The organism is Stenotrophomonas sp. 86428_Sma (assembly GCF_056481585.1).
The window spans coordinates 2,008,825-2,066,064 of sequence record NZ_CM151156.1 but is presented as its reverse complement, the minus strand read 5'-3'; the positions used below and the strand labels follow the sequence as shown (position 1 = coordinate 2,066,064).

General features: G+C 65.2%; 50 protein-coding genes and 2 pseudogenes (2 of these 52 cut by a window edge). 18 read left to right on the top strand and 34 right to left on the bottom strand.

The window, feature by feature from the left end; translation table 11 throughout:
- From ACZK3J_RS09550 to ACZK3J_RS09510, 9 genes are all read right to left on the bottom strand, one after another.
- Positions 1-876, bottom strand: partial view of an ABC transporter substrate-binding protein gene (locus ACZK3J_RS09550; RefSeq protein ID WP_478476813.1) — the 5' portion only. It extends 99 nt beyond the left edge of the window; the window shows 876 of its 975 coding nt (coding positions 1-876); the start codon lies at positions 874-876; its stop codon lies beyond the left edge, outside the window.
- A 16-nt stretch (positions 877-892) separates the two neighbouring features.
- Positions 893-2,644 carry an amino acid ABC transporter permease/ATP-binding protein gene (locus ACZK3J_RS09545; RefSeq protein WP_478476811.1) on the bottom strand — a complete coding sequence of 584 codons (1,752 nt, stop codon included), beginning with the start codon at positions 2,642-2,644 and terminating at the stop codon, positions 893-895.
- Positions 2,641-3,192 (bottom strand): GNAT family N-acetyltransferase, encoded by a 552-nt coding sequence (locus ACZK3J_RS09540; protein ID WP_049399083.1) that lies wholly within the window; start codon positions 3,190-3,192, stop codon positions 2,641-2,643. The genes ACZK3J_RS09545 and ACZK3J_RS09540 overlap by 4 nt, the downstream gene beginning before the upstream one ends.
- Positions 3,189-4,409, bottom strand: a complete 1,221-nt coding sequence (locus ACZK3J_RS09535; RefSeq protein WP_080356522.1) for a M20 aminoacylase family protein — start codon at positions 4,407-4,409, stop codon at positions 3,189-3,191. Before ACZK3J_RS09535 ends, ACZK3J_RS09540 begins: the two co-directional genes overlap by 4 nt.
- 4 nt (positions 4,410-4,413) lie before the next feature.
- Positions 4,414-5,757: an LLM class flavin-dependent oxidoreductase gene (locus ACZK3J_RS09530; RefSeq protein WP_049462060.1), complete on the bottom strand. Its 1,344-nt coding sequence runs from the start codon at positions 5,755-5,757 to the stop codon at positions 4,414-4,416.
- 18 nt (positions 5,758-5,775) lie between these two features.
- The gene (locus ACZK3J_RS09525) at positions 5,776-6,753 is read right to left on the bottom strand and encodes an MsnO8 family LLM class oxidoreductase (RefSeq protein WP_049462061.1); all 978 of its coding nucleotides are present in this window, start codon (positions 6,751-6,753) and stop codon (positions 5,776-5,778) included.
- 14 nt (positions 6,754-6,767) lie between these two features.
- Positions 6,768-7,130 carry a DUF3088 family protein gene (locus ACZK3J_RS09520; protein WP_032129754.1) on the bottom strand — a complete coding sequence of 121 codons (363 nt, stop codon included), beginning with the start codon at positions 7,128-7,130 and terminating at the stop codon, positions 6,768-6,770.
- A gap of 156 nt (positions 7,131-7,286) precedes the next feature.
- The gene (gene msuE, locus ACZK3J_RS09515) at positions 7,287-7,868 is read right to left on the bottom strand and encodes an FMN reductase (RefSeq protein ID WP_049462062.1); all 582 of its coding nucleotides are present in this window, start codon (positions 7,866-7,868) and stop codon (positions 7,287-7,289) included.
- An 82-nt stretch (positions 7,869-7,950) separates the two neighbouring features.
- The gene (locus ACZK3J_RS09510; RefSeq protein WP_478476810.1) at positions 7,951-10,527 is read right to left on the bottom strand and encodes a TonB-dependent receptor plug domain-containing protein; all 2,577 of its coding nucleotides are present in this window, start codon (positions 10,525-10,527) and stop codon (positions 7,951-7,953) included.
- A 317-nt stretch (positions 10,528-10,844) separates the two neighbouring features.
- Between ACZK3J_RS09510 and ftrA the strand changes: the two genes are divergently transcribed.
- On the top strand, positions 10,845-11,846 hold the full coding sequence (ftrA, locus tag ACZK3J_RS09505; protein WP_277779060.1) for a transcriptional regulator FtrA: 1,002 nt from the start codon (positions 10,845-10,847) through the stop codon (positions 11,844-11,846).
- A gap of 95 nt (positions 11,847-11,941) precedes the next feature.
- Entirely contained in the window at positions 11,942-13,213 is a 1,272-nt protein-coding gene (locus ACZK3J_RS09500; RefSeq protein WP_478476808.1) for a hypothetical protein, read from the top strand.
- 43 nt (positions 13,214-13,256) lie between these two features.
- On the opposite strand, the gene ACZK3J_RS09495 is transcribed toward ACZK3J_RS09500, so the two are convergent.
- Both ACZK3J_RS09495 and ACZK3J_RS09490 read right to left on the bottom strand, forming a co-directional pair.
- Positions 13,257-15,026, bottom strand: a complete 1,770-nt coding sequence (locus ACZK3J_RS09495; RefSeq protein ID WP_277779062.1) for an oleate hydratase — start codon at positions 15,024-15,026, stop codon at positions 13,257-13,259.
- A 141-nt stretch (positions 15,027-15,167) separates the two neighbouring features.
- Complete coding sequence (locus tag ACZK3J_RS09490) at positions 15,168-15,692, bottom strand: GNAT family N-acetyltransferase (RefSeq protein WP_049462067.1); 525 nt, start codon at positions 15,690-15,692, stop codon at positions 15,168-15,170.
- A 163-nt stretch (positions 15,693-15,855) separates the two neighbouring features.
- Here ACZK3J_RS09490 and ACZK3J_RS09485 point away from each other — a divergent pair, with 163 nt between their 5' ends.
- The 3 genes from ACZK3J_RS09485 to ACZK3J_RS09475 are packed head-to-tail and all read left to right on the top strand — an operon-like array spanning position 15,856 to position 17,115.
- Entirely contained in the window at positions 15,856-16,311 is a 456-nt protein-coding gene (locus ACZK3J_RS09485; protein WP_049399066.1) for an SRPBCC family protein, read from the top strand.
- 10 nt (positions 16,312-16,321) lie between these two features.
- Positions 16,322-16,654 carry an ArsR/SmtB family transcription factor gene (locus ACZK3J_RS09480; protein WP_132809957.1) on the top strand — a complete coding sequence of 111 codons (333 nt, stop codon included), beginning with the start codon at positions 16,322-16,324 and terminating at the stop codon, positions 16,652-16,654.
- 2 nt (positions 16,655-16,656) lie between these two features.
- A complete protein-coding gene (locus ACZK3J_RS09475) occupies positions 16,657-17,115 on the top strand; it encodes an SRPBCC family protein (protein ID WP_277779063.1) in 459 nt (152 codons plus the stop codon).
- 39 nt (positions 17,116-17,154) lie between these two features.
- Here the strand turns inward: ACZK3J_RS09475 and ACZK3J_RS09470 are convergent, their stop codons facing one another.
- On the bottom strand, positions 17,155-17,829 hold the full coding sequence (locus tag ACZK3J_RS09470) for a hypothetical protein (RefSeq protein ID WP_478476806.1): 675 nt from the start codon (positions 17,827-17,829) through the stop codon (positions 17,155-17,157).
- Between the two features lie 179 nt (positions 17,830-18,008).
- On the opposite strand from ACZK3J_RS09470, the pseudogene ACZK3J_RS09465 reads away from it, so the two are divergent.
- Positions 18,009-18,772: pseudogene (locus ACZK3J_RS09465) on the top strand (COG4705 family protein).
- On the opposite strand, the gene ACZK3J_RS09460 reads toward ACZK3J_RS09465, so the two are convergent.
- Positions 18,769-19,551, bottom strand: coding sequence for a 3-hydroxybutyrate dehydrogenase (locus ACZK3J_RS09460; protein ID WP_134951169.1), 783 nt, complete (start codon positions 19,549-19,551; stop codon positions 18,769-18,771). The pseudogene ACZK3J_RS09465 and the gene ACZK3J_RS09460 overlap by 4 nt on opposite strands.
- A 61-nt stretch (positions 19,552-19,612) precedes the next feature.
- Positions 19,613-19,915, bottom strand: a complete 303-nt coding sequence (locus ACZK3J_RS09455; protein ID WP_478476804.1) for a tetratricopeptide repeat protein — start codon at positions 19,913-19,915, stop codon at positions 19,613-19,615.
- 339 nt (positions 19,916-20,254) lie between these two features.
- On the opposite strand from ACZK3J_RS09455, the gene ACZK3J_RS09450 reads away from it, so the two are divergent.
- Positions 20,255-21,673, top strand: a complete 1,419-nt coding sequence (locus ACZK3J_RS09450; protein WP_134951158.1) for a M1 aminopeptidase family protein — start codon at positions 20,255-20,257, stop codon at positions 21,671-21,673.
- A 12-nt stretch (positions 21,674-21,685) separates the two neighbouring features.
- Here the strand turns inward: ACZK3J_RS09450 and ACZK3J_RS09445 are convergent, their stop codons facing one another.
- The 3 genes from ACZK3J_RS09445 to ACZK3J_RS09435 all read right to left on the bottom strand — a co-directional run bounded on the left by ACZK3J_RS09445 (position 21,686) and on the right by ACZK3J_RS09435 (position 24,426).
- The gene (locus tag ACZK3J_RS09445) at positions 21,686-22,141 is read right to left on the bottom strand and encodes a hypothetical protein (protein ID WP_277779066.1); all 456 of its coding nucleotides are present in this window, start codon (positions 22,139-22,141) and stop codon (positions 21,686-21,688) included.
- A 109-nt stretch (positions 22,142-22,250) separates the two neighbouring features.
- The gene (locus ACZK3J_RS09440) at positions 22,251-22,982 is read right to left on the bottom strand and encodes a hypothetical protein (protein WP_134951157.1); all 732 of its coding nucleotides are present in this window, start codon (positions 22,980-22,982) and stop codon (positions 22,251-22,253) included.
- A 91-nt stretch (positions 22,983-23,073) separates the two neighbouring features.
- Positions 23,074-24,426: a YwqG family protein gene (locus ACZK3J_RS09435; protein WP_478476801.1), complete on the bottom strand. Its 1,353-nt coding sequence runs from the start codon at positions 24,424-24,426 to the stop codon at positions 23,074-23,076.
- Between the two features lie 398 nt (positions 24,427-24,824).
- Between ACZK3J_RS09435 and ACZK3J_RS09430 the strand changes: the two genes are divergently transcribed.
- Positions 24,825-25,400 (top strand): 5' nucleotidase, NT5C type, encoded by a 576-nt coding sequence (locus ACZK3J_RS09430; protein ID WP_134951155.1) that lies wholly within the window; start codon positions 24,825-24,827, stop codon positions 25,398-25,400.
- 96 nt (positions 25,401-25,496) lie between these two features.
- Here ACZK3J_RS09430 and ACZK3J_RS09425 read toward each other — a convergent pair whose 3' ends face one another.
- Entirely contained in the window at positions 25,497-26,336 is an 840-nt protein-coding gene (locus tag ACZK3J_RS09425; protein WP_134951154.1) for a type 1 glutamine amidotransferase domain-containing protein, read from the bottom strand.
- 96 nt (positions 26,337-26,432) lie between these two features.
- On the opposite strand from ACZK3J_RS09425, the gene ACZK3J_RS09420 reads away from it, so the two are divergent.
- Positions 26,433-27,350 carry a LysR family transcriptional regulator gene (locus tag ACZK3J_RS09420; RefSeq protein ID WP_478476799.1) on the top strand — a complete coding sequence of 306 codons (918 nt, stop codon included), beginning with the start codon at positions 26,433-26,435 and terminating at the stop codon, positions 27,348-27,350.
- A gap of 552 nt (positions 27,351-27,902) precedes the next feature.
- Positions 27,903-28,259 carry a hypothetical protein gene (locus ACZK3J_RS09415; protein ID WP_134951152.1) on the top strand — a complete coding sequence of 119 codons (357 nt, stop codon included), beginning with the start codon at positions 27,903-27,905 and terminating at the stop codon, positions 28,257-28,259.
- A gap of 264 nt (positions 28,260-28,523) precedes the next feature.
- Here ACZK3J_RS09415 and ACZK3J_RS09410 read toward each other — a convergent pair whose 3' ends face one another.
- The 9 genes and pseudogenes from ACZK3J_RS09410 to moeB all read right to left on the bottom strand — a co-directional run bounded on the left by ACZK3J_RS09410 (position 28,524) and on the right by moeB (position 40,418).
- A complete protein-coding gene (locus ACZK3J_RS09410) occupies positions 28,524-28,781 on the bottom strand; it encodes a hypothetical protein (RefSeq protein ID WP_277779073.1) in 258 nt (85 codons plus the stop codon).
- Positions 28,748-28,924: pseudogene (locus ACZK3J_RS09405) on the bottom strand (IS3 family transposase); the annotation flags it as partial. The gene ACZK3J_RS09410 and the pseudogene ACZK3J_RS09405, both read right to left, overlap by 34 nt.
- A 559-nt stretch (positions 28,925-29,483) precedes the next feature.
- Complete coding sequence (locus ACZK3J_RS09400) at positions 29,484-30,974, bottom strand: ATP-dependent nuclease (RefSeq protein ID WP_277779069.1); 1,491 nt, start codon at positions 30,972-30,974, stop codon at positions 29,484-29,486.
- Positions 30,975-31,390: 416 nt separating this feature from the next.
- Complete coding sequence (gene guaA, locus ACZK3J_RS09395) at positions 31,391-32,956, bottom strand: glutamine-hydrolyzing GMP synthase (protein ID WP_005413109.1); 1,566 nt, start codon at positions 32,954-32,956, stop codon at positions 31,391-31,393.
- Entirely contained in the window at positions 32,953-33,420 is a 468-nt protein-coding gene (locus tag ACZK3J_RS09390; protein ID WP_478476796.1) for a hypothetical protein, read from the bottom strand. Before ACZK3J_RS09390 ends, guaA begins: the two co-directional genes overlap by 4 nt.
- 115 nt (positions 33,421-33,535) lie before the next feature.
- Complete coding sequence (gene guaB / locus ACZK3J_RS09385) at positions 33,536-34,993, bottom strand: IMP dehydrogenase (protein ID WP_478476795.1); 1,458 nt, start codon at positions 34,991-34,993, stop codon at positions 33,536-33,538.
- Between the two features lie 465 nt (positions 34,994-35,458).
- A complete protein-coding gene (gene folD / locus ACZK3J_RS09380; protein WP_014036908.1) occupies positions 35,459-36,337 on the bottom strand; it encodes a bifunctional methylenetetrahydrofolate dehydrogenase/methenyltetrahydrofolate cyclohydrolase FolD in 879 nt (292 codons plus the stop codon).
- Between the two features lie 588 nt (positions 36,338-36,925).
- Entirely contained in the window at positions 36,926-38,758 is a 1,833-nt protein-coding gene (locus ACZK3J_RS09375; RefSeq protein WP_049463737.1) for a monovalent cation:proton antiporter-2 (CPA2) family protein, read from the bottom strand.
- A gap of 523 nt (positions 38,759-39,281) precedes the next feature.
- Positions 39,282-40,418 (bottom strand): molybdopterin-synthase adenylyltransferase MoeB, encoded by a 1,137-nt coding sequence (moeB, locus tag ACZK3J_RS09370; RefSeq protein ID WP_197655546.1) that lies wholly within the window; start codon positions 40,416-40,418, stop codon positions 39,282-39,284.
- Positions 40,419-40,507: 89 nt separating this feature from the next.
- Between moeB and ACZK3J_RS09365 the strand changes: the two genes are divergently transcribed.
- The 4 genes from ACZK3J_RS09365 to ACZK3J_RS09350 all read left to right on the top strand — a co-directional run bounded on the left by ACZK3J_RS09365 (position 40,508) and on the right by ACZK3J_RS09350 (position 44,268).
- Positions 40,508-41,323 carry an AraC family transcriptional regulator gene (locus ACZK3J_RS09365; protein ID WP_049462683.1) on the top strand — a complete coding sequence of 272 codons (816 nt, stop codon included), beginning with the start codon at positions 40,508-40,510 and terminating at the stop codon, positions 41,321-41,323.
- A 74-nt stretch (positions 41,324-41,397) separates the two neighbouring features.
- Entirely contained in the window at positions 41,398-42,033 is a 636-nt protein-coding gene (locus ACZK3J_RS09360) for a LysE family translocator (RefSeq protein WP_049462682.1), read from the top strand.
- Between the two features lie 95 nt (positions 42,034-42,128).
- The gene (locus ACZK3J_RS09355) at positions 42,129-42,911 is read left to right on the top strand and encodes a lysine transporter LysE (protein ID WP_134951837.1); all 783 of its coding nucleotides are present in this window, start codon (positions 42,129-42,131) and stop codon (positions 42,909-42,911) included.
- A 139-nt stretch (positions 42,912-43,050) separates the two neighbouring features.
- Entirely contained in the window at positions 43,051-44,268 is a 1,218-nt protein-coding gene (locus ACZK3J_RS09350) for an amidase family protein (RefSeq protein WP_134951838.1), read from the top strand.
- A gap of 263 nt (positions 44,269-44,531) precedes the next feature.
- Here ACZK3J_RS09350 and der read toward each other — a convergent pair whose 3' ends face one another.
- From der to ndk, 7 genes are all read right to left on the bottom strand, one after another.
- Positions 44,532-45,929: a ribosome biogenesis GTPase Der gene (gene der, locus ACZK3J_RS09345; RefSeq protein ID WP_049453247.1), complete on the bottom strand. Its 1,398-nt coding sequence runs from the start codon at positions 45,927-45,929 to the stop codon at positions 44,532-44,534.
- A gap of 17 nt (positions 45,930-45,946) precedes the next feature.
- Positions 45,947-47,155, bottom strand: a complete 1,209-nt coding sequence (gene bamB / locus ACZK3J_RS09340; protein ID WP_032130494.1) for an outer membrane protein assembly factor BamB — start codon at positions 47,153-47,155, stop codon at positions 45,947-45,949.
- Positions 47,155-47,793 (bottom strand): YfgM family protein, encoded by a 639-nt coding sequence (locus ACZK3J_RS09335; protein WP_049399466.1) that lies wholly within the window; start codon positions 47,791-47,793, stop codon positions 47,155-47,157. The genes bamB and ACZK3J_RS09335 overlap by 1 nt, the downstream gene beginning before the upstream one ends.
- Before the next feature lie 65 nt (positions 47,794-47,858).
- The gene (locus ACZK3J_RS09330; protein ID WP_032130492.1) at positions 47,859-48,731 is read right to left on the bottom strand and encodes a RodZ domain-containing protein; all 873 of its coding nucleotides are present in this window, start codon (positions 48,729-48,731) and stop codon (positions 47,859-47,861) included.
- 18 nt (positions 48,732-48,749) lie between these two features.
- Positions 48,750-49,535 (bottom strand): type IV pilus biogenesis/stability protein PilW, encoded by a 786-nt coding sequence (gene pilW, locus ACZK3J_RS09325; protein ID WP_032130491.1) that lies wholly within the window; start codon positions 49,533-49,535, stop codon positions 48,750-48,752.
- Positions 49,522-50,727 (bottom strand): dual-specificity RNA methyltransferase RlmN, encoded by a 1,206-nt coding sequence (gene rlmN / locus ACZK3J_RS09320; RefSeq protein WP_005409296.1) that lies wholly within the window; start codon positions 50,725-50,727, stop codon positions 49,522-49,524. Before rlmN ends, pilW begins: the two co-directional genes overlap by 14 nt.
- Positions 50,728-50,737: 10 nt before the next feature.
- Positions 50,738-51,163: a nucleoside-diphosphate kinase gene (gene ndk, locus ACZK3J_RS09315; protein ID WP_008265389.1), complete on the bottom strand. Its 426-nt coding sequence runs from the start codon at positions 51,161-51,163 to the stop codon at positions 50,738-50,740.
- A 325-nt stretch (positions 51,164-51,488) separates the two neighbouring features.
- Here ndk and ACZK3J_RS09310 point away from each other — a divergent pair, with 325 nt between their 5' ends.
- The 4 genes from ACZK3J_RS09310 to ACZK3J_RS09295 form a co-directional block, all read left to right on the top strand.
- Entirely contained in the window at positions 51,489-52,142 is a 654-nt protein-coding gene (locus tag ACZK3J_RS09310) for a TetR/AcrR family transcriptional regulator (protein ID WP_006431024.1), read from the top strand.
- Between the two features lie 39 nt (positions 52,143-52,181).
- Entirely contained in the window at positions 52,182-54,554 is a 2,373-nt protein-coding gene (locus tag ACZK3J_RS09305; RefSeq protein ID WP_478476793.1) for a 3-hydroxyacyl-CoA dehydrogenase/enoyl-CoA hydratase family protein, read from the top strand.
- Positions 54,555-54,652: 98 nt separating this feature from the next.
- A complete protein-coding gene (locus ACZK3J_RS09300; protein ID WP_478476792.1) occupies positions 54,653-55,861 on the top strand; it encodes an acetyl-CoA C-acyltransferase in 1,209 nt (402 codons plus the stop codon).
- A gap of 315 nt (positions 55,862-56,176) precedes the next feature.
- Positions 56,177-57,240 (top strand): IS3 family transposase gene (locus tag ACZK3J_RS09295; RefSeq protein WP_223224739.1). Its coding sequence is split into 2 segments (ribosomal slippage): positions 56,177-56,528 and positions 56,528-57,240, totalling 1,236 coding nucleotides (it continues 171 nt past the right edge of the window); the frame shifts between segments, so codons are not numbered across the junction.

The following is a 57,240-nucleotide window of genomic DNA, read 5'->3' as shown; positions in this document are numbered from 1 at the left end:
GATCTGGGTGTTCAACGCCTGGGTCACTGCATCAGCCAGGCCACTGCCCTTGCGTGTGGTGACCGAAATCGCCGCGGCGTTCGGCCAGCCACCGGGGAACAGACCTACGCGCCGCACCTTGCCGTCGCGTGCCGAGTACGCGCCGGTGGCATTGGGCTCGAACGAGACATCGGCCCGCCCGGTGATCACCGCCAACCGGCCGACCACCGCATCATCGAAGTACTGGTACTCCACCGGCTTCAAGCCAGCGGCGATGTTCTGCTGGTCCCACTGCCGCAGGATCTGGTCCTGGTTGGTGCTGGCGCCGACCACCACCTTCAGCCCGGCAACGTCGGCCGGCTTTTCGATCTTCTGGATCGGCCCATCAGTGCGCGTATAGATGCCCAGCAGGTCGTAGCGGTAACTGGAGAAATCGAACTTCTTCTTGCGCTCCTCGGTCACCGTCACGTTCGACAGCACCGCATCGTACTTGCCCGACTCCAGCCCCAGCGGCCAGTCGGCCCACGCCACCGGCACGATCACCAGCTTCAGGCCCAGCCCATCGGCGATCAGCCGTGCGATGTCCGGCTCGATGCCCACGACGTCCTTGCTGTCGGCGCCGTAGTCGGCCAGCGGCAGCTGCCCCGGATGGGTGGCCACGGTGAACGTACCGGGCGTGACAAAGCGATAGTCGGCCGGGATCAACGCCTGCGCCTTCGGATCGAGCGTGCCCTTCAGGATGGCGGTGTTCGCACCCGCCAGGCTGGTTGCGGCCACGGTGCCGGTATCCGGCGCCTGACGCACGCGCGAGTAGACGATGCCGGCGATGCCGATGACCAGCACACCCACGACCAACAGGGTGCTGCGCGAGGGGCGACGCGGTGCTGCAGGGCTCATGGTGTTCCTTTCGCAGTTACAGGGTCTTGGCCAGGAAATCGGCGGTGCGTTGCTGGCGCGGACGTTCGAACAGCGCCTCGGGCGTGCCCTGCTCGATCACCCGGCCCTGGTCCATCATCACCACGTGGTCAGCCACGCGGCGGGCGAAGCTCAGCTCATGGGTGACGATCACCAGCGTGGTGCCGGAACGGGCCAGCTCCTCGATCACGCTGAGCACTTCGGCCACCAGTTCCGGGTCCAGTGCCGAGGTCGGTTCATCGAACAGCAGCACCTTCGGTTGCAGCGCCAGTGCACGGGCAATCGCGATGCGCTGCTGCTGGCCGCCGGACAGCTGGCGCGGGAAGGCATCGGCCTTGTCGGCCAGGCCGACTCGTTCCAGCAGCGTGCGCGCCTGCTGCTCGGCCTGCGCACGCGGCACGCCGCGCACCGCGATCGGCGCCTCGATGATGTTCTCCAGCGCGGTCAGGTGCGGGAACAGGTTGAAGCCCTGGAACACCATGCCCACTTCCGCACGACGGCGGCGAATCTCACGTTCGGGCAGCTCGTACAGGGTGTCGCCATCGCGGCGGTAGCCGATCAGCTGCCCGCCGACGGTCACATAGCCGCTGTCGGCACGTTCCAGGTGGTTGATCAGCCGCAGCAACGTGGACTTGCCAGCGCCGGACGGGCCGATCAGCACCGTCACGCTGCCAGCGCGCAGGTCCAGGTTCACGTCTTCCAGCACCGGCTGGTCGCCGAACACTTTTCCCACACCATGCAGCGATACCGATGCCCCCTCGCCCGCTTCAACCTGCGCGGCGATGCGCGGGCGATTGACCACGCGCGGTGCAGCCTCACCTGTGGCGCGCGTCGGTGACGAGACACGCGATACCGAACGCTCGCGCTGCAGTTGGCCGCGCGCAAAGCGCTGCTCCACGCGCCGCTGCAGCAGCGACAGCACGGTCAGGATCACCAGGTACCAGACCGTGGCCACCATCAGCAGCGGCACCACTTCCAGGTTGCGCCGGTAGATCACCTGCACGGTGTAGAACAGCTCAGGCAGCGCCAGCACGTAGACCACCGAGGTGCTCTTGGCCAGGCCGATCACATCGTTGAACGCGGCCGGCAGGATCGAACGCATCGCCTGCGGCAGGATGATGCGGCGCACCTGGCGACCACGCGGCAGCCCAAGCGCGGCCGCAGCCTCGTACTGGCCGTGGTCGACCGACAGAATGCCGCCACGGATCACCTCGGCCGAGAACGCGGCCTGGTTCAGGGTCAGGCCCAGCACCGCGGCAGTGAACACACCGATCAGCTGCGTGGTCGGGTACGAGAACAGGCTGATGCCGGTGAACGGCACGCCCAGTTCGATGGTGCTGTACAGATAGCCCAGGTTGTTCAGCAGCAGCAACAGCACCAGCAGCGGGATCGACCGGAACAGCCACACATAGCCCCACGACACCGCCGACAGCAGTGGCGAGCCGGACACGCGGGCCAACGCCAGCAAGGTGCCCAGCGCGAAGCCGAGGCCGGTGCCGAGCGCGGTCAGCAGCAGCGTGCGGCCCAGGCCTTCCAGCACCGGACGTGCGAAGAACCACTCCGCAAAGGTGCCCCAGCCCCAACGCGGATTGCCCAGCACTGATTGCAGCCCGATCAGGATCAGCGCCAACGCCAGAAGGGTTCCGACCACCTGTAGTGGATGCCGGGCCGGCACGATCTTCAACGCCGGTGCCGGTGCCGGTGCCGGGCGTGTGGCAATTCCATCCAGTGCGGTCGAAGGCGTGCTCATGCGTGGGCTCCGTGCAACACGGTCTGTGATGGCACGACGGCTGGCGCCGATACGCCCAGGTGCTTCTCGAACGGCAAGTGGGCGATGGATTCCGGATCGGCCTCCAGATCGAACAGCGCGGTGTAGCCGTGGCTGAGATACAGGCCAACGGCTTCAGGCTGGCGGAAGCCGGTGGTCAGAAATACCCGTCGGTAACCCTGGCGCGCCGCCTGGTCCTCCAGTTCCTGCAGTACACGCCGCGCGATGCCCTGGCGGCGCAGGCCCGGCAGCGTCCAGATGCGCTTGAACTCGGCGGTGTCCGGATCGCGGTGCGGCATGAAGGCACCGCCGGAGATCGCCACACCATCGCGCAGCAGCAGCACGAACGCACCAACCGGTGCCGCGAACGCCTGTGCCGGGTAGCGCTGCAGTTCCTCGCGGGCGCTGCCGCCGATGCGTCGGCGCACGTCGGCATAGCGGCTGTCGTACTCCTGTTCCAGACCATCGAACAGAGGCCGCGCCAGCGGATCATCCACCGATGTATAGAGGAAGCGTTCGTTGCTGCTCATGCCACGTCCTTCACCAGATAGTCTTCGGCCAGCCGCGCCCACAGGCTGGCGGCGGGTGCGATGGCGGCGTCGTTGAACACATAACGCGGGCTGTGCAGCGGTGCGCTGTCGCCGTTGCCGACAAACACGAAGCTGCCGGGGCGCGCCTGCAGCAGGAACGCGAAGTCCTCGCTGGCCGTGCGCGGTGCAAATTCGGGCACCACGTGTTCGCTGCCGAAGCCCTGCACGGCCACCTCACGGATGTAGGCGGTCTGCACAGGGTGGTTGATCACGCTCGGGAAGCCACGCGGGAACTCGATCTCCGCGCGCGCGCCGAACGCGGCGGCGGTCTGCTCGGCAATCTCGGTAACCCTTCGCCGCAGGGTGTCGCGCACTTCCGGCAGGTAGGCGCGCACGGTCAGCTTCAGCTCGACGACGTCCGGGATCACATTGGCGGCCTGCCCGCCGTGGATCGAACCGACGGTGACCACGCCCATCTGCCGTGGATCCACATTGCGCGAGACAACGCTCTGCAGCGCCGTGACGATATGCGCCGCCGCCAGGATCGGGTCGACACTGCCCTGAGGCTCGGCGCCATGACCGCCCTTGCCGATCACCTTCAGCCGCGCCCAGTCCACCGACGCCATCGCCGGACCATCGACGAAGCCGAAGTGCCCCACCGGCACGCCCGGCCAGTTGTGCAGCCCATAGATCGCATCCACCGGGAAGCGTTCGAACAGGCCGTCGGCAATCATCTTCGAGGCCCCCGAACCGGTTTCCTCGGCCGGCTGGAACACCAGCTGCAGGGTGCCGTCGATGCGGCCGTGATGGGCCAGGTAGTGCGCCGCAGACAGCAGGATGGCGGTATGCCCATCGTGGCCGCAGGCATGCATCAACCCTTCGTTCTGGCTGGCGTAGGCCAGCCCGGAGTCCTCGTGGATCGGCAGTGCATCGATGTCGGCACGCAGCCCAAGTCGACGGCTGCCCTGCCCGCGCTGCAGCGTACCGACCACGCCGGTGCCGCCGAGGCCGGTGGTGACCTCATAGCCCCACTGCTGCAGCAGCTCGGCCACGCGTGCGCTGGTGCGGTGTTCCTCGAAGGCCAGCTCCGGGTGCCGATGCAGGTCATGGCGGATCGCGATGGCCGCCTCGGCGCGTGCCGCGATTTCCGGCAGCACGCCAGTCGTTGGGGAATTCCGCCGGGCATGGCCCGGTGCTGCCGCGCTTTCTCCGCTCATCGCCTTACCCCACCTTCCGCGCCGGTTCGGCGTCGGTCGCATGGCGGCTGGCCTTGTACGGCAGGCCCAGATGCGCGCGCAGCGTCTGCCCTTCCAGCTCACGCTGGTGGTAGCCGCGCGCCTGCAGGATCGGCAGCACCTGGGTCACGAAATCGTCCAGGCCTTCGCGCTGTGCCGCGAAACCGAGGATGAAGCCGTCGCTGGCACCAGCATCAAACCAACGGATCAGCTCGTCGGCCACATGTTCCGGCGTTCCGATGAAATTCGGCCGCGGGCTCACCGCTTCCAACGCCACCTGGCGCAGGCTCAGGCCCTTCTCACGTGCATCCTGCTTGATGCGGTCGGTGGTGGAACGGAACGAATTGCTGCCGATGTCACCCAGCTCCGGGAACGGCGCGTCCGGATCGTACTGGCTGAAATCGTGATGGTCGAAGAAGCGCCCCAGGTACGCCAGCGCATCCTCCAGCGTGGCCAGTGCGGCGATCGCCTGGTACTTGGCTTCAGCCTCCTCCGCGGTGCGACCGACGATGGGGCCGATGCCCGGGAAGATCTTCACGTCATTGCCGCTGCGGCCGTGGGCGATCGCCGAGTTCTTCACCTTCTGGGTGAACGCGCGGGTCTCCTCCAGCGATGGCGAATGGGTGAACACCGCATCGGCGTACTTGCCGGCCAGCGCGATGCCATCGTCGGACGACCCGGCCTGGAAGATCACCGGCTGCCCCTGTGGCGAACGCTGGATGTTGAGCGGCCCTTCCACCTGGAAAAAGCGGCCCTTGTGGTCGAGGCGGCGGAACTTGTCCGGCGCGAAGAACGTGCCGCTGTCGCGCTCACGCACGAAGGCATCGTCGTCCCAGGAATCCCACAGCCCTTGCACTACGTCCAGGTACTCGTCGGCGATCTGGTAACGCAGCGCGTGCTCCGGGTGCGGCCGGCCGTAGTTGCGGCCCGAGCCCTCCAGTGGCGAGGTCACTACGTTCCAACCGGCACGCCCGCCGCTGAGCAGGTCCAGCGAAGCGAACTGCCGGGCCACGGTAAACGGGTCGCTGTAGGAGGTCGACAGCGTGCCCGCCAGGCCGATCTTCTTCGTCGCCGTGGCCAGCGCCGACAGCAGCGAGATCGGCTCGAAGCGATTGAGGAAGTGCGGGATCGACTTCTCGTTGATGTACAGGCCGTCGGCTACGAAGCCGAAGGCGATGCCGTTGTCCTCGGCGGTACGCGCGATGTCGATGTAGAACTGCAGGTTGACGCTGGCATCGGCCGGATTGGAGGGATGCTTCCAGGCATGCATGTGGCTGCCAGGACCCTGCAGCATGATGCCGAACGGAATGTGGCGCGGGGTCGTGCTCATGGGAATCGCTCCTGCAGGTCAGGCCACCGCCGCGCGCGGCGCGGGCGACAGCAGTTCAAGGGATGTCAGGCGTGCATCAAGGTCGGCCACCGGCGCATCGAGGATGAACTCGCCCACGCCGAAGCGCCGGTGCAGCGCATCCAGTTCGTCACGCACGTGCTGCGCATCACCGGACAGCACGCTGGGGCGCGTTTCCTCGATGCGGAAGTCGGCCACGCCCACCTGGCGCGCGTACTCGGCAGCTGCTTCGGGGCTGGGCAGATTCACCGTCTGCCCGGGACCGAGGTGCAGCTTGTAGACGCGCAGCGCACCGATATGACGTGCTGCGGCTTCGGCAGTTGGTGCGGCGAACGCCACCGTGGCCAGCAGCGGCGGCTGCGTAGAAACACTGCGGTAGGCATCGAACGCGGCCTCGATATGCTTCGGGTCGCCATCGAAGTGGGCGGCGTAGACGAAGCGCCAGCCCAGCTCGGCCGCCTGCTGCGCGCTCTGCGGGCTGGCCCCGAGCAGGAAGCGCTCTGGTGCCTGCTGCGGAACCGGCCGAGCCTGTGCCTCGGTGTCGGCGCCGGACAGATAGCCTTCCAGGTCACGCAGTTGCTGGTCGAAGTCGGCGAACGCCGGACGCCCGGCCGCCAGCGCGGCGGTCGAAGCCGGCAGGCCACCGGGGGCCTTGCCCACGCCCAGATCGACACGCCCCGGCGCCAGCGCCGACAGCAGGTTGAAGTTCTCCGCCACCTTGTACGGCGCGTAGTGGCGCAGCATGACCCCACCACTGCCGATGCGGATGCGCCGGGTCTGCGCCAGCACCCACGCAGCCAGCACTTCCGGTGCGGGGCTGGCCAGCGTCGGTGCAGCGTGGTGCTCGGCAAACCAGTAGCGGTGGTAGCCCAGCTGCTCGGCGCGCTGCGCCAGCTGCAGGCTGTTGCGCAGCGCCTGCTCCGGCGAGGCACCTTCGGCCACCGGGCTCTTGTCCAGCACGCTGATCTGATAGCTCATGGTCACGTCCTCGCTCAGGGGTGGGCCACGGGAATGCCGAGCAAGCCGTTCAACGCGGCCAGGATCGGCTCCGCACCGGAGATGTACTGGCGGTCCTGGTGCGCGCCACTGGCCAGTTCGCTGCGCACGCCCTGCGGCAACACCAGCTTGGGTAGTGACTGGTCCTGCTCACCGATCTCGGCAATCACCTCGCGGCGCGGCCGCGCGAAACCGATGCGGCGCACGTCCAGCTGCGCGTCCAGGCCATCGATGCTCGACAGCGCGCCCTCCAGCAACAGGCTGTGCCGGCAGAAAAAGCGCTGGCCGGGAATCTGGCCGTCCTCGAATTCACGGTCGAGCAGGAACAGGATGGGTTTGCTTGCTTCGTCCAACGCCACGGGAGTGTCCTCATCAGGGCCGGCAATGCGATGCCGCTTCGATATCGATGCTAGAGATGCCAGCAGCCGCAACAGCGACGGCTGGCGACAATCGGCGGTCAGATCCGGCCACGCAGATGCGGCGTGGCCATAAGCAAAGCGCTGCCGGTTATGGCGTCAGGCAATACGTCGCAGCGGCGCCGCTACGGCCAGCGCCTGCGTAGCCAGATGGCCGGCTGCGCGCTCGGTCGCCAGCGCGATGCGTGCCTGCAAGGCTGCACTGTTGATGCGCTCGCCCTCGAAGTCGGCGGGCGTGGCATACACGCCGATCGGCAGCGTGTGCGCCTGCAGGAAACTGAACAACGGTCGCAACTGGTGATCGATTACCAGCGCATGGCGCTCGCTGCCACCGGTCGCCGCCAGCAGCACCGGCACATCCACCAGCGCCTCCAGCCCGATGAAGTCGACCAGGTGCTTGAACAAGCCGGGATACGAGCCGCGATACACCGGCGCGGCCACCACCAGCAGCTCTGCCGCCTCGATGGTCTGCAGTGCCTGTTCCACCGCCGGCTCCACCTCGCCGCGCGACAGCGACTGACCCAGCGCGCGCGCGATCGGCGCCAGCTCCACCAGGTCCACGCTGGCGTGCACCCGCTGCTGCAGCGAGTCCAGCAGATGCCGTACCAGCAACAACGTGCGCGACGTCGCCGAGCTGGTCGGTGACCCCACCAATGCAACCACCCTCAATGCAGAAGACATGAACTGCTCCCGTGTAGAGCCGAGCCATGCTCGGCTGCCCTTCGCTTTTGTAGAGTCGAGCCATGCTCGACTGCTTCCCACCTCAGAACCGGTAACTGACCCGCCCGTACCAATACGCACCCACATTGCTCAGCACATCGCCGCTGTCCCACGTGGTCTCGATGCTCGCCACATCGGTGGCACTGCGCGCGTACTCCGGCACCTTGCGGGTGCGCTTGTCGAACACGTTGTTGATGCCCAGCGCCGCACTCCAGCCCGTGCCCAGCTCCACGCCACCGGACAGGTTGGTCACCAGCACCGGCGGCTGCCTGTACTCCACGCCGTTGTTCAGGCGCTTGATCGGGCCGTAGTAGGTGAAGTCCAGATTCGAGCGCCAGCGCCCGTTCTGCCAGCCAAGTCCCGCCACCTGCGTATAGCTGGGCGTGCGGAAGCGCAGCGCATACTCGCTGGATCTGGTCAGCAGGTTGATGTTCGGCAGGCCCTGCAGCGCCGCCGGAATGTCGCTGACCTTCTGGATGGTGGTACGGCCGACGTTGGCCGCGTAGCTCCAGCGCAGCTTGCCCCACGCGGTTTCCTGGTTCGCCTCCAGGGTCAGCTCCACACCCCGTGTACGGGTATTACCCACGTTGGTGAAGTAGCTGGCGTAGAACGCATCACCCGGCAGGATGCTGATGCCGGCCGAACCCAGCAGTGCATCGATGGTGTTCTTCTGCGCCGCACTCAGCACCGTGCCGCTGTTGTCGGTGACGCGCGCCGGATCCTGCGCGTTGTAGCCGATCTGGCTGGACTGGCCGAGCTGGCCGCGGATGTCGATCTGATAGGCATCCACCGCCAGATGGAACGCCGGGCTCGGGTCCCAGGTCACGCCCAGGCTGTAGTTGGTGGCCTTTTCCGGTTTCAGCGGTGTGGCACCCAACGCAATCGCTGCCGGCGAAGACACCTGCGCCACCAGCGTGGTCCCGCACGGGCAGCTGCCGGTGGCCTGGTAGAACTGCGCGCCCAGGCTGGGCGCATGGAAACCGTTGCTCACCGTTGCCCGCACACCCAGCGCATCGGTGAAGTCAAAGCGGGTGGTCAGGCGCCCGGTGGAGACACTGCCGAAGTCGGAGTGATCTTCCCAGCGCGCGGCCGCATCCAGGTACCAGCGCGAGGTGATGTTGGTGGCCGCACCCACGTACACCGCCTTGCTGTTACGGGTTGCCTTCACCGCGTCGGCGGTGGAATAGCCGACGAAGGCTGCAGCGCCGAAGCCGGTATACGACTCCCACTGCCCCGCCCCGCGCTCGTACTGCTCGTGCTGATACTCGGCGCCCGCGCTCACCTCCAGCGGCGAAGCGAATGCCGCCACCTCGAAGCCACGACGCAGGTCGAGGTTGGCGATGCCTTGCTGGTAATCCAGCTTGCCGTCATAGAAGTCGGTGGGCGAACCGGGATACGGCAGCGAGTAGTTCACCGAATTGCGGGTATAGGTACGTACCGTGCTGCGGTTGCCGGTCAAGCTGGCGTCGTAATCCCAGCCCGCGATCTGGCCTTTCACACCTGCGGTACCGGTGTACTGCTTCTCCTTGGTTTCCAGCACTGGCAGGAAGCCATCGGGAAACACGCTCAGCACGCCGGGCGCCTTGTAGGTGGTGAAGATGGTCGCCGGCAGGCGGAAATTCTGGATCGCCTGTGCGGTGCGGTCACTGGCCGTAGCATTGGCGTAGAACTGCGCGCTCTCGCCCAGGCCATGGCCCACGTTCACCGCGAAGGCCTTCAGCGCATACGAAGGCGAGCTGAGGATGGTGTTGGCCTCGGCATCGCGGTTGGCCTCGGCCGGATTCGGCGACGCGCCGGCCGGCAGTCGATTGTTCGGCCGCAGCGCCACCAGATTGCCGCTGCCATCCACTGCCGGATAACTCAGGTAGCCATCGATGTAGTGGCGGGTACGGATCGCATGATGCTGGCGGGTGGTCTCGCCAGACAGGTTGACGAAGCCATCCTGGCCCCACGGCAGGCCGACGTTGGCGCGCACGCTGGTTCGCGAACCATCGCCATCGGTGCTCTGCCCGCTCTCCACCGACACATCACCACCGTGCGCCTGCGACTTCAGGATCACGTTGACCACGCCGGTGATCGCGTCCGAGCCGTAGATGGCGGAGGCACCATCACGCAGCACTTCCACATGGTCGATGGCCGAGACCGGAATCAACGCCAGGTCCGCCCACGCATGGCCGGGGAAGCCGCCCCCATTGGCACCGCTCACATAGGCGCTGGCGTTGCGGCGCTTGCCGTTGACCAGCACCAGGGTGTAACCCGGCGACAGATTGCGTAGCTGATAGCCGCGGATCAGGCTCTCCTGATCGCTCTGGTAACCGCCGATCTGGCTCAGCGACGGCAGGCTGCGCTGCAGGGCTTCCAGCAGATTGCCCTGACCGGTGGCGGCGAGGTCTTCAGCGGAAATCACATCGATGGGCGTGGAGCTGTTCTTCACCGTGCGCGTGCTGGTGCGAGAGCCGGTGACCACCACCGCATCCAGCGTGGAGGCTGCCACATTGGCGGTGGCTGCAGTAGTGGCAGGGTCTGCATCGGCTTCCGCCGCATGGCTGGGCGATGCAGCGAGGGCAGCGGCGATCAGGACGGCAAGAGTGCTCAAGGCTGGGGCGTAGGCGGCAGGCATGGGGGCTCGTGGGGGTGGGCCGGAAACACGCTTCCATTCAAGGGCCTGTTCACCCACCGCGACAGGCGGGATCGCGTCACCCAGCCGTAACATCCGGCCACCCACATGACCGCTGGTAATGACGTTAGGCGGCCTGAACTCACCGGGTCGGATCCCTTTCCAAAGGAAAGGGCTCTGACCCGAGGCACGCATCCCTCCACGGGGTCAGAGCCCTTCCTGCGGAAGGGATCCGACCCCGGCCTCCATATGCCCGCCCGGCATCACCTCATGCCCGCGCACCACTCTGCGCCACGCACCTCCACCCGTAGCATCAAGCCATGCCCAGCCTGACCGCCGATCCCACTGCGCCGCTCGTCGCCATCGTCGCCTGCCACGGCCAGGGGCTGTTCGAGTTCGGCTGTGCTGTAGGCCTGTTCGCACCGATACGCCCAGAGCTGGGCGTGGCCTGGTACCGCACCCAGCTGTGCGCGGGCGAACCCGGAGCGCTGCGCATGCTCGGCAGCACCCAGGTGCAGCTGCCCTACGATCTAAGGAGCGTCGATGACGCCGACATCATCGTCATCCCCGGTTGGCGCGAGCCCAGCGAACGTCCGCCGCAGGCCCTGCTCGATGCACTGATCCGCGCCCATGCACGCGGCGCACGCATCGCGTCGATCTGCTCCGGTGCGTTCGTGCTGGCCTGGGCCGGGCTGCTCGATGGCCGCGAGGCCACCACCCACTGGCGCCTCACCGAAGCGCTCGCGCGCGAGTTCCCACGCATCGACGTACGCGAGGATGTGCTGTACGTGGACACCGGCAGCATCATCACCTCGGCCGGCTCGGCCACCGGCATGGACATGATGCTGCACATGGTGCGCAAGGATTACGGCGCGCGCGTGGCTAATCTGGTGGCCGAGCGATTGGTGCTGGCACCTTGGCGTGATGCCGGGCGCAGCCAGCGCGTCAGCCGGGCCATCCCCAACGGCGAGCCCACGCGCCTGGCAAAGCTGATGGAATGGATGCGCCGCAACCTGCGCGAGCCACACTCACTTGGCAGCCTCGCCGAGCAGGCCGCACTCAGCCAGCGCACCCTGCAACGGCAGTTCCTGGAAGCCACCGGCCTGTCGCCCATCGATTGGCTGATCCGCGAGCGCGTGGCCTTCGCGCGTGAGCTGCTGGAAACCACCGACCGGCCACTGCAGTGGATTGCCGAGCAGGCCGGCTTTGGTTCGCAGGAATCATTCCGTCGGCACTTCCGTGGTCAGGTCGATGCCAGCCCCACCGAGTACCGCAGCCAGCATCGCAACGGCATCAGTGCGGACCGCCTGGTCGGCTGCTGAGCCACGGGTAATGCCGGCCTCTGGCCGGCAGGCAAGGCCCCCGCCCTCTTCGTCGACGACTTTCCACGCCATCACCACCACTGCACTATAGGGGCATGCCCCGCACTGCCGACGGACCGGTGATGACCGACAGCCCCTACAGGACCTACCGCGTTGGAATCGGCGTATCGCTGCTGTTGGCGGCACTGATCGCCACGCTCTCGTTGATTGCCGTGGCCACCCCCAACCTGGGTTGGGGCGTCGTGGCGCTGGCCACCATCGCGATCTGGGTCGGCGTCCCGTTGCTGCTGGTGCTCCTGCTGGCCTGGCTGCGCTACATGGTGCGTCAGCGCGGGCAGGTGCCGGGCCGCATACACGTGCTGATGTTCGTGCCGACCGCCGCCTCCATGCTCATCATCCCACTGTGGCACGCCCTGCAAGGCAGTGTGGACAGCCTGGCCGGCGGCTCACGCGCGTCCATCGCCGAGCTGCACGTCAACCTCAGCGGGCAACGCCTTTGGCTGGACACCTCGCCGTATGCATCCACCGGTTCTGGCGCTGGCCCGGATCTGCCCATGCAGGGCGAAATGCCCCAGCGCTTCCTGGCCTTCCACCGCTACCCCAACCCGCAGTCCGATGCAGACAGGGCCTTCCCGTATGAACAAGCGCGCCTGAAGTGCTCCGTCGACCACTACCGTTACGCCACACCGTCTGGAGATCGCGCCGTCACCGATGTGCCGCTGGTCCGTCGGACCTACCCTGACCTTGCGCCATTCAACGCGGCCTGGCGACGCGCGGGTACACCCGAGCTCGTGCATATCTACTACCACTACAGCGATCACGTAGAGGTCGCGCCCGCGCTCGCACGCCTCAGTGGCTTCACCACCGATGATCTGGAGCGTAGCCGCTTCGAAGGCCTGACGCTGTTCAAGATCCACAACTACGGCAGTGCGCCCATCCTTCGGGTGGAAATCAATGGCCTCACACTGGACATCGGCGACGGGGCCATCGCGAACATCCCGGAAGCGCCCCGGGATTGCACGGCCTACGGCTACCCGGTCAGCCCCGCGCTGTTGCCGCTCAACCTGCCCCTGCAGGTGCGCTGGCAGACTGCAGACGCGCCGACGCGGTGGCACAGCGCGCGCGTGCAGGTGCCCGCGTTCCGGCAGCCGCAGCCACTGCACGGGCAATCCACATTGCAGCGCGTCCTGCTGTACATGCTGCCCGATGACACGCTGGCCGCCGAACGCTACGCCGAAGTGTTTGACGGCGATTCGCGGCGCGGCATCAAGGCCACTGGCCTGCCAGCCAGCGCTGCCACCTACGCGGTGTGTGGCAGCGCGAGGGCGACCTATGGCGAACGAGCGGGTACCGTGCTGGCAGACTGATCCGTGGTGTTGCCGGCGCGTTCCCCTCCACGCTGACGCGCGCTCAGTCCTCCTGCACCAGCTTGAACTCGCGCAGCAGGCCACCAATCTGGGTCTTGTCCAGCTTGTTCATCAGCAGCTTGCGCAGGAACGCAGGCCCGGGAATATCCAGCTCCTTGCCATCGCGCAGCCGACCGGTCGCCGCCAGCAGCGAGCGCACGTCATAGGTGGAATTGAACACCTCGGGCACACCGCGCTCGATCCCAAGCAGTGTGTACACCGCTTCCATCGGTGTGCGCACCGAATACTCGGTGGTGAAGATGCAGTCGCGCTGCTTCGATTCGGCGAACTGTCCGATGAAGGCGAAGTTCACCGCCCCCTCCGGCACCACGTCCGGCCGATCACCGGCCTGGCGCGGCATGAAGAACGCGGTGATGTACGGCATCATCACCGGCACCGTCTTCGCGCCGGTCGCGGCCAATTCGTCGATCTCCTCCACCGGCACGCCCAGGTGGTACAGCCACTCGCGGGTGATCTCCTCGCCGGTGCAGTCCTGCATCGGCTTCTTCACGTAGTCTCCAGGCGTATCCACGAACAGCGAATACACCCAGACCACGATCTGATCCTTGGGCTGGTTCTTGAAATGCGGCTGGCGGTTCACCGTCCAGCTCATCAACCAGCGCGAATCGCGCACGCTGACGATACCGCCGGTCACCACCTTGCCACTGAACGGGTCACGCTTGGCGATCTTCTGGATGTAGGCCGGAATGCGTGCATCCAGCGTGGTCACCGTCGCCGACTCCCACTTGGTCTGCGGAATATGCGCGCCGAACACATCCGGGCGGCCAAAGGCCTCATCCTTCGCGGCGATGCGGCGCCACAGGTCCCAAGCGGGCGCCGGCCCCTCGTTCAAACACGCAGCCGTCTGATGATCGCCGTTGTCCGAATTCTCGGTCAACGAACCGATCGTCATGAACACAAGGTCATCCGCGCTCAGATCCACGCCACCCGCCACGCCCTCACGCGTCCAGTGGATGCGCGTGGCCTGCTTGCGGCCGGCCGCCAGATCGAAGTCGACGTCGGTCACCTCGGTCCCGTACTGGAACACCACGCCGTGGTCCTGCAGCCACTTCACCAGCGGCAGCACCAGCGATTCGTACTGGTTGTACTTGGTGAACTTCAGCGCCGAGAAATCCGGCAGGCCGCCGATGTGGTGGATGAAGCGGTGCAGGTACAGCTTCATCTCCAGCGCCGAATGCCATTCCTCGAAGGCGAACATGGTGCGCCAGTACAGCCAGAAGTTGCTGTCCAGGAAGTCGCGACCCAGCACCTCGTCGATGCGCTTGTTCTCCATCTCCTGCCGGGTGGCCAGGAACAACGCGATGATGTCCTTCTGCGCCTGTTCGCTCAGGGTGAACAGGCCGTCGGTGTGCGCATCTTCGCCGCGATTGATCGTGGCACGCTGCAGCGAATAGTTCGGGTCGTCCTTGTTCAACCAGTAGAACTCGTCCAGCACACTGGCATCTTCAATCTCCAGCGACGGAATCGAGCGGAACAGATCCCACAGGCACTCGAAGTGGTCTTCCATCTCGCGGCCGCCACGGATCACGAAGCCCTTTTCAGGCACCTTCAGGCCATCCAGCGCGCCTCCGGCAATCTGCTGCTGCTCGAGAATGGTGATGCGCTCACCGGCCATGCGGCCATCGCGCACCAGGAACGCGGCGCCGGCCAGCGAGGCCAGGCCCGAACCGACGAACCAAGCCCGCTTGCCATCGACACCGGCGGGCTTGCGCGGGCGCGCGAAGGCTTCGTAGTTGCCACTGCTGTAGTACATGCGTTGCTCCTTCCTGGAGGGGGTCATCAGGAACCCGCAGTGGAATGACACAGCCATTCCATGCAGGTCATGCCCCTACTCTAGCGCCGAACCGATGTACCGTTTCCTGCACACAGGCTGCGACCGAGTGACGCAGCCACGTCAGAGCTGTCGCCCCAGCAGCATGCCCGGCCAGCCATCCACACTGAACGGCGCGATGCGCGTGTAGCCGCAGGTCTCATAGAAGCGCACCAGATCACCGTTGCCACCGCCGTAGCAGTCCACACGCAGATGGTCGAGCCCGGCAGCGCGCGCCTGCTCATCGGCAAAGGCCATCAGGCGCCGGCCGATGCCACGCACGCGCGCATCACGCGATGCCACCAGTACCCGTACATACAGTTCCGGGCCGGTGGGCGCAGGCACATAGGGCATCGACTCGCCCAGCGCCAGGAACGCGCGCACGTCACCCTGCTCGTTCTGCGCCACCCATGCACCCGGCAGCGCGCACGCATCGGTCACCTGGGTGATCCGGCGCGGCATCGTGGACCATGGCTCACTGCCCCATTGCTGCAGGTTGCCGATCGACACGAACCATTCGATGACTTCATCGAAGAGCATCAGCACCGCAGGGGCATCGTCTACGTTGGCGCGGCGGATGTTCAAGATTTCCTTTCCTGCTTCAGTCATGTGCGCATTCCTTTCAACGCTTCAATCAATTGCGACGAGGATGCCGGCCAGCGGCCGGCACTGCCAGGGCTGGAAGTCCGTGAGCCGGATTTGACATGCAGGTATTTACCTGCCTATAGTCCACCCAAGGACGGCGCCTGTCCGCCCAAGCGAGGAACCTGTAATGGTCGATATCGCACACAGGGTCGGCATCAAGGCCCCTGCAAGCCAGGTGTACCAGGCTCTGGCCACCCCCGAAGGCGTCGCCGCCTGGTGGGCTGAAGACACCCATGGCGACCGCGTGGCCGGCGGGACGGTCAAGGTTCGCTTCACGAACAACGGCCAGGAAATCGGCGCCATGGAAATGAAACTTGAGCAGCTTGTTCCAGGCGAGCTCGTGCTTTGGCGGTTCCTCGCCGGCCCTGCCGAATGGATCGGCACCCACGCGCGCTTCCTGCTGAAGCAGGAGGGCGACTACTGCATCGTGCTGTTCACCCATGAAGGCTGGAAAGAGCGCGTCGAGTTCACCTCCCACTGCAGCACCAAGTGGGCGGTGTTCCTGATGAGCCTGAAGGCGCTGCTGGAAACCGGCAAGGGCCAGCCCAACCCACACGACGTCAGGATCGATAACTGGAATTGAAGACATTCCCATGGCGGTAGACAACGCGCGCAACACAGACAAGGTCTTCAAGGCACTGGCCGACCCCACGCGCAGGACGCTGCTGGACCTGCTCTGCGAAGACAACGGGCAGACGCTCGGCCAGCTCTGCGAGCACCTGGACATGGCCCGGCAATCGGTCACCCAGCACCTGGGCCTGCTGGAAGACGCCAACCTGATCAGCACCGTGCGCCGTGGCCGCGAGAAGCTGCACTTCATCAACCCGGTGCCCCTGCACGAAGTCTACGAGCGCTGGGTACGCAAGTTCGAGCAGCAGCGCCTGGGCCTGCTGCATGACCTGAAACGAGAACTGGAAGGAGAATGACGATGTCCGCAGAGTCCACCCGCTTCATCCACGTGATCTACATCGCCTCCACGCCGCAGAAGGTGTTCGAGGCCATCACCCGCCCCGAGATCGCCAGTCGCTACTGGGGCCACGAGAACGTCTCGGACTGGAAAACCGGCTCACGCTGGCAGCATGTACGTGCGAACGAAACGCGCTCGGTTGAACTGGTCGGCGAAGTGGTGGAAAGCACCCCGCCCTCGCGGCTGGTCATCACCTGGGCCGCCGCCTCGCAGGCCGAAAACCCGGATGCCTACAGCCGCGTCACCTTCGACATCGTGCCCTACCAGGACATGGTGCGGTTGACCGTCACCCATGACGAACTGGAACCGGGCAGCGGCATGGATACCGGCATCCGCGAGGGCTGGCCGATCGTGCTGTCGAGCCTGAAGTCGCTGTTGGAGACGGGCAAGGGCTTGGATGTGTTTGCGAAGCCGAGTTGAGCGAGCAAACACTTTCCGTTGGGGATTCGCCCGCCACACCTACTGATGCGCTTTGGCTACAACGCGTTTGACACCCAACTGATCGAGAGTTCTATCCAATCCACGGCTGTAGTCAACCACGTTCTTCTGGTATGCCCCCATCAGACCCGACATTTTCTCTCTATTCTGACGATCATCTTCAAGATGATCAATTAGCTCAACTTGCAGAATTTTCGCACCTTCCTTGTCGAAGACCATCCTGCTTATCGCAGCGCGCCGAATCGAATATTCGATAGCGTCCGCATGATCCTTGAAGTTATAGCTTTCGGTATCGGCCGCCAGCACATTGGAATCAGACGCCCCACTGAGATCAACCAGCTTCTTTGCTGCACCAGTTCCAAAGTAGCGCTCAATCTTAAAGTAATGGGCAATCAACTTCTGATTCCATTGGCGGTTGAACTCCATGTAATCCAGCCAAGGACCGTCTTTCACTTCCTCCCATCCCTTTCCGTCCGTCGCCCATTGCAGCTGCTTCAGGGCCAAGTAGCCTTCATTGAGGAGAACTACCGTTTCCTGGAAGGTAAGCTGGGCGCCTTCAGCGAATCTTTCAGCTTCGCTCTTCTCTGATATGTACGATTGCAGCATCAGACCCCCCCCCCCCAGAGTCAGGACAGAGCTGAGCACGGAAGAAACAACTGCAACAATTATGCTGGACCTTAGCGATACGTCGGACATCCTTGACTCCTGAATCGGTGATTCTGTGCGGATGAATCGCTTACACGATTGTCTATGATATCGACTGACCAGCGCCGGCTGAACGCCGCCCCCACGCTCACCCTCGCCGAACCCGTTTCCGACCGCACTCCGACGCCCGCCGCCACAGCATCGCCCGCAGGCATCCTTGGCGACCCTCGATGAGTGCTTCAGACGCAGATTCCCTGCACAGCAAAGTGGCGGCGGTCACCCTGTCCTTCTGGGTAATGAAGATCGCCGCCACCACCCTCGGCGAGACCGCGGGCGACCTGCTGTCGATGACGCTCAACCTGGGCTACGTGGCCAGCTCGGCCATCCTGCTGGCGATCTTCGCCGTCCTGCTGGCTCTGCAATTGTCGGCGCGGCGCTTCCATCCGGTGCTGTTCTGGTCGGTGGTGCTGGCAACCAGCACCGCCGGCACGACGATGTCGGACCTGATCGACCGCACGCTGGGGCTGGGGTACGCCACCGGCGCCAGCCTGCTCGCCGGCTGCCTGGCGCTGGTGCTGTTGGCCTGGCGCCTGTCTAAAAGTCGATCTCGGTCAGCAACATCGCATCGCGCCGCGCCGAGGGCTTCTACTGGACCGCCGTGCTGTTCTCCAACACGCTCGGAACCGCGCTGGGCGACTTCCTCGCCGACGATTCCGGGCTGGGCTTCACTGGCGCTGCACTGCTCATCGGCAGCCTCATCGCGCTTACCGCGCTCGCCACCCGCATCAAGGGCATCAACCGGGTCATCCTGTTCTGGATCGCCTTCGTGCTCACCCGCCCGTTCGGCGCCACCTTCGGCGACCTGCTCGCCAAGCCACTGGAAAAGGGCGGCCTGGGCTTCGGCACGGTCGGCTCGTCGCTGGTGTTGTTCACCATCCTCGCCACGCTGGTGGCCCTGCCGATGCTGCAGCGTAAGGTGCAGCCGGCCAACTAGCGCGCCGTCCAGCCCCCATCCACCGGTAGCGCCGTGCCGGTTATCTGCGCCGCAGCGTCCGAGGCCAGGAACACCACCATCTCGCCCAGTTGCTCGGGCGTCACGAACTGCAGCGAGGGCTGTTTCTCGGCCAGCAACGCGCGCGCGGCGGTCTCTTGATCCGTGCCTTCGCGCTCGGCCAACGCAGTGATCTGTTGCTCGACCAGCGCGGTCCGCACCCAACCCGGGCAGATCGCGTTGGCGGTAATCCCGGTGCCCGCATTCTCCAGCGCGGTCACCTTGGTGAACCCCACCACGCCGTGCTTGGCCGCCACATAGGCCGACTTATTCACCGAACCCACCAGCCCATGCACCGACGCGATGTTGATGATGCGGCCGGCGCCCTGCTGCTTCATATGGGGCAAGGCCGCCGCCGTTGCATGGAACACCGCCGAAAGATTCAGCGCCAGGATCGCATCCCACTTCTCTACGAGAAACTCGTCGATCGACGCGGTGTGCTGGATACCCGCGTTGTTCACCAGGATGTCGATGCGCCCCATCGTCGCAACAGCGTGCGCAATCATGTTCCGCACTGCCTCGCCACGGGACAGGTCGGCGCCATCATGCGCCACCCGCACGCCGAACTCGGCTTCCAACCGGGAACGGAGGCGCTCGATTTCCGCCGCATCGCCGAAGCCATTCAGCACGATGTCGGCACCCTGCCGCGCCAGCGCCGTGGCGATGCCAAGACCGATACCGCTGGTGGAGCCGGTGACCACCGCAACCTTTCCACTGAACATGGGCGAGCTTCCATCGGGCCTAGGCAGCCAGTGTAACGTCACCGGCCGCCGCACCCACCTCCTACGCGTCCACGCCCAATGAATACGCCAACAGGAACTCCCTGGCGTACTCATTCCCACCCTGCGCCGAAGCGCGGATCAGGTACACCGCACGTGGTACGTCCCTGGCCACACCCTTGCCATGGAACAGCGCCAGGCCAAACTCGTACATGGCCGACGGATACCCGGCCTCCGATGCCCGCTCAGAATGCGCGGCCGCCCGCGTGACGTCCTGCTCAACGCCGTCACCCATCAGCAGGCACAGCCCCATCGCGTAGATGGCCGGGATGTAACCCTTCTCTGCGGCTCGCTTGAGGGTCGCCAAGCTGTCCGCCTCGGCGTGTGCGTCGTCCTTGCCAGCAGGTATCGAATAAGAAAGGAACAACGCTTCGGCACAGCCACGCGCAAGAGGCGGAGCAGCCGCCGCGCCGCCGCAATGTCACCACGGTCGAGCACCGTGTCGAAGTCGGTCGTGAGCTGGGTGGGCATGTTCGTCATGGCGCAGGCGTCCTTCCTGTTCGCGGGCATCCGTTCGCCCCGCCGGCATTATGTCTGCACCATGCCAGGGTATTCCGCCAGCCCCACAAGACCGGGTGACCAGAAGACTCTCCGCGTCCATCGATGTTGGCCCTATAGTCAACGCCATCCACCCGAGGATGGCCCGATGAAGCCCTGCAACGCCCTGCTGCCCGCCACCCTGATCGCGCTGCTCGCCCCCGCCATCAGCCAGGCCGCGCCACCCGCTCAGCCCGCCACGCCGCTCACCACCGGCGGCGTGCGGCTGGATGTTGCCAGCGGCCGCGTCGAAGGCGATGTCTGCGTGTCCAACCTCCCAGCCGCATCAATGGGCTCATTCGCGCTCAACGCCGGCCTGAACGTCGCGCTGGTCACCGACGTTGACGGCAAGCCGGTAGGGTTCGATGGCTGGTACGACCCGGGCGTGGACGGCGAGGCGCGTGTCTACACTCTGGCCGAGCCCGCCGCCACGCTCTGCGTGCAGTACGTGGGCGCGTTCCCGCTGTACCCGAAGCACGACGCCCTGGACGACTTCAAAGGCATGATGGCCTTCAACGGCGACAGCGCCCGCTTCACCGAACAGTCCGCATGGTTGCCGCAGGCGTTCGACCCCAAGGCCCGCGTGCGCAGCAGCGAAAGCCGCTACGACCTGCAGGTGGAGTGCGCCGGCTGCCGCTTCCTGTATCTCAACGGCAGCCCGGCCATCGAAGGCGCGCGGGGCCGCTTCCGCAGCGACAACGCACGGCCGATCCTGCTGTTCGGTGGCAGCGGCCCGATCACCCGCACCGCGCAGGTCACGATCCTCAATGAGACCCTGCCCCCGGCCAAGGTCGATGCACTGTCCAGCACGGTGCAGAAAATAGCCGACGTGCACAGCCGCTACATGGGCGTGCCACTGGTCGACCGCCCCACCTTCCTGCGCATGGTCACGCTCAACCAGATCGAGCGCGACCGCGAGGGCAGCGAGTGGGGCTTTGCCACCTGGCCCACCATCGCCATGAGCGGCAGCATCGGCAACGTGGCCGATTCACTGCTGGCCGGTGGCGAGAACGCCGAGCGACGTGTGCAGTACATCGCACACGAAATGGGCCACTACTACTTCGGCACGCTGAACCGTCCGCAGGGCCCCTACTTCTGGGTGCTGCTGGAATCCAGCGCCGAGTTCCTGTCGATCAAGGCGCTGCGCGAGATCAGTGGCGATGCCGCGGCGGATCGCTACATCGCGCGACTGCAATCGGCCATCGAAAAGCAGGAGAAGCCGCTGCCCGCATTCGATGCCATCGATGGCAGCTCGGATCTGGGCGAGATGTATCGCTACGTCTATGCGCCCTTGCTGTTGCTCTCGCTGGAGAAGCAGGTGGGTGAAGCGAAAATGCAGGCCTTCATGCGCGGGCTACTGGCCGCGCCTTCGCCGAAGAACTGGGCGGAGCTGCAAGGCATTGCGATGAAGGCCGGCATCGATGCCAAGGCCTGGGAGCATTGGCGGGCAAGCTGTGTGGCCGGCGGCACGCCAAGCTGTAGATCCACGCCACGCGTGGATTCACTCCCTCAACGCCCGCACATCTGAATCATCCAGCACTCAGAAGAACAGACTCGCTCGCTCAACGGTCGCGAGCGGATTAGCCTTCCGCACCGCCTCCAGAAAGAGCAGAAAGTCGCGGTTGAACAGCGAAAGGTTGTTAGTGAACGTCACGCACTTTCTACCCGATGCTCTGCTGAAGCATACCTGCCAGACATAGCGCGCATAGATGACGTCGGACGTTCGAGTGACTGAGGTGATCTGCGAGAGCGGAACCGCCGTGGGTACCGGGCCCCGCCGCAGGTAAAAGAATTCTGTGTCGAAGAAGTAGTGCTCCCGATCCTCTTTGCCATCCACCATCACCAGGGTCATGGACGTGCCGGAAATCCGGCGAGGTGGATTCAAATGCAGCCCTGATCCCAAGGCAGAACGGACTCTCAGCGTCCTTCGCCGCTGAATGAACCAGATCGTCAGCAACGGAAGTGCCGCGAGGACAATGAAGCCTGCGGTCTTCAAAACAACCTCCAATGTGCTTGGCACACAGATCTCCAGGATGAACGTTCAGGCACTAACGACGCCCGAATAGGTCCACGCCACGCGTGGATGCTTCGGCTTCAACGCCCCATCACTTCCAATGATCCGGCCCCAGGAACGGCAGGCTCAACACAAACACCGGAACCGCCACAGGAATCAACGCCGCGCCCAGCACCTTGCCGGCCGCCGTCCCAACACCCGGCTTGTCCTCCCTCTCCGGCAGGATCCGCTGCGCCCGCGCACTGATCGGCTGCGCCAGCTTCCCCTTCTCCGCCAGCGCAGCGGCGTCCGGCAGCTTCACCCGCTCGCCATCGCCCTCGAACAGCGCGCTGTAATAGCTGCCGCCCTTCTTTGAAAGATTGCAGGCCCGATCAAACGCCAGCGCATAACGGCTCCGGTCCTGCGGCAGGTAGTAGCGCGCCCGCTCATCCACATACTTCGCCTCGCGCGGTAGCACTTCAATCCGCTCCAGCTTGAACTGCGCGGCCTGTTCCGGCGTCACCTGCTCCGGCCGCAGCAGCAGCGCATAGCTGCCGTGCACCTTGGCCTTGTTGGCCGGGTCGCGCCAATCCTCATGGAAGTACATCTGCGCGCAGGCCACCGCCTCGCGCAGCGGGCTGTCCATCAGCGCGCGGTACTCGCGGAACGGCTCGGCATTGAAACGCATCGGCTCTTCAAAGCGCGGCAGCAGATACAACTGGCCGTCGTCGGCCACGAACGCACCCGTGATCTCGCGGCTTGAGGCGTGCTCCTCCGGGCCACTGGCACAGCCAGACAACAGGCCAAGGCACAGGGCGGAGAGAATGAAGAAGGACGTTCGCATGTCGTGTTCGAGGGCTTCCCTGGGAAAACGGCCCCGCCCGGAAGGACGAGGCCAGCCCGTCATGGTGCCATGGCAGCCCCGCCGTGCCCAATCAATGCGACTCCACCACGCCCACGACGCGGTCAAACCTGCAGTTGCGCAGATCCTCACGACTCAACCAGAACGTGGCCTGGCCACAGTCACCAAAGACCAGATCAATCGCCGGGTCACACGCCAACTGCAGCAGGCAGACCGCGTCGCCCTCGCCTTCCACGTCGGGTACGATGCCGTGCAAGCGCGGTGCGTGCCCCAGCATCTGGTGCACGCGCGTCTCGGCGCAGCGCTTGCGGCTATCAGGCAACGTGCCCAGGCTTTCATCAAACGGCAGATGTTCGTCCTGCAAGTGGCGGTACATCAGTGCAGGAATGCGCGCGGCCGCAGCCGGCGAACCTGCCGCGTAGGCAACTGCCGCCAGCAGTCCCTTTGTGAACGCCCGGCCCATGCCCAGGTCGGTCAGCGTCATACGCTCGAAGTCGTCGCTGATCTGTCCGATAATCCACTCACGGAACGCCTCCCGCGTTGCATCATCCGGGGCTTCATCCAGACCAATGGCGGCGGCGCGCTTCACCCACGCGCGTACATCGGCGTAATCAATACCCCCGCGCTTGCCTGCACGCCGTTCATTGCCGATCACCCGTGAAAGGCGGTCAATGATGATGCCTACCTGGGGGAAATCGGTCTGATAGCGCAGCCATTGCACCGGAAAGGTCCACGCAGGTGACTTCGGGCGCTCCCATTCGGTGGCGGCGTCTGCACGCGGAAACAGGCCCGTGGCCGCCACCACCGCACCCAGCCGCATTTCGTCCCGGCGCGAGGGGTAGATATCGTAATACGGCCGATCCTCCTCACCCGGCGGCAGCTCCAGCTCGGCCGGCCAGGTATCCATGCGCCGCGCCACCAAGGGCCATTGAACATGCACGCACGGCCCATCCTCCTCAGGTAGCAGCCATGCGGGATTGCGGTGCGCATGGTCCGAGGGGCCTTCATTCAGAATCGGACGCATACCGTCCGGCAGCGCACGCACGTGCTGATCGACCGCTACCTCAGCCGCGTACAGTACACGCACGCGTTGCTGTGGTTCGTCCGTGTCCCAGATCTGCTCTTCGTCGTTCATGGCGAAAAAGAACAGCATGCCCTGCGAGGGCATATCGGGATCCACGCGTGGCAGCTCGGCGCAATCGATCTGCGCCAGGAAGTGCATCGGCGCCGCTTCGCCATAACTTTCCCCAACCGGCCAATCCATCCCATCGGGCAATTGCGGCAGACCGCCTAGACGGCTGCGAACCCTGGGGAATGCCGCCGGCGGGTAGAAACGCTGCAGCACCAGGGCCGGGGTTCGGTGCTTGGCGAAGAAGGCCTCAAGCACGGCTTCGGCATGGTGGTCGCGCTGGTCGGCGTGGTACATTGAATCTGCCTGAGCATCCATTTCAGTGACGTCCTTTTGAGTCTGGATCGAGCACCACAGGTATATCACCACCCGGCCTGCCTGTAGCGCCCGGCGATGATCCGCTGCCCAGCGCGCCAAAGTGCGCGTTGGTTGGCGAAATGAGCCAGCGGGTGCGGGCCGTGCGTCCTGGCCAAGGCCCAGGTCAGCCGCCCGGCAGGCCTTTGAAGAAGCGCCGCGACATAATCCGCATTTCCAGCATGCCGATTACGGCATCCGTGGCTCGCCGGCCCCTTCAGTCGTGCCGGCGCAGTCGGCATCGCAATTGCTGCCATGTCTGCCGCAATCGCCAAGCACTTTGCCCCGCTACTGGGGAACCGATGAAGAAGAATGCCCACTCTTGAAAGGAGAACGCGCAAATGAACGCTGATGATGTGAAGTCAATACCGATGATGGACCCGCTCGCGAACCGGCACACCGGTGGATCGAGTGCATCCAGACGCACCATCTACGTAGATCTTGATGGCGTAATGGCCGACTTCGACGCGGCATTTCCCGCTCTGTTTGGCCTGGACCACCGCGTGCTTGCCGACGATGAAATGTGGGGGCACATCAACAGCCACCCGTCATTTTTCCGCGACCTTCCGCCGATGCAAGGTGCAGTGGAGTTCTTCCACAGCATCCACCACTTGAACCCGGTGATTCTCACGGCCTGCCCGAAGTCGAACTATCCGCTCGCAGCCATGCAGAAGCGACAGTGGGTTCGTGAGCACCTGTCAGCGACCTGCCTGGTGTTGCCGGTGCTTGGCGGGAGGCACAAGCCTCTTTTCATGCACCAGCCGGGCGACGTTCTGATCGACGATTTCGAAGCGAACTGTGATGCCTGGACAGCAGCGGGCGGCGTGGCGATCAGGCACTCCGGCGATTGGGCCGTAACCCGTCACGCGCTTTCCGAGATAGAAGATCTGTCAGCAACAGCGCTCGTGGCGGGCTGATTCTTCCCGTAACGGCCACGTTGATATTTCCATGGATAGGCCGAGGAGCTGTCCCCGCGGCCCACAAGGCTGACGGCCTTCTTTCTAGAACCCGCCCTACTTCAACCGCTCCACCAACCGCTGCCCCACCTCCAGCGCCGAAGCCGGGTTCTGCCCTGTAATCAGCTCGCGGTCCACCACCACATGCCCGGTCCACGGCGTGGTATTGCTGCTGAACTTCGCACCCACCCGCTGCAACGCAGTCTGCGGGTAGAACTTCATCTCGCCGCCGCCCAGCAGCGGCTTGGCCTGTTCTTCTTCCTGGTTGCTGATCACCGTCATCTGGTAGCCGCTGTAGATCCACTTCGGCGTAGTCGGCATCGCACCCGCCTCCAACTTCGCCACGAAACCAACCGCATCCGGCAGCGTGGACAGCAGCGCGATCGGCCCGTGGCAGACCAGCGCGGTGGTCTTGTTGCGCTGGTGGAAGTCGGCCAGCAACCGGCCCAGCGCGGGGCTCTTCAGCAGGTCCTGCATCGGCGCGTGGCCACCGGGAATGTAGACCGCATCGAAACGCGCGTAGCCCTGCTGCTCGATGCGCGCCAGACTGACCACCGGCGAGGCGGTCGGCAAGGTCAGCGCCAGTTTCTCCAGCAGCTCCTTGTGCAGCGTCAGCTGCGCCGCATCGTTGCCGAAGTACGCCGGCGTCACCGAGGACGCATCCACCGTCGGCGCCCGCCCCTGCGGCGTGGCGAAGGTCACCTCGTGGCCCGCGTCCAGCAGCAGCTTGACCGGCTGCATCAGCTCGTTGAGATAGAAGCCGGTGGACAGCACCTTGCCGTCCTTCAGGTCCAGGTGGTTTTCGTCGGACAGCACCACCAGCACGTTGGCGGCCTGCGCGCCGGTGGCGGCCAGGGTCAGGGCCAGCGCTGCGGCGAGCCGGGTCATCAGGTTCATGGGGAGCTCCTATCGGGGAATGGCGGCCACTTTATTCATCGCCCCAGCGGCGATAAATTGGCCCCATCGCAAAACATCTGTTCCCCGGAGAGCCAAATGAGCCGCAAGTTCGACTACCTGGGTGATGTGGAGGTGTTCCTGGCGGTGGTCGAGCACGGCTCGTTCACTGCCGGCGCGGTGGCGCTGTCCACCACGCCCTCGGTGCTGAGCCGCGCGGTCACCCGCCTGGAAGCGCGGCTGGGCCGGCAGCTGCTGCAGCGGACCACCCGCCGCGTGGGCCTGACCGACGCCGGGCGGCTCTATCTGGAACAGGTGCGCACCGCCTTCAGCCTGCTGGACAACGCCGAGCGCGACGTACTGGCCCAGGACGGTGCGCTGGCCGGCCGCGTGCGCCTGAGCGTGCCCACCACCTATGGCCACTACCGGCTGCCGCCCGTGCTGGCGCGCTTTGCGCAGCAGTACCCGCAGGTGCAGGTGGAACTGAACATCACCAACCGCAACGTGGACCTGGTGGCCGAAGGCTTCGACCTGGCCATCCGCCTGGGCCAGCTGCCGGACAGCGGGCTGGTGGGGCGAAAGCTGGAGGATGCGCCTTTGGTGCTGGTGGCTTCGCCGGACTACCTGCAGCGCCGCGGCACGCCGCAGACGCTGGACGACCTGCAGCAGCACCTGTGCCTGCCGTTCGTGATGCCGCGTACTGGGCGGCTGGCGCCGTGGGTGTTCCGCGATGGCGGGCGCGACGTGGACTGGCTGCCGCGCTCGTCCATCGAGACCTCTGACGATGTGCTGGGCGTGGTGTCGCTGGGCGAACAGGGCATCGGCATCTGCCAGAGCTATGAGTTCATCGTGCGGGAGCGATTGCAGCGTGGGGAGCTGGTGGAGGTGCTGCCGCAGCTGCGCGGGAGATCGCGGCCGTTCTCGGTGATCTATGCGCCGCATCGGCGGCAGTCGGCCGCGGCGCGGGCGATGATTGAGTTACTGGTGGGGAATGTGGCTGAGGATCGCGTTGGTTGAAGCTGCGAGCTTGTTAACGGTGTCGGGTTTGAACCGCTTTTCGGCGTGTGCGGCTGATCGCGCGCCGTTGCTTGGCGGGGCGGACTAAGAACTGTTGCAAAGAAGGCTGTCGCGCTATTCGCTTGTGGCATGGGCGATTGCGCCACTTTGATTCGCCATCAGCAGAGCAGCTACGCGAATGCGTCTGCTGGCGTCGCGTGCTGCACGATTGGCGCGTGCAACAATAGTTCTTCGCTCTCGGATTCCGCGATTCCTTCGCGAATTTCTATTGGCATTCGAAGCGGCGGCGTAAACACCATGGCGCGCCACCGAAAAATGGTGGCAGCGGGTCTGCAAACCCGTGATGAGAGATGCACCTGTAGTTTGCGCTTGCCCGTCGGCACCGTCCTTAACCGGTGCCGGCGGGCAATCCGTCGGCCTGTATGGCGGGCGGTGCGTGGGGGTCTTCGGGCCCACCGGTCTATGGTGCTATTTCATCCCGGTTTGCAGCCACGCATCGTCCGCCCCCCTTTCGCGGTGGCGCTGTTAAGCACAGCCACGGAAGCCGACGCCATGAACGAAGCCGATACCTTTTCCTCGTACACCGTTGTTGAGCCCATCAACGACGACACTCCCCTCCCCGACCTGAACTCCCTGCTCGGCATCCTCAAGCGCATGCGCGGCTGCGAAGGAGCTGATGGGCATCCTTGGCCAGAAACCGATGTGTCACCCGGCCGCCGCGTGAGCCTAGCCAGGAGCGAGCGCGCGATGGTGGGGGCGCTAACGGTGCTGGAATTGCTGCACGCGGCGGACCGCTGCCGGGTAGCAGCGGAGCCGGAGCGGCATTTGGATGAGGGAGTGGTGGATGGGTTGTTTCTGGCTTGCAGGGGGCTGGTTGAGTGGGCTTGTCGGGAGGTTAGGCCGGACTGATTGAGCCCAAGCGAGCACACCAACAGCAGATCTGCTCGAGCGAGGTATGAGCCATCGTCCGCGTCTGGCCACACGTGGTCCGTAAACGCCGGTTCGGCCAGAACAGGTGCAACTTGCGCGTCCCGATCCGTGGCTGCCGCACGCGGCAATCGCTCACCAGCGCCAGTGCTTTGGTCTCGCTGGCGCGTCGTCGTTGATGCCGGCACCCCGCTTGATAGAACGCCTGTCGACTGATGCCGAAATGGCGGCAAGCCCTTGCCACGCTTACGCCTTTGAGGCGCCCTTGCGTGAGGACTTGCCTGAAGGCTTTTTTACGATGCGCACCCCGTAATCCTCTTTGAGGACATCCACGATGGCTTCGAAAAGCTGTGCTTTCTCGTTGGCCTCCCGCAACTGGACCTGCAGGGCCTTGATCTGTTGTTCCGGCGTCAGCGGCGTGGCCGTCCACTTTTGGGAGAAGTCGTCATGGGGGCAGATGATGCACCACCTGACCAATCCTGCCGACCATGGCGGCGAAGCCACTTCAGAACCGTGCTGCTGCCTTGGATACCGTATCGCTCCTGAGCCTTCTTATAGGTCAGTTCTCCACGCTCGACCTGATCGACCACGGACAACTTGAAGGCCAGCGAGTAATCCCGCTGACTGCGCCTGATTGTTGATTTCATTGAACATTCCTTTTCCAGAGGGAAAAGGTGTCAACCCAATTCAGGACGGGTCAGACACGAAATTTAGGACCAGCGATGTCACAAAAAGGGCGAGCAGCACTCTCTTGGACGTAACTGCTTCTATGGCGGGTAAAACTGCAGGGGCGAGTTGGTAGGCCGCCCAAACGAGTAGAACCGTGGGGGACGCCGCAATGCCTTTTGCAGCGCGATCAGCCAGCTTGTCTTTGATGATAGCGAGAAAGGTCATTTGCAAGTCCACCTATCTGATAGACGGACCCGTCGGTCCGATTACAGCTCACCCATATCGCACCATATGGCGGGCTTTCCCCTTCATACGGATCGATCCTAGGGTGCCTGGGTCCGGCCAACAAGTTTGCGTACAACCGGGACTCAGCGATAGTCTCGGCCCCCGCGCCGATGTCCGCTCTGGATCGAGAGCGAGCGCTAGTATCCTTGGTCGCGTTGCATTAGGCGAACGCGTTTGCTTTCGGCCAGAAGCGGACATCGGCCGATCAGCGTCAGCAGACGTAACTCGAGCAAGTTTGTCTCCAAGTTGCCATTAGCCGTCAGACTCAATGGGCGAGGTCGCGGCTTGGGGCGCTTCTCCTCCGAAAGCTCCCCGAATTTCTTCGAAGATTGAGATCATCGGCTCCCGATACTCCCCGCGCAAGACCTTGGCGTTTTCGAGCAAGCCTTTCACCGCAGGTCGGGCAGCCACCTCATCTTTATCGCGCACGTCCTTGGCCGGGATAGTGATGAAGGTGAAGCGTGGAAACTCCGCTCTAAGTCTCGGCAAGGTCGCTTCCTGATCATTGTCAAGAAGTCCGGCGACCTTTCTGTAACCCATTTCCTGCAGGAGGCGACAGATGTGGCGCATGTTTCCGGCACCACCGACTCCCCAGCCGAATAATTGGCCCGGGACACGACCAATCGGCAGCTGACTCGCCACAACCGGATACAGCATCACGTCGTCCTGCCCCTCCGTGAGCACGATGCCGTCGTCCTGGAAGAACAGCTCGCGGGCATCAAGTCCAAATGTATGGGGCGCTTTGGTGTTCGGGCTCTCTGGATCATGAATTTTCTTGAGCGCGGCCCGGCCTTCGTCACTGAGCTGGTAGACGTTCGAGCCGGCCTCCCCGGAGGTGACCCGGACCAGTGCAGCTCCATTCGCAATCGCTGCTGGGTCGATGAAATATGGGGAATGTGTCGCAACAATAATCTGCTTTTCAGCAGAGAGCCGGGCAATGGCACTGACAACGCGTCGAATGATTGCCGGATGAAGTGACAGCTCGGGCTCATCAATGGCGACGATGCCACCGGGAGGCGTACTCGTCAGCGCGTCGACGATGGAGAACAGGCTGACAATTCCCTCGCCGGCACCGTCGCTGGAGTGGCTCGAGGAACCGTTATTCAGGCGAACGTAGTAGTTGCCCTCCGATGATTGATCGATGGTCCACTTCGGGGTGTACCCCAGTAGCTCACCGAGCAAGGCGTTGAACTGAGTCGGCTCCTTCTCGATTTCGAAAAGCCGCATTTCAAACGAGGTCAGCTCAGACATCCGGCGGGCAGGCAGTCCGCCCTGTCGTTGATAATCCTGTAGCGTTCCGACCTGGCGTGCGAAATAGGCCTGAAAGCCCCGTCGAGAAGGAACCACGCGGATCGGATCTCGCTCGAACATCCGATCCACGGTAGCGCCTTTGCCATCCTTATGGGTTGCTTGGCTGCTGCCTGCGGTATGACTCTCGATCACCTCGGTCCGGGCTTCGAGCGATTCTGACTGGTCGTGTTGCCCTCCAGATACATCCTCGAACTCGTAAATGATCCGCACGAAATCCGCGTGCTTATTACGAACACCCTCGGAGAAGCTCGGCGTCTGATGGCCAGATCGAGCCCGTAGTGCTTCGATCACCGTGGATTTCCCTGAGTTGTTGGCTCCGGTAATGACCGTTAGACCAGTTCCCCCACGGGCCTTGGGTATGGCCAGATGAATCACACGATGCTCGTTAAAGCCGCGATAGCCTGCAATCGATAGTGTCTTCAAAAACTTCAAGGGAACCCCAATGTCCAGCTGAACACAGTTGGACTATGTTAAGCGGAAGATTACGGAACACAAAGTGGAGCTTGCAACATGAACGGCAGTACCCATTGGGTCGCTCAGTGGCGCAGCCGAATGTAAGCATTGGCATTTTCACTGCAAGCTGACTGACAATGTGTTCGCTTTTGGCCAAATGCGGACGTTGGGGAGTTTTGGCGACTGTCCACATAAGACTGGCCTCTGCTCCTCGCCAAAGAACTTTAAGCGGCAACTTCCAATCGCTCGATTCCGAGCAATGGGTGGTTCGTGCTAGCTACGTCCTGGGCACGACCACTCAATACTGAGTCTAAGCCCTTGCCTTCTCGTCGGGGAACGCGTGAGCACGCACGACAAACAACAAGGGCGCCTCTCGGCGCCCTCATTCTTTCAACTCACTCCCACTCAATAGTCGCCGGCGGCTTCCCCGAGATGTCATAGACAACCCTCGACACCCCCCGCAACTCATTGATGATCCGGTTGCTCACCGTCCCCAGGAATTCATACGGCAGGTGCGCCCAATGCGCGGTCATGAAGTCGATCGTCTCCACGGCCCGCAGCGCAATCACCCACTCATAAGCACGCGCATCACCCACCACGCCCACCGACTTCACCGGCAGGAACACGGCAAACGCCTGGCTGGTCTTGTCGTACAGGTCCGCCTTGCGCAGCTCATCAATGAAGATGGCATCGGCCTTGGCCAGCAGCTCGGCGTACTCGCGCTTCACTTCCCCCAGGATCCGCACGCCCAGGCCCGGGCCCGGGAACGGATGGCGGTAAACCATGGTGCGCGGCAGGCCCAGCTCAACGCCCAGGCGGCGCACTTCGTCCTTGAACAGCTCGCGCAGCGGCTCCACCAGGCCCAGCTTCATGTGCTCCGGCAGGCCACCCACGTTGTGGTGGCTCTTGATCACATGCGCCTTGCCGGTCTTGCTGCCGGCCGACTCGATCACGTCCGGGTAGATGGTGCCCTGCGCCAGCCACTTGGCGTTCTTCAGCTTGTTCGACTCTTCGTCGAAGATCTCAACGAACAGGTTGCCGATGATCTTGCGCTTGGCTTCCGGGTCGCTCACGCCTTCCAGCGCGGCGAAGTAACGGTCGGCGGCATTCACGCGCACCACCTTTACGCCCATGTGCTCGGCGAACATCGCCATCACCTGGTCGCCTTCCTGCCAGCGCAGCAGGCCGGTATCCACGAACACGCAGGTCAGCTTCTCGCCGATGGCCTTGTGCAGCAGCGCGGCCACGACGGACGAATCGACGCCGCCGGACAGGCCCAGGATCACTTCGTCATCGCCCACCTGTTCGCGCACACGGGCGATCTGGTCGTCGATGATGTTGGCGGCGGTCCACAGGGTCTGGCAGCCACACACATCCACCACGAAGCGGCGCAGCAGCGCCTGGCCCTGCAGGGTGTGGGTCACTTCCGGGTGGAACTGCACGCCGTACCAGCGCTTTTCTTCGTTGGCCATGGCGGCCACCGGAATGCGGTCGGTGGTGGCGGTGATGGTGAAGCCCGGCGGCGCAACGGAGACGTGGTCGCCGTGGCTCATCCAGACATTCAGCTTCGGCTCGCCGCCGTGGTCGCTCAGGCCCTTGAACAGCGCATCCGGGTTGATCACGTTCACTTCGGCGTGGCCGAATTCGCGCTGGTCAGCCGCTTCGGTGGCACCGCCCAGCTGCGCGGCCAGGGTCTGCATGCCGTAGCAGATGCCGAAGATCGGCAGGCCGCTGTCGAACACTTCCTGCGGCGCGGCCGGGGCGCCCGGCAGCGTGGTCGATTCCGGGCCACCGGACAGGATGATGCCCTTGGCGCCGAACGCGGCGATCTCGGCCGGGTTGTGGTCCCACGCCCAGATTTCGCAGTAGACGCCCAGCTCGCGGATGCGGCGGGCGATCAGCTGCGTGTACTGCGCGCCGAAGTCGAGGATGAGGATCTTGTCGTTATGGATGTTGGTCATGGTGCCGTTCCAGTGGTGTTTTTCGCAGCGCCCGGCGCTTCAAGGCTCTGCGTCAGCGTGGCGATGAACGCCTCGCGTTGTTGAATATGTGAGGTGTCTTCCTCGTCCCAGCGCAGCATCAGCAGGCCGTGCGGTGCGTTGGGGTTGGAGCGGTCAGCGCGCGGCAGCTCGGCGATTTCCTGCACTTCGGTGCCGGGCACGATGCGCCGTTGCAGCGCCGCCATCGAGACGCCCGAATCCGCAGCGCCCCAGGACGCCCAGCGCACGCTCATCCGTGCGGGCTCCAGCGCGCCCAGTACCGGTGTCAGCACCGGATCATCCGGCCCGTGCAGCAGCTCGGTCACGCATTGCAGCGTGACCTGCAGCGGGCGCTCGCCGGTACCCTTCAGCAGCCAGCGCTGTTCGCCGGCGGCCTGCACCTGCCAGCCCTTCGGCAGCGAGAACGCGTTCTGGCACGCCTGCACGTCCTGCAATTGCGAAACCGCCGCGCCCGGAGACCCGGAGCGCGGCGGCGGTTCGACAACGAACAGCCTGCCATCAGCAGGCTGCCCGTAATCGCAAGAGCAGTTCGCAAGCGCATCAGGCGCGGTAGTTCGGCGGCTCTTTGGTGATCGTCACGTCGTGGACGTGGCTCTCACGCTGGCCGGCGCCGCTGATCTTCACGAACTTGGGCTTGCTGCGCATGTCTTCGATGGTGGCGCAGCCCACGTAGCCCATGGTGGCGCGCAGGCCGCCCATCAGCTGGTGGATGATGCCGCCCACCGGGCCACGGTACGGCACGCGGCCTTCGATGCCTTCCGGCACCAGCTTGTCGGCGGTTGCGGCGTCCTGGAAGTAGCGGTCCTTCGACCCCTTCTCCATGGCAGCCAGCGAACCCATGCCGCGGTAGCTCTTGTACGAACGGCCCTGGTACAGCTCGGTCTCGCCCGGCGATTCCTCGGTACCGGCCAGCAGGCCACCGACCATGATGGTCGAGGCACCGGCGGCCAGCGCCTTGCCGATGTCGCCCGAGTAGCGGATGCCACCGTCGGCGATCAGCGGGATACGGTCCTGCAGCGCTTCGGCCACCAGATCAATGGCGGTGACCTGCGGCACGCCGACGCCGGCGACGACGCGGGTGGTGCAGATCGAGCCCGGGCCGATGCCGACCTTGACTGCGTCCGCGCCGCTGTCCAGCAGCGCCAGTGCGGCTTCGCCGGTGCAGATGTTGCCACCGATGACCTGCACGCCCGGGAAGTTCTTCTTGACCCAGCTGACGCGGTCCAGCACGCCCTGCGAATGGCCGTGCGCGGTATCGACCACGATCACGTCCACGCCGGCGGCGACCAGCGCTTCCACGCGGCGATCGGTGTCGCCACCCACGCCGACGGCAGCGCCGACCAGCAGGCGGGTCGACAGATCCTTGGCAGCGTTCGGGAAGTCGGTGTTCTTCTGGATGTCCTTGACGGTGATCAGGCCACGCAGTTCGAACGAATCATTGACCACCAGCACCTTTTCGATGCGGTTGCGGTGCAGCAGCTGCAGCACTTCGGCCGAGGCGGCGCCTTCCTTCACCGTGACCAGGCGATCCTTCTTGGTCATGATGTGGCGGACCGGATCGTCCAGCTCGGTTTCAAAGCGCATGTCGCGGTGGGTCACGATGCCGGCCAGCAGGCCATCGGCACCGACCACCGGCACGCCGGAGATGTTGTGCGCCTGGGTCAGGGCCAGCACGTCGCGGATGGTGGTTTCCGGGCCGACGGTGATCGGGTCGCGGATGACCCCGGCCTCGAACTTCTTGACCTTGGCCACTTCCGCGGCCTGCTGTTCCAGGCTGAGATTCTTGTGGATGATGCCCATGCCGCCGAGCTGGGCCATGGCGATGGCCAGGCGGGCTTCGGTGACGGTGTCCATGGCCGCGGACAGGATCGGAAGCTTCAGCTTCAGGTCTCGGGTCAACCGCGTTTCGAGGTTGACGTCCTTTGGCAGGATGGTCGAATGGGCGGGGACGAGCGAGACGTCGTCGTAAGTGAGTGCTTCAGCCTGGATGCGCAGCATCGGCATACCCGAGATGTGGGGAAGCGCGTCATTTTACCCTGTTTCTGGAGCCAAGAACAGCATTTTTGGTAGCCAGAATTGGATTTCTGCGCGACACAGTGTCGCGCCAGCGGTGATCCGTTCAGGGCACCCAAACGCACCGCCTTTGGTAGGTGCCAACCTTGGTTGGCACAAACAGGGAGAGGCCTTCACCCCTTCTGGGGTCCAGCGGCGGACGGATCGTGCCAACCAAGGTTGGCACCCACCGAACCGCCATGGACATGGAACCGCCACGGAACCGCCTTTGGTAGGTGCCAACCTTGGTTGGCACAAACAGGGAGAGGCCCTCATCCCATCTGGGGTCCAGCGCCGGACGGATCGTGCCAACCAAGGTTGGCACCTACCAGGAGCGGGTCACCGGCGTGCCCCAGCATTGTGCCGACCAACGGTCGGCACCCACCAACGGCAGATCTCCCCAACAGCAGGTCAGCTCAGCGCTTCCGCGGCTTCCAGGGTGTTCTGCATCAACGTGGCCACGGTCATCGGGCCGACGCCGCCCGGCACCGGGGTGATCCAGCTCGCCCGCTGGGCAGCCGCCTCGAACCCAACGTCGCCCACCAACCGGCCGTCATCCAGACGGTTGATACCCACATCGATCACCACCGCGCCCGGCTTCACCCACTCGCCCGGCACGATGCCCGGGCGGCCCACGGCCACCACCAGGATGTCGGCGTTGCGCACGGCCTGTTCCAGCACGTCCTTGGGGGTGAACTTGTGGCAGCTGGTCACCGTGCAGCCGGCAATCAGCAGCTCCAGGCCCATCGGGCGGCCGACGTGGTTGCTGACGCCCACGATGGTGGCGTTGCGGCCGCGCACCGGCTGGTCGGTGTGGCCCAGCAGCGTGGTGATGCCGCGCGGGGTGCACGGGCGCAGGCCGAACTCGCGCAGGGCCAGGTGGCCGACGTTTTCCGGGTGGAAGCCGTCCACGTCCTTGCGCGGGTCGATGCGCTGGATCAGCCGGCGCGCGTCGGGGATGCCCGGCAGCGGCAGCTGGATCAGGATGCCGTTGATCTTCGGATCGGCGTTGAGCTGGTCGATCAGGTCGAGCAGCTCGGCCTCGGTGGTACCGGCCGGCAGGTCGTAGTCATGTGCCTCGATGCCGACCTTCTCGGCGGCGCGGCGCTTGTTGCGCACGTACACGGTCGAGGCCGGGTCGCCACCCACCAGCACCACGGCCAGGCCCGGACGGCTGCCACCGGCGGCCACGCGGGCGTCGACGCGCACCTTCAGGCTGTCGAGCAGGTCCTCGGCGATACGGCGGCCATCAAGGATGCGGGCAGGAAGCTGGGGGGCGGAATCGGTCATCGGGAGCGGGCGTGGGGCGGCGGGGACGCTATTGTCCCCGATTCAGGCCCCCTCGCCCACCGCCGCGCGCCGACACCGCGCACCGGTAGTGCCGACCGCTGGCCGGCAACTCCATGACGTCGGAACGTTTCCGTATCTGCCGGCCAGCGGCCGGCACTACCAACCACCGGCTTCGGCAATTCCCCACACGGTAGCGCCGGCCGCTGGCCGGCAACCCCATGACGTCGGAACGTTTCCGTATTTGCCGGCCAGCGGCCGGCACTACCAACCTCAGGCTTCGGCAATTCCCCACACGGGTAGTGCCGGCCGCTGGCCGGCAACCTCATGACGTCGGAATGTTTCCGTATCTGCCGGCCAGCGGCCGGCACTACCATCCACCGGCTTCGGCAATTCCCCGCGCGGTAGTGCCGGCCGCTGGCCGGCAACCTCATGACGTCGGAACGTTTGCGCATCTGCCGGCCAGCGGCCGGCACGACCAACCGCCGGCTTCGGCAATTCCCGACCCGGGTAGTGCCGGCCGCTGGCCGGCAACCCCATGACGTCGGAACGATTCCGTATCTGCCGGCCAGCGGCCGGCACTACCGGGGGCTACTCTTCCTCTTCCGGCACGTCCTGCGGGTTCAACGTCTTGCTCGCCCGCTTCGGCGCGGTGAACGGTGTCGGCGTCGGCACGCCCTGGCCGGAGTTGCCAAACACCATCTTGGCGCCGGCATTCAGACCACCACCGGCAATCTCCAGCTCGAAACGCTCGGCATCGCGGCGACGGATCTGCTCGGCGATTTCGATCGCGTCGTCCTCATCCGCCCCCAGCTCCACCAGCGCGGCCTGGCCAAACAGCACCGCCGATTCAAACGTCTCGCGGATCTGGAAATCGACACCGGCGTGGATCAGCCGCAGCGAATGCTCGCGGTCGAACGAACGCACCATCAGCTTGGCCTGCGGGAACTCGTGGGCCACCAGCTCGACAATGCGGTCGGCGGCCTCAGCCTTGTCCACGCACACCGCAATCGCACGTGCGTTGGCCGCGCCTGAGGCATGCAGCACGTCCAGACGCGTGCCATCGCCGTAGTAGATCTTGAAACCGAAGCGCGCCGCGCTCTGGATCATCTCCACATCGTTGTCGATGATGGTCACGTCCACGTCGCGCGCCAGCAGCGACTGGCTCGCGACCTGGCCGAAGCGGCCGAAGCCGATCAGCAGCACGCTGCCGGACAGGCCATCGGCTTCGTCCACGCCGTCCATGTTCACCGTCGGCTTCGGCGCGATGCGCTTGTAGACCAGCACCACCAGCGGGGTCAGCGCCATCGACAGCACCACCACGGCGGTGAAGTTGGCATTGATCTCCAGGTCGATCACGCCGGCCGATGCGGCCGCGGAGAACAGCACGAAGGCGAACTCGCCGCCCTGCGCCATCAGCACGCCACGGTCGAGCGCCTGCGCGTGGTCGCTGCCCATGATGCGCGCGACCACGTAGATGCACAGCGCCTTGGCCGCCATCAACGCCAGCACCAGGCCGAGGATCAGCTGCCAGTTGCCAGCCACCACGCCCAGGTCCAGCGCCATGCCCACGCTGAGGAAGAACAGGCCGAGCAGGATGCCGCGGAACGGTTCAATGTCCGCTTCGATCTGGTGACGGAAGGTCGACTCGCTCAGCAGCACGCCGGCCAGGAACGCGCCCATCGCCATCGACAGGCCGGACAGCTGCATCAGCAGCGCCGCACCCAGCACCACCAGCAACGCGGCGGCGGTCATCACCTCGCGCGCCTTCGATTCGGCCAGCACGCGGAACAGCGGGTTGAGCAGGAAGCGGCCGACCAACACCAGGCCGACGATGGCACCGACGCCAATCGCCACCGACAACCAGCGCGAACCCTCGCCATCGGCACTGCCGGCGCTCGGGCCCATCCAGGCCACCAGCGCCAGCAGCGGCACGATCAACAGGTCTTCGAACAGCAGGATAGAGACGATCTTCTGCCCCGACGGCAGCGCGATGTCGCCGCGCTCTGCCAGCAGCTGCATCACCACCGCGGTGGAGGTCAGCACGAAGCCGGTGGCGCCGATGAAGGCGACCTGCCACGGCAGGCCGAACAGTTTGGCGATGCTGGTCAGCACCAGCGCGCAGGTGACGATCTGCAGCGTGCCCAGCCCGAAGATTTCCTTGCGCAGGCTCCACAGGTGCGAGGGCCGCATCTCCAGGCCGATCACGAACAGGAACATCACCACGCCGAGCTCGGCGGTATGCAGGATGGCCTGCGGATCGGAGAACCAGCCCAGCCCGAACGGTCCGATCGCCAGGCCGGCAGCGAAGTAGCCCAGCACCGAGCCCAGGCCGGCCCGGCGGAACAAAGGCACCATCACCACCGCCGCGCCCAATAGGGCCACGACCTTGACCAGCTCGCTGGTCGCTGCTTCTACCGCCATGCGGTGTTTTCCCCAAGATCCAGAATCGGCTTCAACAATAGAGCAATGCCGATGACGGCAATAGCACGCATGTTGCGCCGGATTGTCTTGGAGGTGGAACGATGCAGGGAGCGACCCCCAGCATCATCCCGAAACCATGCATGCGCGTCGATGGGTGCCAACCATGCATGCGCATCGGCGGGCGCCAACCATGCACCCGCTTCGGTAGGTGCCAACCTTGGTTGGCACAAGAGCGCCGACCAAGGTCGGCATCTACCAATCCACTCCCCAGCCAGCCTCACCCGCCCCGGCAAAACGCGGCGTAATCGATATACCCCGGGAACGGCACGCCCGGCGCGCACACCGGGCAATGCGGGTCCGGCCGGATGCGGGATCCTGAAACCATGCGCCGCTTCGGTAGCTGACAACCATGCGCCCGCTTCGGTAGGCGCCAACCATGCACCCGCTTCGGTAGGTGCCAACCTTGGTTGGCACGAGAGCGCCGACCAAGGTCGGCATCTACCAAGGCATTCCCCGGCCAGCCTCACCCACCCCGGCAAAACGCGGCGTAATCGATATACCCCGGGAACGGCACGCCTGGCGCGCACACCTGGCAATGCGGGTCCGGCCGGATGCCGGTCTCGCGGAAGCGCATGCCCAGCGCATCGAAGCGCAGCAGGCGCCCCACCAGCGGCTCGCCGATGCCCAGCAGCAGCTTCAGCACCTCGGTGGCCTGCAGCACACCGGCCAGGCCAGGCAGCACCCCCAGCACGCCGGCCTCGGAACAGTTCGGCGCGAACTCCGGCGGCGGCGGCTCCGGAAACAGACAGCGGTAGCACGGCGCCACGCCACGCTGGCGGCCGGCGTCAAACACGCTTACCTGGCCGTCAAAGCGCTCGATGGCGGCATACACCAGTGGCTTGGCGTGCTTGATGCAGGAGTCATTGAGCAGGTAGCGCAGCGGGAAGTTGTCCGACCCGTCCAGCACCACGTCCACGCCCTCCAGCAGCGCATCCACGTTTTCGGAGGTGACCCGCTCCGGCACCGCCTCGACCTCGATCGACGGGTTCAGCGCCAGCAGCCGCTCGCGCGCGGAATCGACCTTGAGCTGGCCGACGCTGGCCTCGGTATGCACGATCTGCCGGTGCAGGTTGCTGCGCTCCACGCGGTCATGGTCGGCGAAGCGCAGGTGCCCTACCCCGGCCGCGGCCAGATAGAAACCGGCCGGCGCGCCCAGGCCACCGGCACCCAGCACCAGCACTCGCGACTGCTGTAGCCGGCGCTGGCCGGCCTCGCCCACCTGCGGCAGCAGCAGGTGGCGCGAGTAGCGATCAAAGAAGTCGCGGTCGGCGGCGCTGGCCAGCGGCTGCACCAGCGGCAGCGACTGCTCGCGCCAGGCCACGGTACCGCCGGTCACGGAAGCCACATTGGTGTATCCAGCCTCCAGCAGGAACTGCGCGGCATCGGCCGAGCGCTTGCCGCTCTGGCAGATCAACAGGATTTCCTGGTCGTGCCGCGGCAGATGCGCGGCCGGGTCGGCCTGCAGCTCGCCCTTGGCCACGCCACGCGCGCCCTCGGCCATGCCCCCGGCCCGTTCATGCGTCTCGCGCACATCGATCAGCACGGCGCCGTGGGCCAGGCGTTCACGCGCCTGCGCGGGGGAAAGCTCTTGGATGCTCATGGCCGCATTATCGCGCAGACACCCTCGACGCGCCTTGCCCCGAACATGGCACCATGCGGGCGTTGCTCCCTGCATCCCGGAACCGCTGCATGCACTCTGCCACCGAATTCTGGCGTGACCCGCGCATGCCCTTCGTCGAAAGCCGACGGGCGTGCGACAGCCGCGCCTGCCATCGCCCGCACAGCCATGACACTTTCTCGATCGGCGCCGTGGACGCCGGCAACAGCGTGTTCACCGGCGCGGCGGAAGGACCGCGCCTGCTGCAGCCCGGCAGCCTGGTCGGCGTACCCGCAGGCCGCGTGCATGCCTGCAACCCCCTGCCCGGCCAGGTCTGGAGCTACCAGATGCTGCATCTGGATGCGCGCTGGATGGCCGAGGTCCGCGCCGAGTATGACGGCCTGCCCGGACCCGACTGGCAGCAGGAACCGATCCGGATCTCCCACCATCGCCCGCGCTACCAGCAATACTGCCAGCTCAACGAGACGCTGTTCTCCGACGATCCGGTCAGCGTCAAGGAAGCGGCCCTGATCGCGTTCGTCGGCGATCTGGATGAACACGATGGTGTAGCCGTCGCCGGCCCGCCTGAAGATGCCGCACTACAGCAGCGGGTGCAGCCGGTGATGGACGTTCTGCGCCAGCGGCTCGAACACACCCCGGCCCTGCAGGAGCTCGCATCGCTGGCAGGCATGAGCCGCTACCAGCTGATCCGCGCCTTCCGACGTGCCACGGGCCTGACCCCACACGCCTGGCAGATCGACCAGCGCATCCAGGAGGCCCGCCGACGGTTGTGCGAAGGCCAGTCACTGGCCGTGGTCGCGCATGCACTGGGCTTTGCCGACCAGAGTCATTTCCAGCGGGTCTTCAAGGCCCACGCCGGTGCGACCCCGGGCCAGTACCGGCGCTGAGCCTGCAATAACGTTCAATACCATCGCGCGGCGCATCCCCACACTGGCGCCCCCGCCAGCCGCCGCCGGACCCGATGGAACAGTTCCTGGTCATCGCCACCGTACATTTTCTCGCCCTGCTCTCACCCGGCCCCGACTTCTTCCTTGTTGCGCGCACTGCGATCACCTCTGGCTGGCGCACCGGCAGTGGCGCCTGCGCAGGCATCGCCCTCGGAAATGGCGTCTTCATCGTGGCGGCTTTCACTGGAATGGCCATGCTGCGCGCGGGCAGCGCAGGATTCATTGCGGTGCAGTTGGCGGGCTGCGGCTTCCTGCTGTACCTCGGCACGCTGTTCCTGCGCCATGCGGGTTCGACGACGCTGCAGGCATCTGAAGCTGCCGCCGGATCGCCAGCGGGCGGTGCACATGGATGGTGGAAGGCGGCAGGGCTGGGCGCCCTGTCTGCGCTACTGAACCCGAAGAATGCGCTGTTCTACGCAACGTTGGCGGCAATGCTCAACGGCCCGCAGGCCAACGCCGCAACGAAATTCTTCTATGGCGCGTGGATGTTCAGCATCGTCCTGCTTTGGGATCTGGTGGTCGCCGCGCTGGTCGGCCACCCGTGGGTGCTGCGTCGGTTCGCACGCGCCCTGCCCTGGCTGGAGCGGGCCGCAGGGCTTCTGATGATCGCACTGGCGCTATGGATCGTCGTGTCGCTGTGGGCCGGCTGATGCCGGCGATTCGCGCCTGTCGCAATGGCGTTCAATACCGCGCGTTCACACCCGCCCACACTCTGCACTTTCTGTAGGTCAGTGGCAGGTTTACGTTGCAGCAGTTCTTCGTCGTCGCGGTGCTGTACGGCTTCGCCATGCTCCTGCCTGCTTCGCATCACGCGAAGATCCTGCGCACCGCGATGGGCGCCGGCGGGCACGCCGCCATGGCCGCGTCGTTCGGTATCGCCATCGGTACGGGCGTCATCTGTGCGACGGCTTTCGTTGCAGCGGGCATGCTGGGAAACCGCGGCCTGTGGACGCTGGCGATGCAGTGCGCGGGCTGCCTCCTGCTGCTGCGCCTGGCGGGCATGTGCCTGCGCGACGCAGGCTTGACCCCGTTCTCTCCGCTTTCCCTGCAGATGCCCTGGGGCCTGCGCGCTCGCTCCCGTTGGCGGCACGCCGAAGCAGGATGCCTGCTGGCGCTCGCCAGCAGCAGCAACTGGATGCTGCAGTTCGCGATTGCAGCCCTGGTTACCGGCCTCGTTGCCGACACGGGCACCCAGGCCGCTTACGTGGCCGGCCTGAGTGGCGTCGCGCTGTCGCTCGGCCTGCTGATGGCGTGGCTCGGCAGCCATCCGCGCCGGGCACAGGGGTGTTGCCGATTGCTTCCATGGCTGGAGCATGCCGCGGGCCTGCTGATCGGGGCGGTGTCGGTGGCGTACCTGGCAGGTGCACTGGGTACGACCCTGGTCTGGGCAAGCATCACGGGGCAGGTGCAGCTGCAGGAATCGATCCCTGCCACACGCCAGGTGCAACCGGCTTCAACATCGCGGCGCGGCCGAGGCATCCCATGCGCGTTGCCGCATTGCCGCGCTCGTCGCAGCAATCCGCCCTGATCGAGACATCGAGAACCAAACCCATGCCTGGCTGGCGCCCCCAGCGCGCCCGCAACAGCAGCCTTCGGGTTTCATACTCGTAGGCCGATGTTCGCACGGACAAACGTCACAACGCTTCGGAACCGACCACGAGATGAGCATGCACAGTAGTTACCCTGATGATCCGTCCGGCTCGATCGTCGAAAGGATCGACATAGCACCGCTTGGAGCAGGGCCTTTGGAGGGAACAACCTTCACGGTGAAGGACAATATCGATCTAGCGGGTCATAAGACCTCCTATGGTAGCCTCGCCTGGCGGGCCAGGCATCCTGCGCCGAAGCTCAATGCGCTTTGCGTCGATCAGGTTTTGGCTGCGGGCGCGCGCTGCGTGGGCAAGGTCGTCGCGGACGAATTCACGTATAGCCTCGACGGCGAAAGCCAATTCTTCGGCACGCCGGTGAATGCCAGGGCTCCAGATCGCATTCCCGGCGGCTCTTCAAGTGGATCGGCAGCGTCGGTCGCCAATGGCGTGGCCGATTTCTCCATCGGCACCGATTCGGGCGGCTCGATCCGAGTTCCTGCGAGCCTGTGCGGTATCTGGGGCATGCGCCCATCCCTGCACCGGATTTCCGAAGCCGGCGTGCTGCCCTTCATGCCGAGCGTCAGCACGGTGGGCGTCGTTGCTGCATCATTGAACCTGCTCGATGCAGCGACACGGGTGTTGCTGCGCAGCAGCTCAAGCCAGCCGGCGCCGCTGCGACGTATCCTGGTCCTCGCCGATGCGCTGGACATTGCTGACGAAGCAGTGAGAAACCAGGCGAATGCCGTCTTGCAGGCGATCGCCACCCGCACCGGCATCGTGCCGGAGACAGTCCGCTTCTCGCAGATCGTCGGCGCGGACGTTCCGCTAGTCGATTGCAATGTGAAGGCACTTCGGAATCTACAGACGGCCGAATTCCAGAGCACGGTCGGCAACTGGATCGAAACACACAAGCCCGAGCTTGGCTTCGCCTTCTCCATGGCGTATGGAAATGTGCAATCGTTCGACCGGCTTACCGCACTCGACATCATCACCCGCTGCGAATGGTTCTTCGAGAGGATCAATGCTTGCCTCATGCCCGGAACCGTCATCTGCTTCCCCACGACGCCGGTCATTGCCCCCCTCAAGGGATCGCTGACGACGCTGGAGGCCGTGCTGGACTTCTACGATAGGACAATGGCGATCACCGCCTTTTCCGGTGTCGCGCGGCTGCCCGAGATTTCCATGCCGTTGCTGACTGTCGACAATTGCCCGGTTGGACTCTCTGTTGCCGCCGGTCATTATCAGGATGAATTCTTGCTGGCCTCAGCCAGGCAGATGATAGAAGGAATTGCATAAGTCGAATCCCGTCGCTGAAAGGTCCCCTCGTCGAGTTCCACATCGAGGTAGGTCCCCCAGCGACCGCCTAGCGCACATCAATCAGCACGGCACCGTAGGCCAGGCGCTCACGCGGGGGAAAGCTCTTCAATGCTCGAGGCCGCATTGTCGGGCACGTGGCGCCGGACCGCCTCGACCGGTATCTGCGAACACGGGGGATTGCCGGCCAGCGGCCGGCACCACCACAAACGAAAAAGGCGGCCCTCAGGCCGCCTTCTTCTGCATCACTTGCCCTTGACGTGCTTCATCAAGCGCCGCTTGGCCTTGACCTGCCGCTCGGTGAGGACGTTCTTCTTGCCCTCGTACGGGTTGGTACCCTCGCGGAAGATGAAGCTCACTGGCGTGCCGATCAGCTTGAAGCGCTTGCGGAAGAAGTTCTCCAGGTAGCGCTTGTACGATTCCTGCAGCTCCTTCAGGCGCGTACCGTGCACGATGAAGGTGGGCGGGTTGGCGCCGGCCGGGTGCACGTAGCGCAGCTTGGAGACATGGCCGCGGATGGTCGGCGGCGGGTTGGTCTCGTACGCCACTTCCAGCGCCTTGTTCACTTCGCTGGTGGTGAAGGTCTTGTTCGCCGATTCGTGCGCGCGGTGCACCGCGCGGAACAGCTCACGCAGGCCCGAGCCATGCTTGGCCGAGATGCGCACCGACTCGGCCCACGGCACGAAGCCCAGCTTCAGCGACAGCATGGTTTCAGCCTGCTCGCGCTGATACTCGGTCAGGCCATCCCACTTGTTGATGGCGATCACCAGCGCGCGGCCGGCATCGAGCACGGCACCGAGCACGGTGGCGTCCTGGTCGGTCACGCCTTCGGTGGCGTCGAGCATCAGCACGGCCACCTGGCACTGCTCGATCGACTGCATGGTCTTGACCACCGAGAACTTCTCGACGACCTCGTCCACGCGCGAACGACGGCGCAGGCCGGCGGTGTCGATCAGGCGGTATTCGCGGCCGTCACGCTCCAGGTCCACTGCGATCGAGTCGCGGGTGGTGCCCGGCACGTCGGAGGCGATCATGCGCTCCTCGCCGAGGATGCGGTTGACCAGGGTAGACTTGCCCACGTTCGGGCGGCCGACGAAGGCGATGCGGATGCGATTCGGATCGTTGTCCAGCTCTTCGCCGCTGCCTTCTTCCGGCAGGCGCTGGACCACTTCGTCCAGCAGGTCGTCCAGACCCTGGCGATGCGCGGCCGACACGGTCAGCATCTCGCCGAAGCCGTAGCGGGCGAACTCCGAACGCACGGTGTCCTCGTCGGTGCCGTCAATCTTGTTGATCAGCAGCAGCGTCGGGCGCGACAGCTTGCGCAGCCAGGCCAGGATCTCGTCGTCCATCGCCGAGGTACCCTCACGGGCATCGACCACGAACAGGATCAGGTCGGCTTCCGCCGCAGCGGCACGGGCCTGGCGGGTGGTAGCCCCTGCCAGACCCTCTTCCTCTTCCGCGATACCGCCGGTGTCGACGACGAGGAAATGATTGTCCTCGTCCAGACGGCAGACACCGTAGTTGCGGTCGCGGGTGACGCCGGGCTGGTCATGGACCAGCGCGTCACGGGTGCGCGTAAGCGCATTGAAAATAGTCGACTTGCCGACATTCGGCCGTCCAACCAGGGCGACCAAAGGCAGCATCGCGATTACTCCAATTTTTAATTTGCCAACCGGAAGGCGGTCAGCTTGCCATCAACGTTCTGCACCAGCAGCACCCCGTCTACGACGATTGGCTGGGCCAGCAGGGCGTCACCGCCGCTCTTTGCCCGTGCCGCCATCGCACCATCGGAGGTCTGCAGCCAGTGCACGTATCCCTTGTAGTCGCCGACCACGACGTAGTCGCCGTGCAGTGCCGGGCCGGTCAGCGAGCGACGGGCCAGTGCGGTCTGCGACCACATCGCCGCGCCGCTGGCCTTGTCCAGGCCGAACACGCCGCCCTTGTTGTCGGTGACGAACACATTGCCAGACGAGACCGCCACGCCACCGGCACCACCATGGTCGCGCGCCCACAGCGGGCGACCGGTCGGGCCTTCGATGGCCATCGTCTGGTTCTTGAAGCTGCTCACGAACAGGGTATTGCCATCCAGCACCGGCGCACCGTCGACATCGGCCATGCGCTCCAGCTCGGTACGGCCTTCACCGTTGCCCACATTCTGTTCCCACAGGGTACGGCCATCCTGCTGGGCCAGGGCCGCAACCGCGCCCTCGTCCTTGCCGATGAACAGCACGCCCGGGCCGGTCACCACCGGCGCGTTGCCACGCACGGTCAGCGCCGGCAGCTCGCTCGGGTTGAACCACTTCTGGGTGCCGTTGCCGGCATCGAACGCGGTGATGCGGCCGTCATTGCTGCGCACGTAGACCGCGCCCTGGGCGATGGCCGGCGCGGCGATGACTTCACCCGGAACACGGGCGCGCCACTTCTCGCTGCCATCGTTGATGTCCAGGGCGATGACCTGGCCATCAAGCGTGCCGATCACGACCAGGTTCTCACCGACCCCCGGGCCGCCGGACAGGCGCAGCTTGGCCTTCTTCTTTTCCTTCTTCGGCTCCCAGGTCCAGACCTTCTTGCCGGTCTGCAGGTCGATGGCGTGCACGCCACCGGTGAGTGCCGCAGCGAACACGTGGCCGTTGGCCACGGCCGGGCCCTGGCGCACGCCGATGCGGCGCTCGCCCTTGCCGAGGTTGACCGACCAGGCCTTGTTGACCTTCACGGTCGGCTCGAACTTGACCAGCTCAGCCGGTTCCTGTGCCTTCTTCGCGGCCGCGTCCTTGCCGGCGAACCAGCCCTTCACGGTGCTGCAGCCGGTCAGGGCCATGCCCATCAGGAGCACGGTGGCGACGCGGGTGATCATGACCTTCTGACTCATCAAACCGACTCCGCAGGGGCGGCAACGGTGCCGCCGGCGTCCATAACCTTGGTTTCCAGCAGGCGCCGCTGCGGCGCTGCCACGTCCAGCGACTTCAGCGCTTTCTCGTACTGTGCACGGGCGTCGTCACGCTTGCCCTGCGCCATCAGCGCGTCGCCATGGATTTCCAGGCTGCTGCTGTCGGTGGCGCTGCCCAGCAGCTTGATCGCCTCGTCACTCTTGCCGGTGGCCACCAGCAGGCGGGCCACACGCTGGTCGACCACGCGCTGCAGGTCACCTTCGACCTTCACGCCGCGCAGGGTGGCCAGGGCTTCTTCGTTCTTGCCGGCGTCGACCTGGGCCTTGGCCAGCTGCAGCGCCGCGAGGTCGCCGTAGATGCTGGACGGGCCGGCTTCGAGCGCCTTGACCGCCTTGGAGGCGTCGTCGAGCTTGTTCTGCTGCAGGCCAACGAGCGCCTTCTGGTACTCGACATTGGCCGAGGCCAGCTTGCCGCCCTGATCCTTCTGGTACCACTGCCAACCGGCAATGGCACCGATGGCGATCACTACGCCACCGAGGATGCTGGCGCCATTCTTCCGCAGCCAGCTGCGGACGCGTTCACTTTGTTCGTGCTCGTCGAGCAGATCGTCGATCGCCATGCGTACTCTCGCCCCGCCCATCGGGAGGGACCATTGGAATTAATCGAAGGTGGTGAAACCGCGCCTCAGTGCGAAACCGGGACTACGGAGCCTTCAGAGGATACCTGAAAGCGTGCCACGTTGGCTCGCTGGTAGGGGGTCAGATCGACGATAGCGCCGTTCTGCTGAACCTGGACCGCCGAGGCGTTGCCCAGGGTCACCCGGGTCACCTGGCCCGGCGTGAAGCTGCGGCTCTCGCCGGACTTGATCAGCGCCTTCTCGACGGTAGCGCCGTCCGGGCCGCCGATATCGACCCAGCTGTCGCCGCTGAACTGCATGTCCAGCGTGTTGGCGGCAGCCGCCGGTGCCGGGGCTGAACGCGGCACCGGGGCCAGCGAGGCTACGTAAGGGGTGGCGGCCGGCTTGCTGGCCGGGGCGCTCGCCACGTCAGCCACGGCGGCCGGCTCGACGCCGGCGGCAGACGGGGTCACCGGCACAGCGGCCGGGATCGCATCCAGCGAAGCGGTGTTCGGCGACGGCGTCGCACTGCCATCAAAATGACCACGGGTGGCGAACCACACCGGCACCGCCAGCACCGCGGTGATACCGACATACAGCACGCGACGGCCGAGATTCTCGGCAATGCGGCGCGCACGCGGGGTGTGGGTATGGCTGACCAGGGTGGGCGGAACCACCGGGCCGACCTGGGCCTGCTCCAGCAGCTGGCTCACATCCACGTCCAGCAGGCGCGCGTAGCTGCGCAGCTGGCCGCGCACGAACACCGGCGCGCCCAGCTTCTGCCATTGTTCCTCTTCCAGCGACTTGACCACCTGGACCGGCATGCGCAGGCGCGAGCCGACATCTTCGAGGGTCAGTCCGGCCGCCTCGCGGGCCTGGCGCAGGCGGCTGCCGCAGCCGGCCGCAGTCTCGAGAGCGCTCACAGTCTGGTCATCAATCACAATGCATCAACCCTGGAGTTAGGAGCCCGCTTCCTGCGGAAATTCCTGTCGAATGCGCTGAAGATAGCGGTCAGATGCCGCCCGATCTCCCAGCCGCGCTTCGATTTGAGACGCAAGTTGTAACACGGAACGCGTTGCGGGTGCAGCCGCAATCCTACGTTCGGCGAAGGCCCGGGCCTCCATGAAGCGGCCCTGGCGGAAGCTGAGCTGGGCCATCGCCTCCAGCGCGACCGGGTTTCCCGGCAGCGTTGCCAGCGCCGCACGCAGGTCGCGCTCGGCACGTTCGAACTGGCCGGCATCCAGCGCACAGCCCCCGGCATTGGCCTGGGACTCGGCCGGCGTGGCGTAGCCCGGCGCCTGCAGCGCACGATCGAACCAGACCAGCGACTCGGCCGGCCGGCCCTGCTGGCACAGCCACGCGCCGTAATTGTTGAGGATGTCCCCGCGCTGCGGCGCCTGCTCGGCAGCCCTGCGGAAGCTCTCGCCAGCCTGTTGGGTGCGGCCACGGCGCTCGTCGATGCCGGCCAGCAGCACCAGCGCATCGGGCGACTCGGGGGCCAGCTTCAGCGCCTCGCGCGCCTTGCGCTCGGCCGCATCGAGGTTGCCCACCTGCATGTCGCGGGCGGCCAGGGCCAGCAGGTCCTGCAGGCGCACCTGGCGCCGCACACTGTCCGGATCACGGACCGAGTAGACCGGCGCCTCGCTGGGGCCCAGCTTGGCCTTGGGATGGGATTTGCAGCCGCCGACCGCAACGGCCAGCATGCCTGCGAACAGAACCAGCCAGAGGCGGTCAGGCCGCGGCATCGCTCCCCTTCCCCGCCTGCAGCGTCTTGTTGAACTCCGCCTGGCGGCGGGTGCGGTCCATCACCTGGCCCTTGAGCTGGCCACAGGCGGCGTCGATGTCGTCGCCACGGGTGCGGCGGACCATGGTCAGCACGTTGCTGTCGAGCAGGATCTTCTGGAAGGCACGGATGTGCGCTTCTTCCGAACGCTCGTAGCGCGTACCCGGGAACGGGTTGAAGGGAATCAGGTTGACCTTGCCCGAATCCTTGGCCTGCACCGCGTTGTCGAACTGCCGCATCAGGCGGGCCAGCTCGCGGGCATGCTCGGGCTTGTCGTTGATGCCCTTCATCAGGGTGTATTCGAAGGTGACCGATTCGCGGCGCTTGTTGGCGCGCAGGTAGCGTGCGCACGAGGCCATCAGCTCGGCGATCGGATACTTCTTGTTGAGCGGCACCAGGGTCTCGCGCAGCGCGTCGTTCGGCGCATGCAGCGACACCGCCAGCGACACGTCGCTTTCGGCAGACAGGCGGTCGATCTGCGGCACCAGGCCGGAGGTCGACAGGGTCACGCGCTTGTTGGCCAGGCCGTAGCCCAGGTCGTCGCGCATCACGCTCATGGCGCGCACGACGTTGTCGAAATTCATCAGCGGCTCGCCCATGCCCATCATCACCACGTTGGTGAGGCGGCGCATCTGGTGCGGCACGTTGCCCAGGTGGCGTGCGGCAACCCACACCTGGCCGATGATCTCGGCGGTGGTCAGGTTGCGGTTGAAGCCCTGGGTGGCAGTGGAGCAGAACGTGCAGTTCAGGCCGCAACCGACCTGCGAGGACACGCACAGCGTGCCGCGGGTCTTGTCCGGGATGTACACGGTCTCGATGGCGTTCTTGCCATCCACGCCCATCGCCAGCAGCCACTTGTGGGTGCCGTCGGCGGAGGGCTTGTCGAACACGATGTTGGGAACCAGCACCTCGGCATGGGCCTGCAGCTTGGCGCGCAGGACCTTGCCGAGGTCGGTCATTTCATCGAAGTCGGTGACGTAGCGATGGTGGATCCACTTCATCACCTGATGGGCACGGAACTTCTTCTCGCCGAGAACCTCGACGAAGAACTTCTCCAGGCCCGCGCGATCGAGGTCGAGCAGGTTCTGCTTGCCAGCCGTGGGTGCCGACTTCGGCAGCGGCTGGATGGCGGGGGACTGTACGACCTCGTTCACGGCATTACTCTCAGCGCGAAACGACTTCGGTGGCGGCGAAGAAGTAGGCGATTTCAATCGCGGCATTCTCGACCGAGTCCGAGCCGTGGGCGGCGTTGGCATCGATGGATTCGGCGAAGTCGGCGCGGATGGTGCCCGCAGCGGCTTCCTTCGGGTTGGTGGCGCCCAGCAGGTCGCGGTGGGCCAGGACGGCGTTCTCGCCTTCCAGGGCCTGGATCATCACCGGGCCGGAGATCATGAACTCGACCAGCGCGTTGAAGAACGGACGCTCGCGGTGCACGGCGTAGAAGCCTTCGGCTTCACGGCGCGACAGCTGCTTGTACTTGGCGGCCACGACCTTCAGGCCGGCCTTCTCGAAGCGGGCGTAGATTTCGCCGATGACGTTCTTGGCAACGGCGTCCGGCTTGATGATCGAAAGGGTGCGCTCCAGCGCCATGGGATGTCTCCAATGGAATCGGGCCGCTGATGGCCCGAAGGGTAACATGAAAAAAACCCGCGTCGGGACGCGGGCTTAGCCTGATAAACGTAGGCAAATTGTAAAAGATAAAGCGGCAGGGTGGTAGTGCCGGCCGCTGGCCGGCAGGCTGGCGCCCCACGGGCTGCCCGCGGTTGCCGGCCAGCGGCCGGCACTACCCTTTGCGCCCATTCATCCACCTGAGCGGATTCTGACCGCTGCTGGCAATTTTGCTGCACTGCAAAATGCCATACGCTACCGTCTGGTCCTAGTATCAAACAATCGTTTGATTAAGGTCCGCCCGCCGATGGCCAAACCCGCCCACTTCTCGACCAAGGACCGGATCCTCGGCGCGGCCGAGGAGCTGTTCGCACAGCACGGCTTCGCCGGCACTTCGCTGCGCCAGGTGACCAGCCAGGCCGACGTCAACATCGCCGCGGTCAACTATCACTTCGGCTCCAAGGAAAACCTGGTCAACGAGGTGTTCCGCCGCCGCATGGACGAGATGACCGGCGCGCGCCTGGCGCAGCTCGAGCGCGCCCGCAGCGAACACCCCGGGCAGCTGCGCCCGGTGCTGGCCGCCTTCGTCGAGCCGGCACTGGCGCTGGCCCAGGACCGCCAGAACGGCGGCGCCTTCGTGCGCGTGATCGCCCGCGCCTACGCCGAGAAGAACGACAACCTGCGCAAGTTCCTGTCCGACCACTACGGTCACGTGCTGCGTGCGTTCGGCAAGGCGATTGCCGAATGCGCACCCGACCTGAGCAAGGAAGAGCTGTACTGGCGCCTGGATTTCCTGGCCGGCTCGCTCACCTATGCCATGGCCGACTTCGGGCTGATCAAGCGTCCCGCCGGTGTCACCGAAGCGGCGCATCGTGCCCATGCCGCCCACGAACTGATCCATTTCGCCGAAGCCGGGTTCCGCGCCGCCGCACGCGCCAGCGCCCTGCCCGCTTCCCCTTGATTCCACCCAGTAACTGCTGACCAACAAAGGCCCTACACCATGTCCAATTCCCTGCTAGTCCGCCGCGCCGCCGTGCTGGGTGCCGGCGTCATGGGTGCCCAGATCGCCGCCCACCTCACCAACGCTGGCGTCGACACCGTGCTGTTCGACCTGCCCGCCAAGGAGGGTCCGGCTGACGGCATCGTGCTGAAGGCGATCGCCAACCTGGGCAAGCTGAGCCCAGCGCCGCTGGCCAGCAAGTCGCTGGCCGAAGCCATCACCCCGGCCAACTACGAGTCCGGCCTGGAGCAGCTGAAGGACTGCGACCTGATCATCGAGGCCATCGCCGAGCGCATGGACTGGAAGCAGGACCTGTACAAGAAGATCGCGCCGTTCGTGGCCGACCACGCGGTGCTGGCCTCCAACACCTCGGGCCTGGGCATCAACAAGCTGGCCGACGTGCTGCCCGAGCAGCTGCGCCACCGCTTCTGCGGCGTGCATTTCTTCAACCCGCCGCGCTACATGCACCTGGCCGAGCTGATCCCGGCCACCACCACCGACGCCGCCGTGCTGGAAGGCCTGGAAGAATTCCTGGTCACCACCCTGGGCAAGGGCGTGGTGTACGCCAAGGACACCCCGAACTTCATCGGCAACCGCATCGGCGTGTTCTCGATCCTGTCCACCATCCACCACACCCAGCAGTTCGGCCTGGGCTTCGATGAAGTGGACGGCCTGACCGGCCCGCTGGTCGGCCGCCCGAAGTCGGCCACCTACCGCACCTCCGACGTGGTCGGCCTGGACACCATGGCCCACGTCATCAAGACCATGGGCGACACCCTGCCCAACGACCCGTGGCATGAATTCTTCAAGTCGCCGAAGTGGCTGGACGCGCTGATCGCCAAGGGCGCGCTGGGCCAGAAGACCGGCGCCGGCATCTTCCGCAAGGTCGGCAAGGACATCGTCGTCCTCGACCTGGAAAAGCAGGACTACCGCGCTGCTGATCGCACCGCCGCACCGGAAGTGGTCGAGATCCTGAAGATCAAGAACCCGGCCGAGAAGTTCGCCAAGCTGCGCGAGAGCCAGCACCCGCAGGCGCAGTTCCTGTGGGCGACCTTCCGCGACCTGTTCCATTACAGCGCCTACCATCTGGCCGACATCGCCGAAACCGCGCGCGACGTCGACCTGGCCATCCGCTGGGGCTACGGCTGGTCGCTGGGCCCGTTCGAAACCTGGCAGGCCGCCGGCTGGAAGCAGGTGGCGCAGTGGATTGCCGATGACATCGTCGCCGGCAAGAGCATGAGCAACGCCCCGCTGCCGGATTGGGTCTTCGATGGCCGCGACGGCGTGCACGCCGCCGAGGGCAGCTACAGCCCGTCGCGCAACGCCAAGCTGCCGCGCTCGTCGCTGCCGGTGTATCAGCGCCAGCGCTTCCCCGATCCGCTGCTGGGCGAGAAGTTCGCGCCGGGCGAGACCGTGTTCGAGAACGACGGCCTGCGCATGTGGCACGACGGTGATGGCATCGCCGTGGTCAGCTTCAAGACCAAGATGAACACCGTGTCCGACCAGGTGTTGGACGGCCTGCAGGAATGCGTGTCACTTGCCGAAAAGAGCTTCCAGGGTCTGGTGATCTGGCAGCAGAAGGAACCCTTCTCCGCCGGCGCCGACCTGGCCGGTGCGCTCGGCCTGCTGCAGGCCGGCAAGGTCGACCAGTTCGAAGAAATGGTGCACAACTTCCAGCGCACCAGCCAGCGCATCAAGTACTCGCTGGTGCCGGTGGTGGCTGCCGTGCGTGGCCTGGCGCTGGGTGGTGGCTGCGAATTCCAGATGCACAGCGCCAAGACCGTGGCCTTCCTGGAAAGCTACATCGGCCTGGTCGAGGCCGGTGTCGGCCTGCTGCCCGCCGGTGGCGGCCTGAAGGAACTGGCCGTGCGTGCCTCGCAGGCCGCGGGCCCGGGCGGTGACGTGTTCGCCGAACTGAAGAAGACCTTCGAAACCGTGGCGATGGCCAAGGTCTCCAACTCGGCGGTCAACGCCAAGGAACTGGGCCTGCTGCGCAGCACCGACAAGGTGGTGTTCAACAGCTACGAGGCCCTGCACATCGCCAAGGCCGAAGCGCGCGCCCTGGCCGAAGCGGGCTACCGTCCGCCGCTGCCGGCACGCCGCATCCAGGTGGCCGGCGACGTGGGTATCGCCACCTTCAAGATGATGCTGGTCAACATGCTGGAAGGCCGTTTCATCAGCCCGTACGACTACGAGATCGCCGAGCGCATCGCCACCGTGCTGTGCGGTGGCAAGGTCGACCGCGGCACCCTGGTGGACGAAGAGTGGCTGCTGACCCTGGAGCGCAAGCACTTCGTCGAACTGGCCCAGCAGGAAAAGACCCAGGCCCGCATCGCGCACATGCTGAAGACCGGCAAGCCGCTGCGTAACTGATTGATGGCGGGTGCCGACCCCAGGTCGGCATCCCTCTGCCTCTGGTAGGTGCCCACCTTGGTGGGCACTCCGGCTAAAAAATTCGAGAGATCACTGCAATGACCAAGCAAATCCAGCACGCCTACATCGTCGCCGCCACCCGTACCCCGGTTGGCAAGGCGCCCAAGGGCATGTTCCGCAACACCCGCCCCGACGACATGCTTGCGCACGTGCTGCGCAGCGTCGTCGCCCAGGCCCCGGGCGTGGACGTCAACCGCATCGATGACGCGATCATCGGCTGCGCCATGCCGGAAGCCGAGCAGGGCATGAACGTGGCGCGCATCGGCGTGCTGCTGGCTGGCCTGCCGAACACCATCGCCGCGCAGACCGTGAACCGCTTCTGCTCGTCCGGCCTGCAGGCCGTGGCGCAGGCCGCCGACGCGATCCGCCTGGGCAACGCCGACCTGATGCTGGCCGGTGGCACCGAATCGATGTCGATGGTGCCGATGATGGGCAACAAGATCGCGATGGCGCCGAGCGTGTTCGACAACGACCACGTCGCCATCGCCTACGGCATGGGCATCACCGCCGAGAAGGTCGCCGAAGAGTGGAAGGTCTCGCGCGAAGACCAGGACGCCTTCGCCCTCGCCTCGCACCAGAAGGCCATGGCCGCGATCCAGAACGGCGACTTCAAGGACGAGATCAGCCCGTACGAGATCGTCTCGCACCTGCCGGACCTGGCCGATGGCCAGCGCATCATCACCCGCAACAAGATCGCCGACACCGACGAAGGCCCGCGCCCGGATTCCTCGGCCGAAGGCCTGGCCAAGCTGCGCCCGGTGTTCCGCAACGGCCAGTTCGGGGGCACCGTCACTGCTGGCAACTCGTCGCAGATGAGCGATGGCGCCGGTGCCGTGCTGCTGGCCTCGGAACAGGCGATCAAGGACTACGGCCTGACCCCGCTGGCCCGTTTCGTCAGCTTCTCGGTAGCCGGCGTGCGCCCGGAAGTGATGGGCATCGGCCCGATCGCCGCGATCCCGAAGGCACTGAAGCAGGCCGGCCTGACCCAGGACCAGCTGGACTGGATTGAACTGAACGAAGCCTTCGCCGCGCAGTCGCTGGCGGTGATCCGCGATTGCGGCCTGGACCCGAACAAGGTCAACCCGCTGGGTGGCGCGATTGCCCTGGGCCACCCGCTGGGCGCGACCGGCGCGATCCGCACCGCAACCCTGCTGCACGGCCTGCGTCGTCGCCAGCAGAAGTACGGCATGGTGACGATGTGCATCGGCACCGGCATGGGCGCAGCGGGTATTTTCGAGGCGCTGTAAGGTTCAAAGCGTTGCCGGTCGGGATGTCGGCTTACTGCAGGGCCCGGGTGGGTGAGACTGCCCGGGACACGCCGTGAACCCGTCCCTGGGGGCTCGATGGCGCCATCCATGGCGCCAACGGTCCCGGGCAGCCCTGCCGACCCGGCCCTTCCAGCCTCCCCGCGGCGGAGGAGTGAGCAAAGGCAAGGGCAGTAGAGCCACGCCATGCGTGGATGCTCGCGGAAACGAAAAAGGCAGCCATTGGCTGCCTTTTTCGTTTCTGTGACCCGTCCTGAATTGGGTTGACACCTTTTCCCTCTGGAAAAGGAATGTTCAATGAAATCAACAATCAGGCGCAGTCAGCGGGATTACTCGCTGGCCTTCAAGTTGTCCGTGGTCGATCAGGTCGAGCGTGGAGAACTGACCTATAAGAAGGCTCAGGAGCGATACGGTATCCAAGGTAGCAGCACGGTTCTGAAGTGGCTTCGCCGCCATGGTCGGCAGGATTGGTCAGGTGGTGCATCATCTGCCCCCATGACGACTTCTCCCAAAAGTGGACCGGCCACGCCGCTGACGCCGGAACAACAGATCAAGGCCCTGCAGGTCCAGTTGCGGGAGGCCAACGAGAAAGCACAGCTTTTCGAAGCCATCGTGGATGTCCTCAAAGAGGATTACGGGGTGCGCATCGTAAAAAAGCCTTCAGGCAAGTCCTCACGCAAGGGCGCCTCAAAGGCGTAAGCGTGGCAAGGGCTTGCCGCCATTTCGGCATCAGTCGACAGGCGTTCTATCAAGCGGGGTGCCGGCATCAACGACGACGCGCCAGCGAGACCAAAGCACTGGCGCTGGTGAGCGATTGCCGCGTGCGGCAGCCACGGATCGGGACGCGCAAGTTGCACCATTTGATCGGACCGAAGCTGCAGGCGGCGGGAATCACCATGGGGCGTGACCGGTTGTTTGACGTACTTCGGGAAGCGCGCCTGCTGGTACCGAAACGTCGGGCTTATCACAAGACTACCGACAGCCATCATCGCTTTCGCAGGCATCCGAATCTGCTCAAACCTGGCCAAGGATGCGTAATACCAACCGGTAGCGAGCAGGTGTGGGTGGCGGACATCACCTATCTGCCGACGCAGGGGAAGTTCGTGTATCTGAGCCTGGTCACCGATGCCTGGTCGCGCAAGATCGTGGGCTGGAGCGTGCATGAAACGCTACAGACAGAGCAGGTAGCTCAGGCGCTGGAGATGGCGCTGAAAGGGAGAAAGACACCGCAGAAGCTGATCCATCACTCTGATCGTGGAATCCAGTACTGCTCGGATTACTACCAGAAGATCCATGCGCGGCACGGCCTGACCTGCTCGATGACCGACGGCTACGACTGCTATCAGAACGCTCTGGCAGAG

Excerpts from the sequence above, each read along its gene's own strand:
- ACZK3J_RS09530 (WP_049462060.1), bottom strand. The coding sequence starts at position 5,757 with ATGAGCACGACCCCGCGCCACATTCCGTTCGGCATCATGCTGCAGGGT.
- ACZK3J_RS09375 (WP_049463737.1), bottom strand. The coding sequence starts at position 38,758 with ATGGCGGTAGAAGCAGCGACCAGCGAGCTGGTCAAGGTCGTGGCCCTA.
- ACZK3J_RS09480 (WP_132809957.1), top strand. The coding sequence starts at position 16,322 with ATGGCGGTAGACAACGCGCGCAACACAGACAAGGTCTTCAAGGCACTG.
- ACZK3J_RS09365 (WP_049462683.1), top strand. The coding sequence starts at position 40,508 with ATGCACTCTGCCACCGAATTCTGGCGTGACCCGCGCATGCCCTTCGTC.
- ftrA (WP_277779060.1), top strand. The coding sequence starts at position 10,845 with ATGCCCAGCCTGACCGCCGATCCCACTGCGCCGCTCGTCGCCATCGTC.
- ACZK3J_RS09415 (WP_134951152.1), top strand. The coding sequence starts at position 27,903 with ATGAACGAAGCCGATACCTTTTCCTCGTACACCGTTGTTGAGCCCATC.
- pilW (WP_032130491.1), bottom strand. The coding sequence starts at position 49,535 with ATGCCGCGGCCTGACCGCCTCTGGCTGGTTCTGTTCGCAGGCATGCTG.
- ACZK3J_RS09305 (WP_478476793.1), top strand. The coding sequence starts at position 52,182 with ATGTCCAATTCCCTGCTAGTCCGCCGCGCCGCCGTGCTGGGTGCCGGC.
- folD (WP_014036908.1), bottom strand. The coding sequence starts at position 36,337 with ATGACCGATTCCGCCCCCCAGCTTCCTGCCCGCATCCTTGATGGCCGC.
- ACZK3J_RS09460 (WP_134951169.1), bottom strand. The coding sequence starts at position 19,551 with ATGTTCAGTGGAAAGGTTGCGGTGGTCACCGGCTCCACCAGCGGTATC.
- der (WP_049453247.1), bottom strand. The coding sequence starts at position 45,929 with ATGCTGCCTTTGGTCGCCCTGGTTGGACGGCCGAATGTCGGCAAGTCG.
- ACZK3J_RS09360 (WP_049462682.1), top strand. The coding sequence starts at position 41,398 with ATGGAACAGTTCCTGGTCATCGCCACCGTACATTTTCTCGCCCTGCTC.
- ACZK3J_RS09440 (WP_134951157.1), bottom strand. The coding sequence starts at position 22,982 with ATGCGAACGTCCTTCTTCATTCTCTCCGCCCTGTGCCTTGGCCTGTTG.
- ACZK3J_RS09525 (WP_049462061.1), bottom strand. The coding sequence starts at position 6,753 with ATGAGCTATCAGATCAGCGTGCTGGACAAGAGCCCGGTGGCCGAAGGT.
- msuE (WP_049462062.1), bottom strand. The coding sequence starts at position 7,868 with ATGTCTTCTGCATTGAGGGTGGTTGCATTGGTGGGGTCACCGACCAGC.
- moeB (WP_197655546.1), bottom strand. The coding sequence starts at position 40,418 with ATGAGCATCCAAGAGCTTTCCCCCGCGCAGGCGCGTGAACGCCTGGCC.
- ACZK3J_RS09350 (WP_134951838.1), top strand. The coding sequence starts at position 43,051 with ATGCACAGTAGTTACCCTGATGATCCGTCCGGCTCGATCGTCGAAAGG.
- ACZK3J_RS09510 (WP_478476810.1), bottom strand. The coding sequence starts at position 10,527 with ATGCCTGCCGCCTACGCCCCAGCCTTGAGCACTCTTGCCGTCCTGATC.
- bamB (WP_032130494.1), bottom strand. The coding sequence starts at position 47,155 with ATGAGTCAGAAGGTCATGATCACCCGCGTCGCCACCGTGCTCCTGATG.
- ACZK3J_RS09535 (WP_080356522.1), bottom strand. The coding sequence starts at position 4,409 with ATGAGCGGAGAAAGCGCGGCAGCACCGGGCCATGCCCGGCGGAATTCC.
- ACZK3J_RS09475 (WP_277779063.1), top strand. The coding sequence starts at position 16,657 with ATGTCCGCAGAGTCCACCCGCTTCATCCACGTGATCTACATCGCCTCC.
- ACZK3J_RS09540 (WP_049399083.1), bottom strand. The coding sequence starts at position 3,192 with ATGAGCAGCAACGAACGCTTCCTCTATACATCGGTGGATGATCCGCTG.
- ACZK3J_RS09545 (WP_478476811.1), bottom strand. The coding sequence starts at position 2,644 with ATGAGCACGCCTTCGACCGCACTGGATGGAATTGCCACACGCCCGGCA.
- ndk (WP_008265389.1), bottom strand. The coding sequence starts at position 51,163 with ATGGCGCTGGAGCGCACCCTTTCGATCATCAAGCCGGACGCCGTTGCC.
- ACZK3J_RS09470 (WP_478476806.1), bottom strand. The coding sequence starts at position 17,829 with ATGTCCGACGTATCGCTAAGGTCCAGCATAATTGTTGCAGTTGTTTCT.
- ACZK3J_RS09420 (WP_478476799.1), top strand. The coding sequence starts at position 26,433 with ATGAGCCGCAAGTTCGACTACCTGGGTGATGTGGAGGTGTTCCTGGCG.
- ACZK3J_RS09450 (WP_134951158.1), top strand. The coding sequence starts at position 20,255 with ATGAAGCCCTGCAACGCCCTGCTGCCCGCCACCCTGATCGCGCTGCTC.
- ACZK3J_RS09495 (WP_277779062.1), bottom strand. The coding sequence starts at position 15,026 with ATGTACTACAGCAGTGGCAACTACGAAGCCTTCGCGCGCCCGCGCAAG.
- ACZK3J_RS09485 (WP_049399066.1), top strand. The coding sequence starts at position 15,856 with ATGGTCGATATCGCACACAGGGTCGGCATCAAGGCCCCTGCAAGCCAG.
- ACZK3J_RS09435 (WP_478476801.1), bottom strand. The coding sequence starts at position 24,426 with ATGTACCACGCCGACCAGCGCGACCACCATGCCGAAGCCGTGCTTGAG.
- ACZK3J_RS09500 (WP_478476808.1), top strand. The coding sequence starts at position 11,942 with ATGCCCCGCACTGCCGACGGACCGGTGATGACCGACAGCCCCTACAGG.
- ACZK3J_RS09430 (WP_134951155.1), top strand. The coding sequence starts at position 24,825 with ATGAACGCTGATGATGTGAAGTCAATACCGATGATGGACCCGCTCGCG.
- ACZK3J_RS09300 (WP_478476792.1), top strand. The coding sequence starts at position 54,653 with ATGACCAAGCAAATCCAGCACGCCTACATCGTCGCCGCCACCCGTACC.
- guaA (WP_005413109.1), bottom strand. The coding sequence starts at position 32,956 with ATGACCAACATCCATAACGACAAGATCCTCATCCTCGACTTCGGCGCG.
- guaB (WP_478476795.1), bottom strand. The coding sequence starts at position 34,993 with ATGCTGCGCATCCAGGCTGAAGCACTCACTTACGACGACGTCTCGCTC.
- ACZK3J_RS09335 (WP_049399466.1), bottom strand. The coding sequence starts at position 47,793 with ATGGCGATCGACGATCTGCTCGACGAGCACGAACAAAGTGAACGCGTC.
- ACZK3J_RS09310 (WP_006431024.1), top strand. The coding sequence starts at position 51,489 with ATGGCCAAACCCGCCCACTTCTCGACCAAGGACCGGATCCTCGGCGCG.
- ACZK3J_RS09490 (WP_049462067.1), bottom strand. The coding sequence starts at position 15,692 with ATGACTGAAGCAGGAAAGGAAATCTTGAACATCCGCCGCGCCAACGTA.
- ACZK3J_RS09425 (WP_134951154.1), bottom strand. The coding sequence starts at position 26,336 with ATGAACCTGATGACCCGGCTCGCCGCAGCGCTGGCCCTGACCCTGGCC.